The sequence below is a fragment of the Citrobacter sp. Cpo069 genome, assembly GCF_030332785.1.
Classification (GTDB): Bacteria; Pseudomonadota; Gammaproteobacteria; order Enterobacterales; family Enterobacteriaceae; genus Citrobacter; species Citrobacter portucalensis.
Genome location: NZ_JAOWHD010000046.1, coordinates 1 through 57,671, shown reverse-complemented (window position 1 = coordinate 57,671; position 57,671 = coordinate 1). Strand labels below are relative to the sequence as shown.

General features: G+C 52.1%; 54 protein-coding genes (1 of these 54 running past the window's edge). 20 read left to right on the top strand and 34 right to left on the bottom strand.

Annotated elements, in window-relative coordinates; all coding sequences use genetic code 11:
• Window positions 1-3 carry the beginning of a YidR family protein gene (locus tag OGY08_RS09875; protein ID WP_125363077.1) on the bottom strand. 1,224 nt of this gene lie to the left of the window's left edge, so 3 of the gene's 1,227 nt are visible here — the first part of the coding sequence; the start codon lies at window positions 1-3; its stop codon lies off the left edge, out of view.
• Window positions 4-102: 99 nt separating this feature from the next.
• Between OGY08_RS09875 and cbrA the strand changes: the two genes are divergently transcribed.
• Window positions 103-1,248, top strand: a complete 1,146-nt coding sequence (gene cbrA, locus OGY08_RS09870; RefSeq protein ID WP_057067114.1) for a colicin M resistance lipid reductase CbrA — start codon at window positions 103-105, stop codon at window positions 1,246-1,248.
• Here the strand turns inward: cbrA and OGY08_RS09865 are convergent.
• The 8 genes from OGY08_RS09865 to dnaA form a co-directional block, all read right to left on the bottom strand.
• Entirely contained in the window at window positions 1,237-2,364 is a 1,128-nt protein-coding gene (locus OGY08_RS09865) for a DUF4056 domain-containing protein (RefSeq protein ID WP_100271723.1), read from the bottom strand. The genes cbrA and OGY08_RS09865 overlap by 12 nt on opposite strands.
• Entirely contained in the window at window positions 2,361-3,491 is a 1,131-nt protein-coding gene (locus tag OGY08_RS09860) for a BamA/TamA family outer membrane protein (protein WP_502873279.1), read from the bottom strand. The genes OGY08_RS09865 and OGY08_RS09860 overlap by 4 nt, the downstream gene beginning before the upstream one ends.
• Window positions 3,488-4,498, bottom strand: a complete 1,011-nt coding sequence (locus OGY08_RS09855) for a hypothetical protein (RefSeq protein WP_020996043.1) — start codon at window positions 4,496-4,498, stop codon at window positions 3,488-3,490. Before OGY08_RS09855 ends, OGY08_RS09860 begins: the two co-directional genes overlap by 4 nt.
• Before the next feature lie 171 nt (window positions 4,499-4,669).
• Window positions 4,670-5,482, bottom strand: a complete 813-nt coding sequence (yidA, locus tag OGY08_RS09850) for a sugar-phosphatase (RefSeq protein WP_008786541.1) — start codon at window positions 5,480-5,482, stop codon at window positions 4,670-4,672.
• Between the two features lie 210 nt (window positions 5,483-5,692).
• Window positions 5,693-8,107, bottom strand: a complete 2,415-nt coding sequence (gyrB, locus tag OGY08_RS09845) for a DNA topoisomerase (ATP-hydrolyzing) subunit B (protein ID WP_008786542.1) — start codon at window positions 8,105-8,107, stop codon at window positions 5,693-5,695.
• Between the two features lie 28 nt (window positions 8,108-8,135).
• On the bottom strand, window positions 8,136-9,209 hold the full coding sequence (recF, locus tag OGY08_RS09840; RefSeq protein ID WP_008786543.1) for a DNA replication/repair protein RecF: 1,074 nt from the start codon (window positions 9,207-9,209) through the stop codon (window positions 8,136-8,138).
• A 138-nt stretch (window positions 9,210-9,347) separates the two neighbouring features.
• On the bottom strand, window positions 9,348-10,448 hold the full coding sequence (gene dnaN / locus OGY08_RS09835; protein ID WP_003023863.1) for a DNA polymerase III subunit beta: 1,101 nt from the start codon (window positions 10,446-10,448) through the stop codon (window positions 9,348-9,350).
• 4 nt (window positions 10,449-10,452) lie between these two features.
• On the bottom strand, window positions 10,453-11,856 hold the full coding sequence (gene dnaA, locus OGY08_RS09830) for a chromosomal replication initiator protein DnaA (RefSeq protein WP_003827078.1): 1,404 nt from the start codon (window positions 11,854-11,856) through the stop codon (window positions 10,453-10,455).
• Between the two features lie 222 nt (window positions 11,857-12,078).
• Between dnaA and OGY08_RS25290 the strand changes: the two genes are divergently transcribed.
• From OGY08_RS25290 to OGY08_RS09785, 10 genes are all read left to right on the top strand, one after another.
• Entirely contained in the window at window positions 12,079-12,234 is a 156-nt protein-coding gene (locus OGY08_RS25290; RefSeq protein WP_418657320.1) for a hypothetical protein, read from the top strand.
• Window positions 12,235-12,462: 228 nt separating this feature from the next.
• Entirely contained in the window at window positions 12,463-12,603 is a 141-nt protein-coding gene (rpmH, locus tag OGY08_RS09825) for a 50S ribosomal protein L34 (protein ID WP_003023858.1), read from the top strand.
• Window positions 12,604-12,620: 17 nt separating this feature from the next.
• Window positions 12,621-12,980 (top strand): ribonuclease P protein component, encoded by a 360-nt coding sequence (gene rnpA / locus OGY08_RS09820; RefSeq protein WP_003844432.1) that lies wholly within the window; start codon window positions 12,621-12,623, stop codon window positions 12,978-12,980.
• Window positions 12,944-13,201 carry a membrane protein insertion efficiency factor YidD gene (gene yidD, locus OGY08_RS09815; protein ID WP_003023846.1) on the top strand — a complete coding sequence of 86 codons (258 nt, stop codon included), beginning with the start codon at window positions 12,944-12,946 and terminating at the stop codon, window positions 13,199-13,201. Before rnpA ends, yidD begins: the two co-directional genes overlap by 37 nt.
• A gap of 2 nt (window positions 13,202-13,203) precedes the next feature.
• On the top strand, window positions 13,204-14,850 hold the full coding sequence (gene yidC / locus OGY08_RS09810) for a membrane protein insertase YidC (protein ID WP_125363078.1): 1,647 nt from the start codon (window positions 13,204-13,206) through the stop codon (window positions 14,848-14,850).
• A gap of 105 nt (window positions 14,851-14,955) precedes the next feature.
• Window positions 14,956-16,320 (top strand): tRNA uridine-5-carboxymethylaminomethyl(34) synthesis GTPase MnmE, encoded by a 1,365-nt coding sequence (gene mnmE / locus OGY08_RS09805; RefSeq protein ID WP_008786545.1) that lies wholly within the window; start codon window positions 14,956-14,958, stop codon window positions 16,318-16,320.
• A 182-nt stretch (window positions 16,321-16,502) separates the two neighbouring features.
• Complete coding sequence (locus OGY08_RS09800) at window positions 16,503-17,684, top strand: MFS transporter (RefSeq protein WP_125363079.1); 1,182 nt, start codon at window positions 16,503-16,505, stop codon at window positions 17,682-17,684.
• On the top strand, window positions 17,653-18,612 hold the full coding sequence (gene yidZ, locus OGY08_RS09795) for an HTH-type transcriptional regulator YidZ (protein WP_125363080.1): 960 nt from the start codon (window positions 17,653-17,655) through the stop codon (window positions 18,610-18,612). Before OGY08_RS09800 ends, yidZ begins: the two co-directional genes overlap by 32 nt.
• A gap of 166 nt (window positions 18,613-18,778) precedes the next feature.
• Complete coding sequence (locus OGY08_RS09790; protein WP_048227371.1) at window positions 18,779-19,525, top strand: 4'-phosphopantetheinyl transferase family protein; 747 nt, start codon at window positions 18,779-18,781, stop codon at window positions 19,523-19,525.
• A 30-nt stretch (window positions 19,526-19,555) separates the two neighbouring features.
• Window positions 19,556-20,122, top strand: coding sequence for an NADPH-dependent FMN reductase (locus tag OGY08_RS09785; protein WP_003827046.1), 567 nt, complete (start codon window positions 19,556-19,558; stop codon window positions 20,120-20,122).
• Window positions 20,123-20,178: 56 nt separating this feature from the next.
• Here OGY08_RS09785 and adeP read toward each other — a convergent pair whose 3' ends face one another.
• Window positions 20,179-21,516 (bottom strand): adenine permease AdeP, encoded by a 1,338-nt coding sequence (adeP, locus tag OGY08_RS09780; RefSeq protein WP_003827042.1) that lies wholly within the window; start codon window positions 21,514-21,516, stop codon window positions 20,179-20,181.
• Window positions 21,517-21,683: 167 nt separating this feature from the next.
• Between adeP and yieH the strand changes: the two genes are divergently transcribed.
• On the top strand, window positions 21,684-22,349 hold the full coding sequence (gene yieH, locus OGY08_RS09775) for a 6-phosphogluconate phosphatase (protein WP_003827040.1): 666 nt from the start codon (window positions 21,684-21,686) through the stop codon (window positions 22,347-22,349).
• A 119-nt stretch (window positions 22,350-22,468) separates the two neighbouring features.
• On the opposite strand, the gene phoU is transcribed toward yieH, so the two are convergent.
• From phoU to asnC, 20 genes are all read right to left on the bottom strand, one after another.
• Window positions 22,469-23,194: a phosphate signaling complex protein PhoU gene (gene phoU, locus OGY08_RS09770; RefSeq protein ID WP_003023824.1), complete on the bottom strand. Its 726-nt coding sequence runs from the start codon at window positions 23,192-23,194 to the stop codon at window positions 22,469-22,471.
• A gap of 14 nt (window positions 23,195-23,208) precedes the next feature.
• Window positions 23,209-23,982, bottom strand: coding sequence for a phosphate ABC transporter ATP-binding protein PstB (gene pstB / locus OGY08_RS09765; RefSeq protein WP_003023821.1), 774 nt, complete (start codon window positions 23,980-23,982; stop codon window positions 23,209-23,211).
• 46 nt (window positions 23,983-24,028) lie between these two features.
• On the bottom strand, window positions 24,029-24,919 hold the full coding sequence (gene pstA / locus OGY08_RS09760; protein ID WP_003827037.1) for a phosphate ABC transporter permease PstA: 891 nt from the start codon (window positions 24,917-24,919) through the stop codon (window positions 24,029-24,031).
• A complete protein-coding gene (gene pstC, locus OGY08_RS09755; RefSeq protein WP_008786549.1) occupies window positions 24,919-25,878 on the bottom strand; it encodes a phosphate ABC transporter permease PstC in 960 nt (319 codons plus the stop codon). Before pstC ends, pstA begins: the two co-directional genes overlap by 1 nt.
• 143 nt (window positions 25,879-26,021) lie before the next feature.
• Window positions 26,022-27,062: a phosphate ABC transporter substrate-binding protein PstS gene (gene pstS, locus OGY08_RS09750; RefSeq protein WP_003827033.1), complete on the bottom strand. Its 1,041-nt coding sequence runs from the start codon at window positions 27,060-27,062 to the stop codon at window positions 26,022-26,024.
• A gap of 334 nt (window positions 27,063-27,396) precedes the next feature.
• Entirely contained in the window at window positions 27,397-29,226 is a 1,830-nt protein-coding gene (gene glmS / locus OGY08_RS09745) for a glutamine--fructose-6-phosphate transaminase (isomerizing) (RefSeq protein ID WP_003827031.1), read from the bottom strand.
• A gap of 239 nt (window positions 29,227-29,465) precedes the next feature.
• The gene (glmU, locus tag OGY08_RS09740; protein WP_125363081.1) at window positions 29,466-30,836 is read right to left on the bottom strand and encodes a bifunctional UDP-N-acetylglucosamine diphosphorylase/glucosamine-1-phosphate N-acetyltransferase GlmU; all 1,371 of its coding nucleotides are present in this window, start codon (window positions 30,834-30,836) and stop codon (window positions 29,466-29,468) included.
• Window positions 30,837-31,509: 673 nt separating this feature from the next.
• Entirely contained in the window at window positions 31,510-31,929 is a 420-nt protein-coding gene (locus OGY08_RS09735) for a F0F1 ATP synthase subunit epsilon (RefSeq protein WP_003023809.1), read from the bottom strand.
• Between the two features lie 20 nt (window positions 31,930-31,949).
• Window positions 31,950-33,332, bottom strand: a complete 1,383-nt coding sequence (atpD, locus tag OGY08_RS09730; protein WP_003023806.1) for a F0F1 ATP synthase subunit beta — start codon at window positions 33,330-33,332, stop codon at window positions 31,950-31,952.
• A gap of 26 nt (window positions 33,333-33,358) precedes the next feature.
• On the bottom strand, window positions 33,359-34,222 hold the full coding sequence (gene atpG, locus OGY08_RS09725; RefSeq protein WP_006687765.1) for a F0F1 ATP synthase subunit gamma: 864 nt from the start codon (window positions 34,220-34,222) through the stop codon (window positions 33,359-33,361).
• Between the two features lie 50 nt (window positions 34,223-34,272).
• A complete protein-coding gene (gene atpA / locus OGY08_RS09720) occupies window positions 34,273-35,814 on the bottom strand; it encodes a F0F1 ATP synthase subunit alpha (RefSeq protein ID WP_003827026.1) in 1,542 nt (513 codons plus the stop codon).
• A 12-nt stretch (window positions 35,815-35,826) separates the two neighbouring features.
• A complete protein-coding gene (gene atpH, locus OGY08_RS09715) occupies window positions 35,827-36,360 on the bottom strand; it encodes a F0F1 ATP synthase subunit delta (RefSeq protein ID WP_003827024.1) in 534 nt (177 codons plus the stop codon).
• Window positions 36,361-36,374: 14 nt separating this feature from the next.
• Window positions 36,375-36,845, bottom strand: a complete 471-nt coding sequence (atpF, locus tag OGY08_RS09710) for a F0F1 ATP synthase subunit B (RefSeq protein ID WP_003827022.1) — start codon at window positions 36,843-36,845, stop codon at window positions 36,375-36,377.
• A gap of 59 nt (window positions 36,846-36,904) precedes the next feature.
• Complete coding sequence (gene atpE / locus OGY08_RS09705; RefSeq protein ID WP_003023794.1) at window positions 36,905-37,144, bottom strand: F0F1 ATP synthase subunit C; 240 nt, start codon at window positions 37,142-37,144, stop codon at window positions 36,905-36,907.
• A gap of 46 nt (window positions 37,145-37,190) precedes the next feature.
• Window positions 37,191-38,006 carry a F0F1 ATP synthase subunit A gene (gene atpB / locus OGY08_RS09700; RefSeq protein ID WP_003023792.1) on the bottom strand — a complete coding sequence of 272 codons (816 nt, stop codon included), beginning with the start codon at window positions 38,004-38,006 and terminating at the stop codon, window positions 37,191-37,193.
• Window positions 38,007-38,013: 7 nt separating this feature from the next.
• Window positions 38,014-38,394 (bottom strand): F0F1 ATP synthase subunit I, encoded by a 381-nt coding sequence (gene atpI, locus OGY08_RS09695; protein ID WP_003827019.1) that lies wholly within the window; start codon window positions 38,392-38,394, stop codon window positions 38,014-38,016.
• A 614-nt stretch (window positions 38,395-39,008) separates the two neighbouring features.
• The gene (gene rsmG / locus OGY08_RS09690) at window positions 39,009-39,632 is read right to left on the bottom strand and encodes a 16S rRNA (guanine(527)-N(7))-methyltransferase RsmG (RefSeq protein ID WP_003827017.1); all 624 of its coding nucleotides are present in this window, start codon (window positions 39,630-39,632) and stop codon (window positions 39,009-39,011) included.
• A gap of 102 nt (window positions 39,633-39,734) precedes the next feature.
• The gene (gene mnmG, locus OGY08_RS09685) at window positions 39,735-41,624 is read right to left on the bottom strand and encodes a tRNA uridine-5-carboxymethylaminomethyl(34) synthesis enzyme MnmG (RefSeq protein WP_125363082.1); all 1,890 of its coding nucleotides are present in this window, start codon (window positions 41,622-41,624) and stop codon (window positions 39,735-39,737) included.
• A gap of 372 nt (window positions 41,625-41,996) precedes the next feature.
• Window positions 41,997-42,446, bottom strand: a complete 450-nt coding sequence (gene mioC / locus OGY08_RS09680) for an FMN-binding protein MioC (protein WP_125363083.1) — start codon at window positions 42,444-42,446, stop codon at window positions 41,997-41,999.
• Between the two features lie 88 nt (window positions 42,447-42,534).
• The gene (asnC, locus tag OGY08_RS09675; RefSeq protein WP_003023780.1) at window positions 42,535-42,993 is read right to left on the bottom strand and encodes a transcriptional regulator AsnC; all 459 of its coding nucleotides are present in this window, start codon (window positions 42,991-42,993) and stop codon (window positions 42,535-42,537) included.
• 151 nt (window positions 42,994-43,144) lie between these two features.
• Between asnC and asnA the strand changes: the two genes are divergently transcribed.
• Window positions 43,145-44,137 carry an aspartate--ammonia ligase gene (gene asnA, locus OGY08_RS09670; RefSeq protein WP_003827009.1) on the top strand — a complete coding sequence of 331 codons (993 nt, stop codon included), beginning with the start codon at window positions 43,145-43,147 and terminating at the stop codon, window positions 44,135-44,137.
• Window positions 44,138-44,140: 3 nt separating this feature from the next.
• Here the strand turns inward: asnA and viaA are convergent, their stop codons facing one another.
• Together viaA and ravA are read right to left on the bottom strand one after the other, a co-directional pair.
• Window positions 44,141-45,592 carry an ATPase RavA stimulator ViaA gene (viaA, locus tag OGY08_RS09665; RefSeq protein ID WP_241177178.1) on the bottom strand — a complete coding sequence of 484 codons (1,452 nt, stop codon included), beginning with the start codon at window positions 45,590-45,592 and terminating at the stop codon, window positions 44,141-44,143.
• Window positions 45,586-47,082 carry an ATPase RavA gene (gene ravA / locus OGY08_RS09660; RefSeq protein ID WP_125363085.1) on the bottom strand — a complete coding sequence of 499 codons (1,497 nt, stop codon included), beginning with the start codon at window positions 47,080-47,082 and terminating at the stop codon, window positions 45,586-45,588. The genes viaA and ravA overlap by 7 nt, the downstream gene beginning before the upstream one ends.
• 329 nt (window positions 47,083-47,411) lie before the next feature.
• On the opposite strand from ravA, the gene kup reads away from it, so the two are divergent.
• The 7 genes from kup (at window position 47,412) to rbsR (ending at window position 55,358) form a co-directional block, all read left to right on the top strand.
• Complete coding sequence (gene kup, locus OGY08_RS09655) at window positions 47,412-49,280, top strand: low affinity potassium transporter Kup (protein WP_003827003.1); 1,869 nt, start codon at window positions 47,412-47,414, stop codon at window positions 49,278-49,280.
• Window positions 49,281-49,472: 192 nt separating this feature from the next.
• Window positions 49,473-49,892, top strand: a complete 420-nt coding sequence (gene rbsD, locus OGY08_RS09650; RefSeq protein ID WP_003827001.1) for a D-ribose pyranase — start codon at window positions 49,473-49,475, stop codon at window positions 49,890-49,892.
• Between the two features lie 7 nt (window positions 49,893-49,899).
• Window positions 49,900-51,405, top strand: coding sequence for a ribose ABC transporter ATP-binding protein RbsA (rbsA, locus tag OGY08_RS09645; protein ID WP_003023764.1), 1,506 nt, complete (start codon window positions 49,900-49,902; stop codon window positions 51,403-51,405).
• A gap of 5 nt (window positions 51,406-51,410) precedes the next feature.
• Window positions 51,411-52,376, top strand: a complete 966-nt coding sequence (rbsC, locus tag OGY08_RS09640) for a ribose ABC transporter permease (RefSeq protein ID WP_003023762.1) — start codon at window positions 51,411-51,413, stop codon at window positions 52,374-52,376.
• A 24-nt stretch (window positions 52,377-52,400) separates the two neighbouring features.
• Window positions 52,401-53,291: a ribose ABC transporter substrate-binding protein RbsB gene (gene rbsB, locus OGY08_RS09635; protein WP_003023760.1), complete on the top strand. Its 891-nt coding sequence runs from the start codon at window positions 52,401-52,403 to the stop codon at window positions 53,289-53,291.
• A 141-nt stretch (window positions 53,292-53,432) separates the two neighbouring features.
• Window positions 53,433-54,362 carry a ribokinase gene (gene rbsK, locus OGY08_RS09630; RefSeq protein ID WP_003826997.1) on the top strand — a complete coding sequence of 310 codons (930 nt, stop codon included), beginning with the start codon at window positions 53,433-53,435 and terminating at the stop codon, window positions 54,360-54,362.
• A gap of 3 nt (window positions 54,363-54,365) precedes the next feature.
• Entirely contained in the window at window positions 54,366-55,358 is a 993-nt protein-coding gene (rbsR, locus tag OGY08_RS09625; RefSeq protein ID WP_125363086.1) for a ribose operon transcriptional repressor RbsR, read from the top strand.
• On the opposite strand, the gene mdtD is transcribed toward rbsR, so the two are convergent.
• Both mdtD and OGY08_RS09615 read right to left on the bottom strand, forming a co-directional pair.
• A complete protein-coding gene (gene mdtD / locus OGY08_RS09620) occupies window positions 55,324-56,751 on the bottom strand; it encodes a multidrug transporter subunit MdtD (RefSeq protein WP_008786557.1) in 1,428 nt (475 codons plus the stop codon). The genes rbsR and mdtD overlap by 35 nt on opposite strands.
• Window position 56,752: 1 nt before the next feature.
• Window positions 56,753-57,457 carry a FadR/GntR family transcriptional regulator gene (locus OGY08_RS09615; RefSeq protein ID WP_003023753.1) on the bottom strand — a complete coding sequence of 235 codons (705 nt, stop codon included), beginning with the start codon at window positions 57,455-57,457 and terminating at the stop codon, window positions 56,753-56,755.
• Between the last annotated feature and the right edge of the window lie 214 nt (window positions 57,458-57,671).

Sequence of the window (57,671 nt, the reverse complement as noted above, 5' to 3'; positions counted from 1 at the left end):
CATGAGATGCCCTGATACAAGACGATTAAAACAATCATACTTCACAAGCACTTCACTTTCAGGCTTTAGCGTATCGCCATCTTCATTTTTGCGGACAGAAAGATGGAACATTTTGACGTAGCGATTATCGGTTTAGGTCCGGCAGGCGCAGCGCTGGCGCGACAGTTGAGCGGAAAAATGCGCGTGATTGCGTTGGATAAAAAACGCCAGTGCAGCAACGAAGGTTTCACTAAACCCTGCGGCGGTCTGCTGGCCCCGGACGCCCAGCGTTCGTTTATCCGCGACGGGATAACCTTACCCGTTGATGTTATCGCCAACCCGCAGATTTTTAGCGTTAAAACGGTTGATGTTGCCGCTTCTTTGACGCGTAACTACCAACGCAGCTACATTAATATCAACCGCCATGCTTTTGATTTATGGCTTAAATCTCTCATCCCTGATGATGTGCAGGTGTATCACGACAGCCTGTGCCGGAAAATCTGGCGCGAGGGCGATAAATGGCATGTTATCTTCCGCGCCGACGGTTGGGAGCAGCAGATAACTGCACGTTATCTGGTGGGGGCAGACGGCGCGAATTCACTGGTGCGCCGTCATCTCTATCCACAGCACCAAATCCGTAAATATGTCGCTATTCAACAATGGTTTGCGGAAAAGCATCCCGTACCGTTCTATTCCTGTATTTTTGATAACGATGCAACTGACTGTTATTCCTGGAGTATCAGCAAAGATGGCTATTTTATCTTTGGTGGTGCCTACCCCATGAAGGACGGACAGGCACGCTTTGACGCGCTGAAAGAGAAGCTGGAAGCGTTCCATTTCCAGTTCAGCAAACCGGTGAAAAGTGAAAAATGTACGGTGCTATTCCCCTCACGCTGGAAAGACTTCGTCTGCGGCGAGGACAACGCATTTTTGATTGGTGAAGCGGCCGGTTTTATCAGCGCCAGCTCGCTGGAAGGGATTAGCTATGCGCTGGACAGCGCGGAGATCCTCAAATCGGTACTGCTGCGGGATACACCAGATATGAATCACGCTTACCGTAAAGCCACCCACAAGTTACGTCTCAAACTGTATGGCAAAATCCTGAAAAGCCGGGCCCTGACGTCGGCATTTTCCCGTAAATGGATTATGCGCAGCGGCGTTGCGCATATTCCCTTGGCAAAATCAGAAAACCGCCCGCCAGTGAAAGAAAAACGTGAGAGAAAACGTAGTAAGGCAATGACATTGTGGCGCGTTTTCTTAAGGGACTGAGTTCACCTCGCTGTCACGGCCTTGTGCCACTGTAGCCAGCGCGGGAAAGTTGGCGGCGGTGTACCAGGAACCAGGCGTAGGCAGTCGCTCCATTGTACGGCCAGGCCAAAGTTCGAGTTGTGCCAACGCATCAAGGGAATATTCTCGCCAGTGATGTGGCAACATCAGTCTCAATGGCGAGGCTTGTTCACCCGGTACCGGCGTCGGTAAACGCGAGTCACTCACATCATAGTTTCTGTGCAGAACCAAATATTTCTCTGGTACCCGACGCTGGCTGTTCCACCATTTGCCATCCAGCATATCAAACTGAAAGCGGGTGATTTTTTCCGGTTTTGCCCCCAATTGCATCAACGCCTGGCGCAGCGAGTTGTTCATCGCCGCATCGTACATTTCCGTTGTTGCCAGTTGCCCATTGAGGATCAGCGATACCGCAATTCTGGCACCCAACAAATTTGAGTAGAGATCTTCCGGGGAAAATGCAGAAACCTCCTCCGAAAATCCTGGAACAGACTCAAAACCATACCATTGCGCAATTTCATGCCAGGCAGCGAGCTGAAACGCCAGATGCGCGGCCATCCATGCCGCCAGCGCGTAACGATCAGCAGGCTCTGTGGGAGGTGTGAAAGCGTTAAATACGACATGCCGTTGCGCAAGCTCATCATCCAGACGCAGCGTAAATGATTGACCAAGTCGTGGAAGAAGCTGGCTAAAGAGCCAGGCCGTCATGTCTGCGGTATCACGGACATGTGCGGTATCAATGAAGCCACCGCGAGCGGTATACACTATGCCGTTATTCTCATGCCCGATCCCTGCCAGATTCGCTAGCCCTAACAGTAGGCTATCGTTATAGCGGTGCTCGCCGATGCTATCGATCGTGACAACATTATCAAGTTCATAAAATGGCACCGGCATATGCAGTACCTGTGCGTGCAGGTCGTAGCCAAACGCGCAGCACGGACGTAATCCCTGAGGTGCAGGGAGGGGCGAAACTACCGACCAAGCAGTACCCTGGGCCTTATCCTCTGTAGAAACGAGCTGCAAAGTTACAGGTATTGCCGCACGGGCTATCGCCGTTGCCAGCCATAAGAGCGCTATTAACACCACCTTATTGATCAAAATGCCTCTCCAACCTGAAAATAAAAACCGCTGCTCCCTTTGCCAATCCCATAATCAAGACGCACATTCACCCGGGGCTTAAATTCAAAGCGGTAGCCCACACCGGCGGACGGTAACCAGCGTCCATCGTCCAGCGCATGAAAAGAGGGTCCCATCGTGCCCGCACCGAGCCAACCAACCACACCATGCCGCCAGTCAAGTTTCCGCCGATACTCCAGTTGCCCGCTGACGGCGTTTTTATCCCGGTAGCGCCCTTCGTAATAACCGCGCATACGCTGATTGCTGCCAAGCAGCGGCATCATGCTCCACGGCACATCGCCATGGGTAAACGCGCCGTCCATCTCCCAGGCAAGCACATTGTTCTCGTCCAGCGAGTGATAGCGGCTGTAGTGCAGTTGATATTCATCAAATCGCGTATCGCTTCCCACCTCTGGTGTGAATCGGGTATAGCGCACATCGGCATACTGTCCTTTACGCGGGTTGGGAACGAAATCACGATCGTCCCAGCTGAGTTCGACACTACTTCCGGAGCTGAGAACCGACGCCCCCTGCCCGGTATGCTCAATGTTGGGCGGATCGTTATCGTCCATTTGGGTAGCGTGCTGGGCGTTCAGCGACCAGCCAAGCCCCAGATAAACATTGGGTGCCAACTGGCGATACAACGTTGGACGCAACTCCAGAACCTGAGCGGTGTATTGCTGTTTTTGGTTATCTTTATCCCCAGTGCTAAAACCTTGCCCCCAGTAGTAGGTTGGAGTATCCGTTAATGCGCCATTGAGAAAAAATCGCCACCGATCGTCGGCAAAAAATGCGTAATTTTGCATCGTGATACCGAATGCGCCAGTTGAGCTAAAATAGCCGCTGAGCGTCAGCGTCGAGTTTTGGCTTACCGTATCATTCGGGTCAGGGCGATACATCCCCACCACCGCTGTACCGATCCCTAACCCCAGCTCCGGGGTATAAAACGGTCCCGGCATTACGCCCCAGTCAATGCCTTTGCTGGCGTCAAAGCTATCACTGGCACCCAACTTATTTAGCCAACCGTCAACTTCGCCTCGGCTCGGCAACGCTGCCCGCACTGTACAGGAGAGCATGTTGAACAGCAGGAAGAGGGTAAGACGGCTCAAAAGCGATACTCTCCCGCCATGAAGAAACTGTTACGTTCAGCAAAGCCGATTTCGGTCGTGACGTTGAAGTTCCGGGTAATTTCATACTGTGCGCCCACCAGCACGTTCCAGGGGGATTGCAGATGCTGTTTAACGTCAAAGCGACCATTACCGTCTTTGTTGGCAATATCAACGAGTCTTTGCAGCGTTTCAGACGGCATGGTGAGGTCGTTAAGGCTACCGCTAAATTCTTGCTGCACGTCCTGGTACATACTGCCAACCCATAGATTCAACTTTCCGGATGGCAGGTGCAGCGCATCCACACTGGGGGTGGTAAAGCGATATCCGATGCGCGGAGAAAGAGTTAAGGCGTCAATACTCCCATCCAGAATATCGAACCGCGTCTGGGTGTAGTTGGCATCAAAAGCAGTAAACCAGTTGCCTACACCGCCGACCAACGTCGTCCCTACGCCGTAGGTGGTGCCTTTAAAATCGAGCTGAAACGCCAGATTCTGCAAACTGCTTGGTGTGCGGTCTTTAAGGGGGCCTTTTATCCCGACGCCTATTTGCGAAACGGAGTGGCCATCGGTATAGCCAATCAAGCCATAGACATTCATAAACGGCAGCAGCCAGGCATCCAGCTTCAGCGTTTCGGTTTTACTGCGTTCACGCGTATTGCCGACGCTAATTTTAAACGCGTTATCCAGTGAGCGGCCACCGAGGGAAAGACCGTTGAAGTTAATACTATCCACATTAATATTTTGTCGGATATTCATGTAGTTAATATTCACGCCAAACGGTGCCGGTAGTTCATATCCGCGCTTACGCGCTTCATCGCCTAAAAAGGGCAAAATGGTGTGGTTTTCGGCAGGTTTAACAGTCGTTTTTTCCGGTACAGGCGCAGACAGACCGTCATCCTGATAGCCAAAGAGAGGTGTAATAGTTGAGCTGGAATCCGTCGCGGCACTGGCATGAAAAACCAGACAGGAAGACGTTATCAACACCACGCGGATGCTTGTGTTTGTCATAAGAAAGTTTAGTAGCAGGCAGGAATTGCCCAGATATAAAAGAAGAAGGGAGAGTATAGAAGTTACGTACTATGTGGAGGTATTAATGTGCGGTTTCACATCTGATAATATAAATATATGTTTTATAACATCTTAATGTTATTGCCCAGCCGAGGCCAGGCATAATACGCATCAGGAAAGGACGTATTTCTCTATCGCCCAGGCGACGCCATCTTCAAGGTTAGATTTCGTTACGAAGTTGGCGATTTCTTTGACTGATGGAATAGCGTTATCCATAGCAACGCCCACCCCTGCGTATTCAATCATCGCGATGTCGTTTTCCTGATCGCCAATCGCCATCACCTCTTCGGCTTTAATGCCTAACGCATCAGCCAGCGATTTTACGCCCGTCCCTTTATTGACGCGTTTATCGAGGATTTCGAGGAAATACGGCGCACTTTTCAGCACGGTGTACTTCTCTTTTACTTCCGCAGGTAGACGAGAGATAGCTTTATCGAGGATCTCCGGCTCGTCAATCATCATCACTTTCAGGAACTGGGTTGCAGGATCCATTTTCTCGGCTTCACAAAACACCAGCGGAATGGTCGCGACAAACGATTCGTGCACCGTGTAGTAGCTGATATCACGGTTCGCGGTATACAGCGTATTGCGATCGAGGGCGTGGAAATGCGAGCCAACTTCCCGGGAGAGCTGCTCCAGGTAACGATAATCATCATAGCTCAGCGCGGTTTGCGCCACGGTACTGCCATCCCCTGCTTTCTGCACCAGCGCACCGTTGTAGGTAATGCAGTAGTCACCGGGTTGTTCCATATGTAATTCTTTCAGATAGCTGTGAACGCCGGCATACGGGCGTCCCGTGGTCAGCACCACATTCACGCCACGCGCGCGTGCCGCGGCAATCGCCGTTTTGACCGCTGGTGAAATGGTGTGATCGGGCAGCAGAAGTGTGCCATCCATGTCGATAGCAATAAGTTTGATAGCCATGAGTTCCCCGGATTAAATGAGTCCGTCCTCATGCTAACGCGATTCCGCTCAAAAAACAGCTACGAAAAGGGGGATAGAAAGGGGAATCGAGATTCCCCTTTTTGTAGATTGGTTGTCGTTTGTAGGTCTGATAAGCAACGCGCCATCAGGCACAATACAACGTCTTGCCGGATGGCGGCGTAAACCGCCTTATCCGGCCTACAGATTGGCTTAAATATCGATGTTCGCCGCTTTCAGGGCGTTTTCTTCGATAAATGCGCGACGCGGTTCAACGGCATCGCCCATCAGCGTGGTGAACAGCTGGTCGGCAGCAATCGCATCCTTCACGGTAACGCGCAGCATACGACGGCTTTCCGGATCCATGGTGGTTTCCCACAGCTGTTCCGGGTTCATCTCGCCAAGACCTTTATAACGCTGGATAGCGAGGCCACGACGAGACTCTTTTTGCAGCCATTCCAGCGCCTGCTCAAAGCTGGCAACCGGCTGGCGACGCTCGCCACGTTCGATAAACGCATCGTCTTCGATCAGCCCACGCAGCTTCTCGCCAAGCGTACAAATACGATGGTACTCGCCACCGGTCACAAATTCATGTTCCAATGGATAGTCAGTATCGACACCGTGGGTACGCACCCGGATCACCGGTTCGAACAGGTTCAGTTCAGCGTCTTTACGCACGAAGCTATTCCAGGTGCTGCCGTGCATTTCGTTTTCATTAAGCACGTTAACCAACTGGGAAACCCAGGCCGTAACTTTCGCTTCATCAGCCAGATCGGCTTCTGGCAGCGTCGGTTGATAAACCAGCTCTTTCAGCAGCGCTTTCGGGAAACGACGTTCCATACGGCCAATCATTTTCTGCGTCGCGTTGTATTCAGAAACCAGTTTCTCTAACGACTCACCGGAAAGGGCTGGTGCGCTGGCGTTGGTGTGCAGCGTTGCGCCATCCAGAGCGATAGAGATCTGATACTGATCCATCGCTTCGTCATCTTTAATGTACTGTTCCTGCTTGCCTTTTTTCACTTTGTACAGCGGTGGCTGTGCAATGTAAACGTGGCCGCGTTCAACGATTTCCGGCATTTGACGATAGAAGAAGGTCAACAGCAGCGTACGAATGTGCGAGCCATCGACGTCGGCATCGGTCATGATGATGATGCTGTGATAACGCAGTTTGTCCGGGTTGTACTCGTCACGACCGATGCCACAGCCGAGCGCGGTGATCAGCGTCGCGACTTCCTGAGAGGAGAGCATCTTGTCAAAGCGCGCTTTCTCGACGTTGAGGATTTTACCCTTCAGCGGCAGAATCGCCTGGTTTTTACGGTTACGGCCCTGCTTGGCAGAACCGCCCGCGGAGTCCCCTTCCACAAGGTACAGTTCGGACAGCGCCGGGTCACGTTCCTGACAGTCCGCCAGCTTGCCCGGCAGACCCGCTAAGTCGAGCGCGCCTTTACGACGGGTCATTTCACGCGCACGACGTGCAGCTTCACGAGCACGCGCAGCATCAATAATTTTGCCGACAACGATTTTCGCGTCAGACGGGTTTTCCAGCAGATATTCGCTCAGCAGTTCGTTCATCTGCTGTTCTACCGCCGATTTCACCTCAGAGGAGACCAGCTTGTCTTTGGTCTGTGAGGAGAACTTCGGATCCGGTACTTTCACGGAAACAACGGCAATCAGGCCTTCACGGGCATCGTCACCAGTAGCACTGACTTTCGCTTTTTTGCTGTAGCCTTCTTTGTCCATGTAGGCGTTCAGGGTACGGGTCATCGCCGCACGGAAGCCTGCAAGGTGAGTACCGCCGTCACGCTGTGGAATGTTGTTGGTGAAGCAGTAGATGTTTTCCTGGAAACCATCGTTCCACTGCAGCGCAACTTCAACGCCGATACCGTCTTTTTCGGTGGAGAAGTAGAAGATATTCGGGTGGATCGGCGTTTTGTTTTTGTTGAGGTATTCAACAAACGCCTTGATGCCACCTTCGTAGTGGAAATGGTCTTCTTTGCCGTCACGCTTGTCACGCAGACGAATAGAGACGCCGGAGTTCAGGAATGACAGCTCACGCAGACGTTTCGCCAGAATGTCGTATTCAAATTCAACAACATTGGTAAAGGTTTCGTGGCTTGGCCAGAAACGGACCTGAGTCCCGGTCAATTCTGTTTCGCCGGTTACTGCCAGCGGCGCCTGCGGCACACCGTGCACGTAAGTTTGCTGATGCACTTTGCCTTCACGACGAATCACCAGTTCCAGCTTCTGTGACAGGGCGTTAACGACGGAAACACCCACGCCGTGCAGACCGCCGGAAACTTTATAGGAGTTATCATCGAATTTACCGCCTGCGTGCAAAACGGTCATGATAACTTCCGCTGCCGAAACACCCTCTTCCGGGTGAATACCGGTTGGGATACCACGGCCATCATCGGTAACGGACACGGAGTTGTCAGCGTGAATCGTTACCACGATATCTTTACAGTGACCCGCGAGCGCTTCGTCGATAGCGTTATCTACCACCTCGAATACCATGTGGTGCAGACCGGTGCCGTCATCCGTGTCGCCGATATACATACCCGGGCGCTTACGCACCGCATCCAGTCCTTTCAGGACTTTGATACTGGAGGAGTCATAAGAATTCGACATCAACGTTTCTCGCTCATTTTATCTTGGGTTAATCCGTTATTTTACCCTTTTCCACGGTAAACATCTTCGAATTTTCATCGGACATGTCTATAACGTGTTCAGCGCTTATTGCGCTGACAAAGACCTGAGATTGCGTGGCTTTTAAGCGGCTGGCCAGCAGTCCGCGACGCGCGTCATCCAGTTCAGAGGCAAAATCATCTATCAGGTACAGGCAGCGCCGCCCGCTTTCACGGGTCAGGAACTCCCCTTGCGCCAGACGTAAGGCGCACATCAGCAGCTTTAGCTGCCCACGCGACAACGTATCTTCCACCGGCGCACCGTCGGCGCGAATGCGGAAATCCGCCTTATGCGGGCCGTGCGCAGTGTAGGTCAACATGCGATCGCGTTCAAAACTGCGTTCCAGCACTTCGGCATAATCAGTCTCTTTCTCCCAGCCGCGCTGGAATGAGAAGGAGAGCGAAAACTCGGGAAGAAACTGCTGGCAGGTATCCGCCATATCCTGCGCGATACCGGCGCTGTACTCCGCGCGCCAGGTGCTGATTTGTTCCGCCAGTGGGATCAGTTCTTTATCCCACGGGCGCAGTTGCTCATAACGGCTCACCTGGCGCAGTGCTGCATTGCGCTGCTTGAGCAGTCGCTTCAGGTTGCTCCAGGCGGTGAAAAATCCGACTTCATTGTGAAAGCATCCCCAGTCAAGGAATGCTCTTCTGTATTTGGGGCCGCCGTTGAGTAAAGTAAACCCCTCAGGCGTGATCAGCTGCATCGGCATCAGGTGCGCCAGTTCTGCGACCTTGTGCCCGTCAGTGCCGTCAATGCGCACTTTGCTGTCGCCCAGTTTGTCTTTCGTCAGGCCAATCGACGTCTCACGTTCTTCACCCTGCAAACGCCCGTGTAAAACAAACGACTCCTGCTCGTGGCGAATCACGCGGCCAATCTGCAAACTGCGAAACGCCCGGCCATGGCCGAGCGTATAGATGGCTTCCAGCACACTGGTTTTGCCGCTGCCGTTCGCGCCAACCAGGAAGTTAAAGCCAGGGGATAAAGCGAGATCCGCATTTTCAATATTGCGGAAATCTTTAATCAGGAGTCGGGATAGCGACATATCAACTCATAACCAGGGCGTTATCGTCGCAGTTAGTCTGGTTACGGCCAGCGCACAGCAACCGGAGCGTACTGAAGTACGTGAGGATTGCGAGCACTGCCCGGAGCCAGAATAACAAGTAAGATAGCCCGATATTCTTTACAAGCGCATAGGCATGACGACATAGGCTGCAGATTGTGACGCTGCATCTTCAATCTGTACGCTCGATACGGAATCGGTCAGCAGAATACGCACGTTCTCGCACTTCAGCGCGTTCAGAACGTCCAGTACGTAACTCACGTTAAAGCCGATTTCCAGTTCTGTACCAGGATAGGAGACATCCAGAATTTCTTCTGCTTCTTCCTGCTCCGGGTTGTTGGCGGTGATTTTGAGCTGGTTTTCGCTGACATACAGACGCACGCCGCGGAATTTCTCGTTCGAGAGGATCGCCGCACGCGCAAACGCCTGTTTGAGGATATCGCAACCGGCTTCCAGATGTTTGTCCGGATTCTTCGGCAATACGCGGCGATAATCCGGGAAACGGCCATCAACCAGCTTAGAGGTGAAGATGAAGTCACCAACGTGCGCACGAATGTTGTTGCTGCCAATCTGCACGCGCAGCGGGTTATCGCCGCCGTCGAGCATACGCATCAGTTCAATCACACCTTTACGCGGTACGATCACCGAATGGCTTGGCAACGGCTGACCAACAGGCATTGAACAAACCGCCAGGCGGTGACCGTCGGTCGCCACGGTACGCAGCTCTTCCCCTTCGGTTTCAAACAGCATGCCGTTTAAGTAGTAACGTACGTCCTGATGCGCCATCGAAAACTGCGTGGCTTCAATCAGGCGCTTCATCGTCGCCTGCGGCAGGGTGAATTCGACTTCGCTCTGCCAGTCATCCAGATTCGGGAAGTCGGCGGCAGGCAGCGTAGACAGCGAGAAACGGCTGCGGCCAGAACGCACCAGCATACGGTCGCCTTCCAGTTGAACGGCAATTTCCGCGCCTTCCGGCAATCCACGGCAAATATCGAAGAATTTACGCGCCGGAACGGTGGTCGCGCCAGGTTCATGAGGCTGGATCAGCGCCACGCGCGCCACCATCTCCATTTCGAGATCGGTACCGGTCAGCGAAAGCGTGCCGTCAGCAACCTGCAGCAGCAGGTTTCCGAGAATAGGCAGTGTAGGACGTCCACCCAGCGGGCCGCTGACCTGCTGAAGCGGTTTTAATAAATGTTCACGTTCAACGGTAAATTTCATAGCGTCACGAAGATAATGTTCTGATTAAATTGGAGAAATCTTCTTTAATATCATGGCTTTCTTCACGCAACTGCTCAATCTTGCGGCAGGCATGAAGCACGGTAGTATGGTCACGCCCACCAAACGCGTCGCCAATTTCCGGCAGACTGTGGTTAGTGAGCTCTTTTGCCAGCGCCATCGCCATCTGGCGCGGGCGAGCTACCGAGCGAGATCGACGCTTAGAAAGCAGATCCGCAATTTTGATTTTGTAATACTCCGCCACCGTCTTCTGGATATTGTCGATGGTGACCAGCTTTTCCTGCAAAGCCAGCAGATCGCGCAGCGCTTCGCGCACGAAATCGATAGTAATCGCCCGGCCGGTAAAATTGGCGTTGGCGATCACGCGATTCAGTGCGCCTTCCAGCTCACGTACGTTAGAGCGTAGACGCTTAGCAATAAAGAACGCTACTTCACCCGGCAGACGAATGTCGTTTTCGTCGGCTTTTTTCATCAGGATCGCAACACGCGTTTCCAGTTCAGGCGGTTCGATCGCGACAGTCAGTCCCCAGCCAAAGCGGGATTTCAGACGATCTTCAACGCCGTTGATCTCCTTCGGATAGCGATCCGAGGTCAGAATGATCTGCTGATTGCCTTCCAGCAGGGCGTTAAAGGTGTGGAAAAACTCTTCCTGCGATCGCTCTTTATTCGCGAAGAATTGGATATCGTCAATCAGCAGCGCGTCAACGGAACGGTAGTAGCGTTTAAACTCTTCGATCGCGTTGTTTTGCAGGGCTTTGACCATGTCCTGCACAAAACGCTCGGAGTGCATATACACCACTTTGGCGTTTGGCTTACGCGCCATAATGCCGTTACCGACAGCGTGCAACAGGTGGGTTTTACCCAGACCCGTACCGCCATAAAGGAATAACGGATTGTAGGCGCCGCCAGGATTGTCCGCCACCTGACGTGCCGCCGCGCGCGCCAGTTGGTTAGATTTACCTTCAACGAAGTTATCAAACGTGTGTTTGACGTTGACGTTAGAACGATAGGTAGGTTCTGCCGGAGCCGGGACGTTATCCCAGCCTGGACGCGCCGCCGGAGCAGCACGTTGCGGTTGCACTTGCTGAGCCACGTGGGCGGGCGCAACAACATTGTTGACCGGCGTTTTCAGCGTTTGCGTGACGGGTTTAGTACCGACTTCAAAGCGCAGCTGTGGGGCATCCGCTCCACAGAAATTATTGAGTAATCCATTAATATTATTAAGGTATTTATCCCTTACCCAATCGAGCACGAAACGGTTTGGCGCATACAAAGCCAGCGTGTTATCGCTCAGTTCCGCCTGCAACGGGCGTATCCACATACTGAACTCTGTGGCTGGTAACTCATCCTGCAATCGGGCAAGACACTGCTGCCAAAGCGAAAGTGACACGGCGGACTCCACTCGAACAAAAGTCGATAAATGACAAAGGCTGAAACATTCATGATTGTTGACGCACATCGACAAGACCCTATGCAAAGGGTGACGTGCGAATTGCTATCTGCAATTTTTACCCGATCAGGATCCATTGAAACGATCAGGACCGCGGATCATAGCGTAAACTGAGAAAGAGATCTTCTGTTTCTCACAGATTCTTCCCGATTTATCCACAGGATGATCCAGAATCGGCTAAGTGTAAACGATCCTGGAGAAGTGCTGCAGGTTTTAGCGCGCATATTGAAAAAATTAATGAGTAAAGATGCTTTACTGCTTAAACGATCTAATAAAGATCCCGTGCGATCCTTGCGCTTTATCCACCAGCCCGTATAATTCTTACCCCCAGCGAGTAACGGTCGCCTTACGGCGTCAACGCTGCCTGTTTTTTACGCGAAACCATGCGGAAAAAAGCGGGAAATAAGGAAAGAGAATTGACTCCGGAGTGTACAATTATTACAATCCGGCCTCTTTAATCACCCACACTGTGGCGTAAGTCGTTCGAAATTCGTTCGGGTATACGCAAAAGTCAGTGAATTTATTCAAGTTTAGGTAGAAATCGCCATGAAACGCACTTTTCAACCGTCTGTACTGAAGCGCAACCGTTCTCACGGCTTCCGTGCTCGTATGGCTAATAAAAATGGTCGTCAGGTTCTGGCACGTCGTCGTGCTAAAGGCCGTTCTCGTCTGACCGTTTCTAAGTAATAAAAGCTAGCCCCTGAGTGGTTAAGCTCGCATTTCCCAGGGAGTTACGTTTGTTAACTCCCACTCATTTCACATTCGTCTTCCAGCAGCCACAACGGGCTGGCACGCCGCAAATCACCATCCTCGGCCGCCTGAATTCGCTGGGGCATCCCCGTATCGGTCTTACAGTCGCCAAGAAAAATGTTAAACGTGCGCATGAACGCAATCGGATTAAACGTCTGACTCGTGAAAGCTTCCGTTTACGTCAGCACGAGCTTCCAGCAATGGATTTCGTGGTGGTGGCGAAAAAAGGGGTTGCTGACCTCGATAACCGTGCTCTCTCGGAAGCGTTGGAAAAATTATGGCGTCGCCATTGTCGCCTGGCTCGCGGGTCCTGATAGCCCTCATTCGGGTCTATCAACGCCTGATCAGTCCGCTGCTTGGGCCGCATTGCCGTTTCACTCCAACCTGTTCGAGCTACGGAATTGAGGCATTGCGCAGGTTTGGAGTGATAAAAGGCAGTTGGTTGACGGTGAAACGCGTATTAAAATGCCACCCTTTACACCCTGGTGGTGACGATCCCGTCCCGCCCGGACCATTTGATACCAGAGAACACTAACGATGGATTCGCAACGCAATCTTTTAGTCATCGCTTTGCTGTTCGTGTCTTTCATGATCTGGCAAGCCTGGGAGCAGGATAAAAACCCGCAACCTCAGGCCCAACAGACCACGCAGACAACGACCACCGCAGCGGGTAGCGCCGCAGACCAGGGCGTACCGGCCAGTGGCCAGGGGAAACTGATTACGGTTAAAACTGACGTGCTTGATCTGACCATCAACACCCGTGGTGGTGATGTGGAACAGGCTTCACTGCCAGCTTACCCGAAAGAACTCGGTTCTACCGAACCGTTCCAGTTACTGGAAACCACGCCACAGTTCATCTACCAGGCACAGAGTGGCCTGACAGGTCGTGACGGCCCGGATAACCCGGCTAACGGCCCACGTCCGCTGTACAACGTCGATAAAGACGCGTTTGTACTGGCTGACGGTCAGAACGAACTGCAGATCCCGATGACCTATACTGACGCAGCGGGTAACACATTCACTAAAACGTTTGTACTCAAGCGTGGTGAATATGCTGTCAACGTTAACTACAGCGTGCAGAACGCCGGCGAAAAACCGCTGGAAGTCTCCACCTTTGGTCAGCTGAAGCAATCCATCAATCTGCCATCTCATCGCGACACCGGTAGCAGCAACTTTGCGCTGCACACCTTCCGTGGCGCGGCGTACTCCACGCCGGATGAGAAGTATGAGAAATACAAATTCGACACCATTGCTGAAAACGAAAACCTGAACGTCAATGCTAAAGACGGCTGGGTCGCAATGCTGCAACAGTATTTCGCAACGGCATGGGTTCCGCGTAACGACGGCACCAACAACTTCTATACCGCTAACCTGGGTAACGGCATTGCCGCTATCGGCTATAAATCACAGCCGGTACTGGTACAGCCAGGCCAGACTGGCGCGATGACCAGCACCCTGTGGGTCGGCCCGGAAATTCAGGATAAAATGGCGGCCGTTGCACCGCACCTGGATCTGACCGTGGATTACGGCTGGTTGTGGTTCATTTCTCAGCCGCTGTTTAAACTGCTGAAGTGGATCCATAGCTTCCTGGGTAACTGGGGCTTCTCCATCATCGTTATCACCTTTATCGTTCGTGGCATCATGTACCCGCTGACCAAAGCGCAGTACACCTCCATGGCGAAGATGCGTATGCTGCAGCCGAAGATTCAGGCTATGCGTGAGCGTCTGGGCGATGACAAACAGCGTCAGAGCCAGGAAATGATGGCCCTGTACAAAGCTGAGAAGGTAAACCCGCTGGGCGGCTGCTTCCCGCTGATCATCCAGATGCCAATCTTCCTGGCGTTGTACTACATGCTGATGGGCTCCATTGAACTGCGTCATGCGCCGTTCGCCCTGTGGATCCATGACCTGTCTGCACAGGACCCGTACTACATCCTGCCGATTCTGATGGGCGTGACGATGTTCTTCATTCAGAAGATGTCTCCGACCACTGTAACCGACCCGATGCAGCAGAAGATCATGACCTTCATGCCGGTCATCTTCACCGTGTTCTTCCTGTGGTTCCCGTCAGGTCTGGTGCTGTACTATATCGTCAGCAACCTGGTAACCATTATTCAGCAGCAGCTGATTTACCGTGGTCTGGAGAAACGTGGCCTGCATAGCCGCGAGAAGAAAAACTCCTGATTCGGTGTAGGCCGGATTAGGCGAAGCCGCCATCCGGCAAACGGAACATAAAGTAAAGGGCGGTCATTAGACCGCCTTTTTTATTGCATTAAGAAGAGACAAACCATGAGCCATAACGACACCATCGTCGCTCAGGCCACCCCACCGGGACGTGGTGGCGTGGGTATCCTGCGTATCTCCGGCCTGAAGGCGCGTGAGGTCGCAGAAACCGTACTGGGGAAACTGCCCAAACCGCGTTATGCCGATTATCTGCCGTTTAAAGACGCGGATGGCAGCGCGCTGGATCAGGGGATTGCCTTGTGGTTCCCCGGCCCAAACTCCTTTACCGGCGAAGACGTTTTAGAGCTTCAGGGCCACGGCGGTCCAGTGATTCTTGACCTGCTGCTCAAACGTATTCTGACCATTCCCGGGCTGCGCATTGCCAGACCGGGTGAATTCTCCGAGCGAGCGTTTCTCAATGATAAGCTCGATTTAGCCCAGGCCGAGGCGATTGCCGACCTGATCGATGCCAGCTCAGAGCAAGCCGCTCGCTCGGCGCTGAACTCGTTGCAGGGCGCATTTTCCGCACGGGTAAATCATCTTGTGGAAGCGCTCACTCACCTGCGCATCTATGTTGAAGCAGCGATCGACTTCCCGGATGAAGAAATCGACTTCCTGTCTGACGGCAAGATTGAAGCGCAACTCAACAGCGTTATCAGCGATCTTGATGCCGTGCGTGCGGAAGCGCGTCAGGGCAGCCTGCTGCGCGAAGGGATGAAGGTGGTGATTGCCGGTCGGCCAAACGCCGGGAAATCAAGCCTGCTGAACGCGCTGGCTGGCCGTGAGGCGGCCATTGTCACCGATATCGCCGGGACTACTCGCGACGTGCTGCGTGAGCATATTCACATCGACGGCATGCCGCTACACATCATCGACACCGCCGGTTTGCGCGATGCCAGCGACGAAGTTGAACGCATCGGTATCGAACGTGCCTGGCAGGAAATTGAACAGGCCGACCGTGTACTGTTTATGGTTGATGGCACCACCACCGACGCCGTGGACCCGGCAGATATCTGGCCAGACTTTATTGCCCGTCTGCCAGCCAAACTGCCGATCACCGTGGTGCGTAACAAAGCGGATATTACCGGTGAGACGCTGGGCCTTAGCGAAGTAAATAGCCACTCACTGGTTCGCCTCTCCGCGCGTACCGGTGAAGGCGTTGACGTACTGCGTAATCATCTCAAACAGAGCATGGGCTTTGAAACCAATATGGAAGGCGGCTTCCTGGCGCGTCGTCGTCACCTGCAGGCGCTGGCAGAAGCTGCAGAGCATCTCGAGCAGGGTAAAGCCCAACTGCTCGGAGCATGGGCCGGAGAATTGCTGGCTGAGGAGCTACGCCTGGCGCAGCAGAACCTCAGTGAGATCACCGGAGAATTTACTTCCGACGATCTGCTGGGACGGATTTTCTCCAGCTTCTGTATTGGTAAGTAGCGTTGTGTTGCCCGGTAGCTAGATTCTAACCGGGCCTACAGGCCCCGTAGGCCGGATAAGGCATTTACGCCGCCATCCGGCAACAACTATTTCCCATGTGGAAATCACTGTTGTCCAAATGGCAACTCGTGCAGTTGACTCTCTGACCGTATGCTTAGCGCCACATTTCTTATGAGGTCGCTATGACACGCTTTCTAATCTGCAGTTTCGCCCTGGTTCTTCTTTATCCTGCCGGTATTGATATGTATCTGGTGGGGCTGCCCCGTATTGCTGCCGATTTACAGGCCAGCGAGGCGCAACTGCATATCGCGTTTTCGGTTTATCTGGCAGGAATGGCGACGGCGATGCTGTTCGCCGGTAAAATTGCCGACCAGTCAGGTCGCAAACCGGTCGCCATAGTCGGCGCACTCATCTTTATTTTCGCCTCTGCGCTATGTTCTTTCGCCGAAAGCGGTACGCCATTCCTCATAGGTCGTTTTATTCAGGGCGTAGGTGCGGGCTGTTGCTACGTGGTGGCTTTCGCTATCCTGCGCGATACGCTCGACGATCGCCGCCGGGCGAAGGTACTGTCGTTGTTGAACGGTATTACCTGTATCGTGCCGGTGCTGGCTCCAGTGATGGGGCATCTGATCATGCTCAAATACCCGTGGCAGAGCCTGTTCTACACGATGATGGGAATGGGGGTGGCTGTTTGCCTGCTGTCGGTGTTTGTCCTGCGAGAATCGCGCCCAGCAACGCTTATGGCGACGACGGAAAAGCACCACACGACCGAATCACTGATAAACCGCTTTTTCTTAAGCCGTCTGGCCATTACCACCCTCAGCGTGTCGGTGATCCTGACCTTCGTGAATACGTCTCCGGTGCTGCTGATGGAAGTGATGGGCTTCGACCGTGGTGAGTATGCCACCACGATGGCCATGACCGCAGGCATCAGTATGGCGGTCTCTTTCTCTACGCCATTTGCTCTGAGCGTATTTAAGCCTCGCGTTCTGATGCTGACCTCACAGGTGCTGTTTCTGTGTGCCGGCGTGGTGTTAACCCTTGCCACTTCACACGCAGTAACGCTTTTCGGGCTGACGTTAATCTGCGCTGGATTCTCGGTCGGCTTCGGTGTTGCGATGAGCCAGGCGCTTGGGCCGTTCTCGCTGCGCGCGGGCGTCGCCAGCTCAGCATTAGGTATTGCGCAGGTTTGCGGTTCCTCGCTGTGGATTTGGCTGGCGGCGGTTCTTGGCCTTGATGCGCTGAATATGCTGATCGGGATTCTGATTGGCTGTAGCATAGTGAGTATCATGCTGATTATCACTGTTGCACCTAACCGGTCCGCGCCAACTCATGAAGAAATCCCTCAGCAGTCTCGATCTTAATTTATTGCTCTGCCTGCAGCTGTTGATGCAGGAACGCAGCGTCACTAAAACCGCCAAACGGATGAACGTCACGCCGTCGGCGGTCAGTAAGTCGCTGTCGAAGCTGCGGACCTGGTTTGATGATCCCTTGTTTGTGAACACCCCGCTGGGGCTATCGCCGACGCCGCTGATGGTCAGCATGGAGCAGAGCCTTGCTGAATGGATGCAGATGGGCAATCAGTTGCTCGATAAGCCGCACCATGAGTCTCCACGCGGGCTGAAGTTTGATCTGGCGGCCGAAACGCCGTTAGTGATGATCATGTTCAATGCGCTCTCCCTGCAGATTTATCAGCGCTATCCCCAGGCAACAATCAAAATACGCAACTGGGACTATGACTCGCTGGATGCCATTATTCGCGGTGAAGTGGATATTGGCTTTACCGGGCGCGAAAGCCATCCGCGTTCGCGCGAACTGCTGAGTTTGTTGCCATTGTCGATCGACCATGAAGTGCTGTTTTCCGATCTGCCCTGCGTCTGGCTACGTGAAGATCATCCCGCACTGCAGGAAGAGTGGAATCTGGACACCTTTCTGCGCTATCCGCACATCAGCATTAGCTGGGAACAAAGCGATACATGGGCGCTGGATGAAGTCCTGCAAGAAATGGGACGCGCACGCAATATCGCGTTATGTCTGCCCGGTTTTGAGCAATCGCTGTTTATGGCCGCGCAGCCGGATCACGCGCTGATAGCCACCGCACCGGTCTATTGCCAGCGTTATAACCAACTCCACCAGCTTCCACTCGTTGCACGGCCGATGCCATTTGATACGGCGCAACTGGAAAAAATGCGCGTACCGTTCACTCTTCTTTGGCATAAACGCAACAGCCACAATCCTAAGATCGTCTGGCTAAAAGACACGATCAAGGCGCTTTATCGCGATATCTCCTGACGATCCTTCATTTTGGTGTTGCTAAATCGACCATTCTGGCAACAGAAATGTAAATATCGCGTAATGTCTCCCATTTTCGCTTAGTTTTTGGGCAGCAAAGCCTGCCCGGAAGCCGTGTAAATGTTACTCTGGTAATAATCACGGACCATTAATCACGGAGCGACAAATGGCGACACATTTTGCCAGAGGGATTCTTACGGAGGGACACCTGGTTTCAGCTCGCCTCCCTTCTCCATGTCATATCGAAGCAAGAGATCTACCCGCTCATCGCCGGACACGTTTCCTGGCTTCCCGAAGTCTTCTCGCTGAACTGATGTTTATGCTTTACGGCACCAGCACGCTGCCCGAAATTGTTACTCAGGCCAAAGGTAAGCCCGTTTTTCGCGATAAGAACCTGCCGGGTTTTTCGATTTCCTATGCCGGGAATATCGTCGGCGTTGTGCTAACAACTGAAGGAACGTGCGGCCTGGATATGGAACTTCAGCGGGCCACCCGCGGGTTTCACAATCCAAATTCAGCGGAAACGTGGCGCTTCTCCAGTAACGAAAACCTGTGGATCAATAACCAAAACGACCCCAACGAAGCACGCGCGCAGCTCATTACATTGCGCCAGAGCGTACTCAAACTCACTGGCGATGTGTGCAATGACGATCCGCGCGAGCTCCAGCTTTTACCCGGCGCAGGGCGCCTGAAATGTGCCCATGTGGCGCAGGTTGAAGCCATTTGCGATGCGGAAGATGTACTGGTGTGGTCAGTTGCGGTTACGCCAACCATTGAAAAACTCAAAGTTTGGGAGTTTGATGGTAAACAGGACTGGAAAATTTTGCCTGATATCCAGACTCGCGCCAATGAGCCAACGGGTCGTCTGATCCGGTTCTCTCAATTATGTGCAGCGAAGAGCCATACGCTTTGATTTAACCTTCATGATGAAACAGGAGCCACCATGTCTGAAACATTGAATGTTGTTACGTTACTGGGAAGTCTGCGCAAAGGTTCGTTTAATGGAATGGTTGCCCGTACGCTGCCCAAGATTGCTCCAGCGGGAATGGAAGTGAACGCGCTGCCGTCGATTGGTGATATCCCTCTGTACGATGCCGACCTCCAACAGGAAGAAGGTTTTCCGGCCAGCGTAGAAGCACTGGCTGAGCAAATCAGAAAGGCTGACGGTGTCGTCATCGTCACACCTGAATATAACTATTCTGTTCCGGGCGGACTGAAGAACGCCATCGACTGGCTGTCCCGCCTGCCCGATCAGCCATTATCGGGTAAGCCGGTGCTGATCCAGACCAGTTCTATGGGCGCTATTGGCGGCGCGCGCTGCCAGTATCATCTACGTCAGATCCTGGTATTCCTCGACGCCATGGTAATGAACAAGCCGGAATTTATGGGCGGCGTCATTCAGAACAAAGTAGACCCGCAGACAGGTGAAGTGATCGACCAAAGCACGCTGGACCATCTGACCGGTCAATTGACCGCATTTGGCGACTACATTCAGCGCGTGAAAGCGTAAAAGAAAAAGCCCGGCGATATGCCGGGCTTGTTGATATATGGGCAAATAAACAACGATTAGTGCGCGTCGATAAACACAATCTTCAGCACAAACAGCAGCGCGACAATGATGACGCACGGGCTGAGATCGCGGAAACGTCCGGTACCAATCTTCATCACGCAGTAAGAAATAAAGCCCAGCGCAATACCTTCGGTAATTGAGAAGCTAAAGGGCATCATCACGGCAGTAATAAACGCCGGAACCGCTTCTGTAAGGTCATCCCACTTCACGCGCGACAGGCTTGATGTCATCAGGACGCCAACGTAAATCAGCGCACCTGCTGCTGCATAACCCGGTACCATCCCCGCCAGCGGCGACAGGAAGATAACCAACAGGAACAGCAGACCAACGACCACGGCGGTCAGACCGGTACGTCCACCGACCGAAACCCCGGAAGAAGATTCGATATACGCAGTAACGGAAGAAGTCCCGATAAACGCCCCGGTAACCGACGACACGCTATCCACATACAGCGCTTGCTTCATGCGCGGGAACTTGCCCTTCGCATCCGCCAGACCGGCTTTATCCGTAACGCCAATCAGCGTACCGGAGGAGTCGAACAGGTTAACCAGCATGAACGAGAAAATCACACCCGCCAGGCCAATGTTAAACGAACCGGCCAGGTCGACATGTCCGATAACGGACATCACGCTCGGTGGCGCAGAAACGATACCGTTGTAATGAACATCGCCCAGCATCCAGCCCAGCAGCGTGGTTACGATGATAGAAATCAGCACCGCCGCGTGAATGTTACGGGACGCCAGAATCGCGATGATAAAGAAGCCCAGGATACCGAGCAGTACGCTGTGGGACGTCAGGTTACCGATAGACACCAGCGTGTCTTTGTTGGCGACGATAACACCGGCGTTTTTCAGCCCCATCATGCCGATGAACAGACCAATACCGCTGGTGATCCCCACACGCAGGCTAACCGGGATATTGGCAATCATCCAGTAACGAACGCGGAAAATCGTCAGCAGCAGCAGACCAACAGCGCCCCAGAAGATAGCGCCCATTCCAATCTGCCATGACAGCCCCATCGCGCCAACGACCACGAAAGCGAAGAATGCGTTCAGGCCCATAGCAGGCGCAAGTGCGACCGGCAGGTTGGCAAACAGGCCCATCAGGATGCTACCAAATGCAGCAATAAGGCAGGTGGTAACAAAGACAGCGCTGGTATCCATGCCAGCCACGCCAAGAATTTGCGGGTTAACAAAAACGATATACACCATCGTCAGGAAGGTCGTTAAACCGGCGATCACTTCGGTCCGTGCCGTCGTGCCATGTTCGCGCAGTTTGAACACGCGTTCCAGCATCCCCTGGCCAGAAGCCTGGGTTGTGTGTTGTTGACTCATTATCAATTTCCGAACAAGGAGGGAAAATTCGTCGCTATCCTATACCAAAATGCGACAATAGGGTTGGGTTATGAGCAACTTTTTTCATTGATTTTGCTTATACGGCAACGATTGCGTCGCCCAATAATGCATTACGAAAACGTTAAACTTGTTAAAACGGAAATGACATGTCCCAGATAGAAGCCGTATTTTTTGACTGTGACGGTACCCTTGTCGACAGTGAAGTGATTTGTTCTCGCGCGTATGTCAGCATGTTCCAGGCGTTTGGCATTACGCTCGATCTTGAAGAAATTTTCAAACGCTTCAAGGGGGTAAAGCTGTACGAGATCATCGACATTATCAACGAGGAGCACGGTGTCGAACTGGCAAAAGCCGATTTAGAACCGGTTTATCGCGCTGAGGTCGCACGTCTGTTCGATACGGAACTGGAGGTGATTGCCGGTGCCAATGCGCTACTGGACAGCATGGCCGTACCAATGTGTGTGGTCTCTAACGGTCCGGTCAGTAAAATGCAGCATTCGCTGGGTAAGCTGGGCATGTTGCACCATTTTCCTGATTTACTGTTCAGCGGCTACGATATTCAGCGTTGGAAGCCCGATCCGGCCCTGATGTTCCATGCGGCGAAAGCGATGGACGTTAACGTTGAGAACTGCATTCTGGTTGATGATTCCAGCGCAGGTGCGCAGGCGGGGATTGCCGCCGGGATGGAAGTGTTCTACTTCTGCGCCGATCCGCATAACAAACCGATCGATCATCCAAAAGTGACGACGTTTACCGATCTGGCACAGTTGCCGGAATTGTGGAAAGCGCGGGGTTGGAATATCGTCGAATAAACAGTAGGCCCGATAAGCAAAGCGCCATCAGGCGAATGGCAGAATGCCGGATGCGGCGTAACACCTTATCCGGCCTACAATAGCGACGCCGGGGGATCCCGGCGAACGCAACAAACTGCTTATTCCTTCGGATCTTTGCCCGCCAGCAGCTTATCCAGCTCATCCCCGCCCACGTGACGGAAGTCTTGTCCCTTCACGAAGTAGAAGATGTATTCGCAGATATTCTGGCAGCGGTCACCGATACGTTCGATGGAACGTGCGCAGAACAGCGCGGTCAGCACGCTTGGAATGGTACGTGGGTCTTCCATCATATAAGTCATCAGCTGACGCACGATGCCTTCATATTCCTGGTCAACTTTCTTATCTTCGCGATAAATACGCACTGCTTCGTCAAGATCCATACGTGCAAACGCATCCAGCACGTCATGCAGCATTTGTACGGTGTGGCGGCCCAGTGATTCCAGGCTTACCAGCAGCGGCTGGTGCTGTTGCGAGAACTTCTCCAGCGCGGTACGGCAAATTTTGTCCGCCACGTCGCCAATACGTTCCAGCTCAGCGATGGTTTTGATAATCGCCATCACCAGACGCAGGTCGCTCGCTGTCGGTTGACGCTTGGCGATGATACGCACGCAGGCTTCGTCGATCGCCACTTCCATCATGTTGACGTTCTTATCGCCTTCAATGACGCGTTTTGCCAGCTCGCTGTCCTGGTTGTGCATCGCCGTGATTGCATCAGAAAGCTGCTGCTCGACCATGCCGCCCATGGTCATCACCTGGGTACGGATGCTTTCCAGCTCTGCATTGAACTGGCCGGAAATATGTTTATTAAGGTTAAGGTTATCCACAACAAGCTCCTGAATCAGCCGTAACGACCGGTGATGTAATCTTCAGTTTGTTTCTTCGCGGGCTTGGTGAACAGATCGTCCGTGTTGCTGAACTCAATCAACTCGCCCAGGTACATAAATGCCGTGTGATCGGAACAACGCGCAGCCTGCTGCATGTTGTGGGTAACGATAACGACGGTGTAATCCTCTTTCAGCTCAGTGATCAGCTCTTCGATACGCCCGGTAGAAATAGGGTCGAGCGCTGAACATGGCTCATCAAGCAGAAGCACTTCCGGGCGAATGGCGATACCACGCGCAATACACAGACGCTGCTGCTGACCACCCGAGAGAGAGTACCCGCTCTGGTGTAATTTATCTTTGGTTTCGTTCCACAATGCGGCCTTGGTCAATGCCCACTGCACACGCTCGTCCATATCCGCACGCGAGAGTTTCTCAAACAGACGTACGCCAAAAGCAATGTTGTCGTAGATGGACATCGGGAACGGCGTCGGCTTCTGGAATACCATGCCCACTTTGGCACGCAGCAGAGCGATATCCTGGGTATTGGTGAGAATATTGTCGCCATCCAGCAGGATTTCACCTTCCGCACGCTGCTCCGGGTACAGTTCAAACATTTTGTTGAACGTACGCAGCAGCGTCGATTTACCACAGCCTGACGGCCCGATAAACGCCGTTACCTGGTTTTTAGCTATATCCAGGTTGATGTTCTTCAGGGCATGGAATTTGCCATAGTAGAAGTTCAAATCACGAACCTGAATCTTACCCGGGGCAGTATCAACCATACTCATTTCAATCTCTTCCTCATCCGGCGCCGCATCAGCCACGCCGTAAAAATTAACCGTGTTTCTTCTTCGCGAAAATGACGCGCGCCAGAATGTTCAGCAGCAGTACGCACAAGGTAATAATCAGTACCCCGGCCCAGGCCAGTTGCTGCCACTCAGCAAACGGGCTCATAGCAAACTTAAAGATAGTGACCGGCAGGTTGGCGATAGGCTGCATCATGTCGGTGCTCCAGAACTGATTGGAGAGCGACGTAAACAGCAGCGGAGCCGTTTCACCTGCGATACGAGCAATCGCTAACAGAACGCCTGTAATGATCCCCGAGACAGACGCCTTCAGGGTGATTGCAGAAATCATCTTCCATTTCGGCGTACCCAGTGCATAGGCAGCTTCACGCAGACTATCCGGCACCAGCTTGAGCATGTTCTCCGTGGTACGAATAACAATGGGCACCTGCAGCAGCGCCAGCGCGATAACGCCCGCCCAGCCAGAGAAGTGTTCCATTTTTGCTACCACAATGGTGTAAACGAACAGACCGACTACGATTGATGGCGCAGACAGCAGAATGTCATTGATAAAGCGGATAACCTCAGCCAGCCAGGACTTACGTCCGTACTCTGCCAGGTAGATACCCGCCATAATGCCAAGCGGTGTACCAAACACGGTCGCCCACAGAATTAACAGTCCGCTACCGGCCAGGGCGTTCGCCAGACCACCACCCGCTGTATTCGGCGGAGGCGTCATTTCGGTGAACAGCGCCAGCGACATACCGTCAATACCACGGGTGATCGTGGACATCAGGATCCAAATGAGCCAGAACAGACCGAACGCCATGGTCGCCATAGAGAGCGTCAGCGCGATGCGGTTCTTCAGACGGCGACGTGCCTGCATTTTACGGCGGGACTCCGCCAGCGCAGTGGTGTTTTGCATTTCAAGCGTAGCCATTAGCGTGCCCCCTCGTTCTTCGCAAGGCGCATGATCATGAACTTAGACGCCGCCAGTACGATGAAGGTGATCACAAACAGAATCAGACCCAGTTCCATCAACGCAGCAACGTGCAGGCCAGATTCCGCTTCGGCAAATTCATTCGCCAGCGCAGAGGTAATACTGTTGCCCGGCATGTACAGCGAGGCACTATCGAGCTGGTAGGTGTTACCAATGATAAAGGTGACCGCCATGGTTTCACCCAGCGCGCGGCCCAGACCCAGCATCACACCGCCGATCACACCATTTTTGGTGAACGGCAGGACGATACGCCAGATAACTTCCCAGGTGGTACAGCCGATACCGTAGGCTGACTCTTTCATAAGCACCGGCGTTTGTTCGAACACATCACGCATAACCGCAGCAATGTACGGAATGATCATGATAGCGAGGATCACACCAGCCGCCAGAATACCGATACCAAACGCCGGGCCAGCGAACAGTGCACCAACAAACGGAATGTTGGAAAGGATGTTTCCGACCGGCTCCTGGAAGTACGTCGCAAACAGCGGGGCAAAGATAAACAGGCCCCACATGCCGTATACGATACTCGGAATTGCTGCCAGCAGTTCAATAGCGATACCCAGCGGACGACGCAGCCAACCGGGTGCAAGTTCAGTCAGGAACAGCGCAATGCCGAAACTCACCGGAACGGCAATCAGCAATGCAATAAACGAGGTGACCAGCGTACCGTAAATCGGTACCAGCGCGCCGTAGATATCGTTCGGCGCATCCCAGTCTTTGGTCCACAAAAAGGAGAAACCAAATTTCTGTATGCTTGGCCAGGAGGAGATAACCAGAGAGACAATAATGCCACCCAACATCAATAGCACAATCAGCGCAGCCAGTTTTACCAGCGCGCTGAATATCATGTCACCCTTTTTACCCGGTGGGTTAAAAGCAGGCTTGGTTGCAGCCATAAATCACTCTTTAAGTTAAACGCGTTTACGAAATTGCCCTGCCGGATGGCGCTACGCTTATCCGGCCTACAAATTGGGCCTACAGTCGGAACTGTAGGGCGGATAAGCGTAGCGCCATCCGCCAACTCGTTAAAGATATTCTATTAGTACAGCGCTTTACCGCTGCTGTCTTTCACGTTGGTCTTCCATGCAGCACGAATCTGCTCAACCACGCTGTCCGGCAGGCTGGCGTAATCCAGGTCATTAGCCTGTTTGCCACCATTTTTGTATGCCCAGTCGAAGAATTTCAGCACTTCAACGCCCTGCTCAGGCTTCTTCTGCTCTTTATGGACCAGGATGAAGGTGGTGGAAGTGATTGGCCACGCATCGTCACCTTTCTGGTTAGTCAGATCCTGAGCGAAAGTTTTGCTCCAGTCAGCGCCTTTAGCGGCGTTGGCAAAGTTTTCTTCGGTCGGACTTACCGGTTTACCATCAGCAGAGACCAGCTTGGTGTACGCCAGGTTGTTCTGCTTAGCGTAAGCGTACTCAACGTAACCGATAGAACCCGGCAGACGCTGTACGAACGCGGCGATACCGTCGTTACCTTTACCGCCCAGACCGGTCGGCCAGTTAACGGTAGAGCCGGAACCAATTTTAGATTTCCACTCTTCGTTCACTTTCGCCAGGTAGCTAGTGAAGACGAAGGAAGTACCAGAACCATCAGCGCGACGCACAACGGCGATATTTTGCGAAGGCAGCTTCAGACCTGGGTTCAGTTTGGTGATGGCTTCGTCATCCCACTTCTTAATTTTACCGAGGTAGATGTCGCCCAGCGTTTTACCGTCAAGCACCAGCTCGCCGGATTTCAGTCCAGGGATATTCACCGCCAGCACCACACCGCCGATAACGGTCGGGAACTGGAACAGGCCTTCTTGTGCCAGTTTCTCGTCAGACAGCGGGGCATCAGAAGCGCCGAAATCAACGGTATTGGCCGTAATTTGTTTTACACCACCGGAGGAGCCGATACCCTGGTAGTTTACTTTGCTACCGGTCTCTTTCTGATAGGTATCTGCCCATTTGGCATACACTGGCGCAGGGAAGGTTGCACCTGCACCTGTCAGGCTCGCTGCTGCAAACGCAGAGAACGCGCTCATGGATAAGGTCGCGGCGACAACAGTTGCGACAGTGGTACGCATAACTTTCATAATGTCTCCTGCACGGTTTTCGTAAATCGTTGTTTGAGTTGCTACTGTGAGCAAAATAGGACAAACAGGTGACAGTTAAATGTACGAAATATGACAGTTTTATGACAATGAAAAATACGAGAAGTTATTTACCTAAAAACACATTCAAAACAAAACGTTAACTATTACCATGACAATAACATTTCGCTAAAATTTTCTTTTTATGACACTGCAAACAGTAGCTGAAGATGACGGTTTGTCACATAAAACAGGCGGGATAATTGATTAAAAACAGAACAAGTTTAAAAAAATGCCCCGCTTATAGCAGGGCATTTTCAGTTCAGTTATGTACGGATTACTCTACGGTAACCGACTTCGCCAGGTTACGCGGCTGATCCACGTCGGTGCCTTTAATCAGCGCCACATGATACGCCAGCAACTGCAGCGGAACGGTATAGAAGATCGGTGCAATCACCTCTTCCACATGCGGCATCTCAATGATGTGCATGTTTTCGCTGCTGGTAAAGCCAGCATCCTGGTCAGCAAAGACGTACAGCTGACCGCCACGGGCGCGAACTTCTTCAATGTTGGACTTCAGTTTTTCCAGCAGTTCGTTGTTCGGCGCAACCACGATAACCGGCATATCGGCATCAATCAGCGCCAGCGGACCGTGTTTCAGTTCGCCTGCGGCATAAGCTTCAGCGTGAATATAAGAGATCTCTTTCAGCTTCAGCGCGCCTTCCAGCGCAATCGGGTACTGATCGCCACGGCCCAGGAACAGCGCATGGTGTTTATCAGAGAAACCTTCAGCCAGAGCGGCAATGCGTTTGTCCTGAGACAGCATCTGCTCAATACGGCTCGGCAGCGCCTGCAGACCGTGAACGATTTCCTGCTCAATAGCCACATCCAGGCCTTTCAGACGAGACAGTTTCGCCACCAGCATCAGCAGAACGGTCAGCTGAGTGGTAAATGCTTTCGTGGAGGCCACGCCGATTTCGGTACCGGCATTGGTCATCATCGCCAGGTCGGATTCGCGCACCAGAGAAGAGCCCGGTACGTTACAAATAGCCAGCGAGCCCAGATAGCCCAACTCTTTGGATAAGCGCAGACCCGCCAGGGTATCTGCCGTTTCACCAGACTGGGAAAGGGTGATCATCAGGCTGTTACGACGCACGGCGGATTTGCGATAACGGAATTCGGAAGCAATTTCGACATCACAAGGAATGCCAGCCAGCGATTCAAACCAGTAGCGGGACACCATACCGGAGTTGTACGACGTACCGCAGGCGATAATCTGGATATGCTCAACCTGAGACAGCAACTCGTTGGCATGCGAACCCAGCTCGCTTAAATCCACTTCACCGTGGCTGATACGGCCGGTCAGCGTGTTTTTAATTGCGTTCGGTTGTTCGTAAATCTCTTTCTGCATGTAGTGGCGATAAATACCTTTTTCGCCCGCATCGTATTGCAGATTAGATTCGATATCCTGACGTTTCACTTCCGCGCCAGACTTGTCGAAAATAGAGACCGAACGACGGGTTACTTCCGCGATGTCGCCCTCTTCCAGGAAGATGAAGCGACGGGTTACCGGCAGCAGTGCCAGCTGATCGGAAGCGATAAAGTTCTCACCCATACCCAGACCAATCACCAGCGGGCTGCCAGAACGGGCCGCCAGCAGGGTTTCCGGGTTACGGGTATCCATGATCACCGTGCCGTAGGCACCGCGCAGCTGCGGAATAGTACGCAGCACGGCTTCACGCAGCGTACCACCCTGTTCCAGCTCCCAGTGCACCAGGTGAGCAATCACTTCGGTGTCGGTTTCAGAAACAAAGGTGTAGCCACGCGTTTTCAACAGCTCACGCAGTGGTTCATGGTTTTCAATGATGCCGTTATGCACCACAACAATGTGTTCAGAAACATGGGGATGCGCGTTCGCTTCTGAAGGTTCACCGTGTGTCGCCCAGCGGGTGTGAGCAATACCAGTACCACCATGCAGCGGATGTTCTTCCGCAGCAGCAGTCAGCATCTGCACTTTACCCAGACGACGCAGACGGGTCATGTTGCCTTCAGCATCGACAACGGCCAGACCAGCAGAGTCATAACCACGATATTCCAGACGACGTAAACCTTCGAGAAGGATTTCAGCTACATCACGCTGCGCGATAGCGCCAACAATTCCACACATATTTTTTGATTCCGAATTTAGGCATTAGCCTGTCGTTGTCGGTCAACCTGATACCCGTATTTCGGGCGCCCCGAGCCTTGTAGAGAGTGGGGTTATTTTTATAGGTACTGCTTGTTGAGCGGAGGATTATATTATCCCCTCATCTCTTGTCTGCCTGATGGCGCTCACGCTTATCAGGCCTACAGAACGTCACCGCACGTAGGCCGGATAAGGCAAAGCCGCCATCCGGCAAAAATAAATTACTTCTTCTTCACCGGACGCTGCCAGCCCTGTTTATGGACCTGAGGTACACGGCTTAATACCAATTCGTTATCGGCGACATTACGCGTTACGGTGGTTCCTGCGGCAATCGTCGCACCTTTACCCACGGTGACAGGTGCCACCAGCTGAGTATCAGAACCCACAAACACATCATCACCAATAATGGTTTTAAACTTATTGGCACCATCGTAGTTGCAGGTGATCGTACCCGCGCCGATATTCACATTATCGCCAATTTCCGCATCGCCCAGATAGGTCAAATGACCAGCTTTAGAGCCTTTACCCAGACGCGCTTTTTTCATTTCGACGAAGTTACCCACGTGTGCGCCTTCCTGCAGCTCAGCACCCGGGCGTAGACGCGCGAATGGACCGATGGTGCAAGCGGCTTCCAGATGTGCATCTTCCAACACACTGTACGGGCTAAGCTCACACCCCTCACCAATCACGCTGTTTTTGATGATGCAGCCAGCGCCAATCTTGACGCGATCCCCAACGGTTACGTTACCTTCAATGATAACGTTAGTATCAATTTCAACATCGCGCCCGTGAATCAGCGTACCGCGAAGATCAAAACGTGCAGGATCGCGCAGCATCACGCCCGCCAGCAGCAGTTTTTCTGCCTGCTCGGACTGATACACACGTTCCAGACGGGATAACTGAAGGCGGTTATTTACCCCTTCCGTTTCACTGATTCGTGCCGGATGTACTGCCGCAATTTCACGTCCTTCCTGATACGCCATCGCGATGATATCGGTGATGTAGTATTCACCCTGCACGTTGTTGTTGGTCAGTTTAGACAGCCAACGCTTCATGTCAGCGCCGTTGGCAATCAGAATGCCAGTGTTGATTTCCTGGATTTGACGCTGCTCGTCGGTTGCATCTTTATGCTCAACAATGCCAGTAACTTTGCCGTTATCACGGGTAATACGCCCATAGCCGGATGGGTCGTCCAGTTTTACCGTTAACAAACCGATACCACCCTGCGGTTTAGCTTCACGCAGGCGACGTAAGGTATCGGTAGAGATCAGCGGCACATCGCCATAGAGCATTAAAATGTTTTCGTCATCACTAAAGAATGGCGCCGCCTGCTGCATTGCATGGCCGGTACCCAACTGCTCAGCCTGCAGAACCCAATTCAGATTGCCATCTTTCAGCGTTTGCTTAAGCAGATCGCCACCGTGTCCGTAGACAAGGTGTACATGAGTCGCACCTAATTCATTAGCTGCATCAATGACATGCTGAACCATCGGTTTTCCTGCGAGGGTGTGCAGCACTTTAGGAAGATCGGAATACATACGCGTGCCTTTGCCTGCGGCAAGGATCACAACGCTCATAGCATTATTCAACATACACGTCCTGACTGTAATTTGAGAACGAATTTATACCGTTTCACATTGAAAATACTACATTTTTTTCAGCGTAAAATGGACCGAAGATAAAACGTTCAACAGGGGGGATTCCCCATCTGATAACTCACTATTTTCGTCTATATCTGCGTCTTTTGTCTCCCAAAAACCAGGAGTCTGCTCTTATTAAAGCCTTAGGTTAATGTTTTTGCTATTTTTTTACCGCATGAATAAAGCATTACATCAGCATAGAACGATTTTATTTATGTGATTCAGTGAGAAGCAAAAAAACGGGTTGGGAAAATTGAGGGGAGGAAGGATAGAGAACAAATGATACAGCGAAGGAGGGGGGATTTAATAACGATGACGCTAGCTGATAACCGTATTAAGCTTCGCGCCACAGAGCAGGTAGGGAAAAACTAAAAACTCATATTGCTGAACAGGGCGATGATTTTGTTGATCAATTTCATGTTGGTATCTCTTTTTTATCTGAGTTCATTGTGTGACATGCATCACATAAAAAAGAGTCTACGCCTCATTTTTTAACCAATCAATATTTTTATGATCTAAATCACGAAATAATAAAACTGCTTTTTATTTACATATTTCCTGTAACCAAGCCATAAAAAAAGCCAGCCTGGAAACCAGACTGGCCTTTGTGCTTTTCAAGCCGGTGTTACATCGCTTTTTTGGTCAACTCGATAACGCGCAGTTTCGCGATCGCTTTGGCCAGTTCCGCAGATGCCTGAGCGTAATCCACGTCACCATGAGAGCTCTTAATGTGCTCTTCAGCCTTACGCTTCGCTTCCAGGGCTCTCGCTTCATCGAGATCCTGTCCGCGAATCGCGGTATCAGCCAGTACGGTCACGCTGCCAGGCTGCACTTCAAGAATGCCGCCGGACAGATAGATAAACTCTTCATGACCGAACTGTTTAACGATGCGGATCATACCAGGCTTAATGGCGGTGAGCAGCGGTGCGTGACCCGGGAAAATACCCAGTTCACCTTCACTACCCGTTACCTGGATTTTCTCGACCAGACCAGAGAACATTTGTTGCTCTGCGCTGACGACGTCCAGGTGGTAAGTCATTGCCATATCACCCTCCGATTAAGGCGTTAAAGTTTTTTGGCTTTTTCCACGGCTTCGTCGATAGAACCAACCATGTAGAACGCCTGCTCTGGCAGGTGGTCGTATTCGCCTTCCATGATGCCTTTAAAGCCACGGATGGTGTCTTTCAGGGAAACGTATTTACCCGGAGAACCGGTGAATACTTCCGCAACGAAGAACGGCTGGGACAGGAAGCGCTGGATCTTACGCGCACGTGCTACCACCAGTTTATCTTCTTCAGACAGTTCATCCATACCCAGGATGGCGATGATGTCTTTCAGTTCCTGATAACGCTGCAGCAGGGACTGTACGCCACGCGCGGTGTCGTAGTGTTCCTGACCAACAACCAGCGGATCCAACTGACGGCTGGTGGAGTCCAGCGGGTCAACTGCCGGGTAGATACCCAGAGAAGCGATCTGACGGCTCAGTACCACGGTTGCATCTAAGTGAGCAAAGGTGGTTGCTGGGGACGGGTCAGTCAAGTCATCCGCAGGTACGTATACCGCCTGAACGGAGGTGATAGAACCGGTTTTGGTAGAGGTGATACGTTCCTGAAGAACACCCATCTCTTCCGCCAGGGTCGGCTGGTAGCCTACCGCTGATGGCATACGACCCAGCAGTGCAGATACTTCTGTACCGGCCAGGGTGTAACGGTAGATGTTATCAACGAACAGCAGAACGTCACGACCTTCGTCACGGAACTTCTCAGCCATGGTCAGACCGGTCAGTGCAACGCGCAGACGGTTTCCCGGCGGCTCGTTCATCTGGCCATATACCAGGGACACTTTGTCCAGTACGTTGGAGTCGGTCATTTCGTGGTAGAAGTCGTTACCCTCACGAGTACGTTCACCTACGCCCGCAAACACGGAGTAACCGGAGTGTTCGATCGCGATGTTACGGATCAGCTCCATCATGTTTACGGTTTTACCTACACCCGCACCACCGAACAGACCGACTTTACCGCCCTTAGCGAACGGACACATCAGGTCGATAACTTTGATGCCGGTTTCCAGCAGTTCCTGAGAGCTGGACAGCTCTTCGTAGGAAGGTGCTGCGCGGTGGATAGCCCAACGCTCTTCTTCACCGATATCGCCTTTCATGTCGATCGGGTGACCCAGGACGTTCATGATACGACCCAGGGTTGCTTTACCTACCGGGACTTCGATCGGGTGTTCGAGGTCTTTAACTTCCAGACCACGACGCAGACCGTCGGAAGAACCCATGGCGATGGTACGTACGATACCGCCGCCGAGCTGCTGCTGAACTTCCAGCACCAGGCTCTCTTTACCATTCATAACCTCAAGAGCATCGTACACGCGCGGTACGGCATCCTGAGGGAATTCGACGTCAACCACGGCGCCGATTACCTGGACAATTTTTCCAGTAGCCATCTTGAATCCTCTACGAATTAACCTGGTTATACCGCGGATGCACCACCGACGATTTCGGTGAGTTCCTGAGTAATGCTGGCCTGACGAGCTTTGTTGTATACCAACTGCAGCTCTTTAATCAGGCTGCCGCCATTGTCGGTCGCGGCTTTCATCGCCACCATACGTGCGGCCTGCTCGCTGGCCAGGTTTTCTACCACGCCCTGATAAACCTGAGACTCGACATAACGACGCAGCAAGGTATCCAGCAGCGCTTTCGGGTCTGGCTCATACAGGTAATCCCAGGATTTACGCTTCAATTCATCATCATCTGATGCCGGCAGAGGCAGCAATTGAGTGATGGTTGGCGTCTGAGACATGGTGTTAATAAATTTGTTGCTGACAACGTACAGTTTGTCCAGACGACCTTCGTCGTAGGCCTGCAGCATCACTTTAACCGGACCGATCAGTTCGGACAGGGAAGGGTTATCCCCCATGCCGGTTACCTGAGCGATCACGTTTCCGCCAACGGAGTTAAAGAAAGACACGCCCTTAGAGCCGATCATTGCGATATCGCACTGAACGCCTTTATCGGACCATGTTTTCATATCCGCCAGCAGCTTTTTGAACAGGTTAATGTTCAAGCCACCGCACAGACCACGGTCGGTCGACACCACCAGGTAGCCCACGCGTTTAACGTCGCGTTCTTCCAGGTAAGGGTGCTTATATTCCAGATTACCATTCGCAAGGTGACCAATCACTTTGCGCATGGTCTCTGCATAAGGACGGCTGGCCGCCATGCGATCCTGCGATTTACGCATTTTGGAAGCGGCGACCATCTCCATCGCTTTAGTGATCTTCTGCGTGTTCTGGACGCTTGCGATCTTACTACGTATCTCTTTTGCGCCGGCCATGAGCTTCTCCTCAATGCCTTGCGGTCCGCCCTAAAGCAGACCGCCAGACGTTACCAGGACTGGGTTGCCTTGAAGGAATCGAGGATAGCTTTCAGCTTGCCTTCGATTTCATCGTTATAGCCACCGGACTGGTTGATCTCTTGCATCAGCGGAGCGTGGTCACGGTCAACGTAAGCCAGCAGAGCGGCTTCGAAGCTACCGATTTTCGCCAGTTCCACATCTTCGAGGTAACCGCGTTCAGCCGCAAACAGCACCACACCCTGCTGTGCAACAGACATTGGCGCATACTGTTTCTGCTTCAGCAGTTCAGTTACTTTCTGACCATGGCTCAGCTGCTTACGAGTAGCTTCATCCAGGTCGGAAGCGAACTGAGAAAACGCTGCCAGTTCACGATACTGTGCCAGAGCGGTACGAATACCACCGGACAGTTTCTTGATGATCTTGGTCTGCGCTGCACCACCAACACGAGATACGGAGATACCCGGGTTAACTGCCGGACGAATACCGGAGTTAAACAGGTTGGTTTCCAGGAAGATCTGACCATCGGTAATGGAAATTACGTTGGTCGGAACGAACGCAGAAACGTCACCCGCCTGGGTTTCGATAATCGGCAGAGCGGTCAGGGAGCCGGTTTTACCTTTAACTTCACCATTGGTGAACTTCTCAACGTATTCCGCGTTTACGCGGGATGCGCGTTCCAGCAGACGAGAGTGGAGGTAAAATACGTCGCCCGGGAATGCTTCACGTCCTGGCGGACGACGCAGCAGCAGGGAAACCTGACGGTAAGCAACGGCCTGTTTAGACAGGTCATCGTAAACGATCAGTGCATCTTCACCGCGGTCACGGAAGTATTCGCCCATTGCGCAACCGGCATATGGTGCCAGGTATTGCAGTGCAGCAGATTCAGACGCGGTCGCCACAACAACGATGGTGTTGGACAATGCGCCGTGTTCTTCCAGTTTACGAACCACGTTAGAAATGGTGGACGCTTTCTGGCCGATAGCCACGTACACACATTTGATGCCGGAATCACGCTGGTTGATGATGGCATCGATTGCCATCGCAGTTTTACCTGTCTGACGGTCACCGATGATCAGCTCACGCTGGCCACGACCGATTGGGATCATGGCATCAACAGATTTATAACCGGTCTGTACTGGCTGATCGACGGACTGACGTTCGATTACGCCTGGTGCGATAACTTCGATTGGCGAGAAGCCATCGTTATCAACCGGACCTTTACCGTCAATCGGGGAACCCAGAGTGTTCACCACACGCCCCAGCAGGCCACGGCCAACCGGAACTTCCAGAATACGACCCGTACACTTAACCTTCATGCCTTCGGCGAGGTCAGCGTATGGACCCATCACAACTGCACCTACGGAGTCGCGCTCCAGGTTCAGTGCGATAGCGTAACGGTTACCCGGCAGGGAAATCATCTCACCCTGCATACAATCGGCCAGGCCGTGAATGCGGATAACACCGTCACTTACAGAAACAATAGTACCTTCGTTATGAGCTTCGCTCACAACACTGAACTGAGCAATGCGCTGCTTGATCAGTTCGCTGATTTCGGTGGAATTCAGTTGCATGCTCCAGTCCCCTTAAGACTGCAAGACGTCTGCAAGGCGCTCAAGACGGCCGCGTACGCTGCCATCAATGACCATATCACCCGCTCGGATGATTACGCCTGCCATTACAGACTTATCGATTTTGCAATTCAGCTTAACTTTGCGTGACAGACGTTTTTCCATCGCAGCACTAATCTTCGTAAGCTGTTCATCACTCAGTGCATTGGCAGAAGTGACTTCTACCTCAGAGATAGCCTCACTGGCTGCACGCAGGTGAATAAACTGCTCAAGAACATCCGGGAGCGCATTCAGACGGTTATTTTCAGCCATAACCCTAATCAGGTTTTGGCCGCTTTCGTCCAGCTGCTCACCGCACACGGCGATAAACGACTCAGCGAGCGTTTCCGGCGCCAGCGCGCCAGAGAGAAGCTCTGCCATTTGTTCGTTTTTTGTCACCTCAGCGGCGAACGTCAACATATCCTGCCAACGGTCAATGCTTTGGTGCTCAACGGCAAAGTCAAAAGCTGCTTTGGCGTAGGGGCGAGCTACCGTAATAAATTCAGACATCAGCCCCTCCCTCCTTACAGTTCAGCGACAAGTTTGTCCACGATGTCGCTATTAGCAGCTTCATCCACGGAACGTTCGATGATCTTCTCGGCGCCAGCAACAGCCAGGATAGCAACTTGCTTACGCAGCTCTTCGCGAGCACGTTTACGCTCGGCGTCAATTTCCGCCTGCGCCTGTGCCACGATTTTAGTACGTTCCTGCTCTGCTTCAGTTTTAGCTTCGTCCAGGATCTGAGCACGGCGTTTGTTCGCCTGCTCGATGATTACCTGAGCTTCCGCCTTCGCTTTTTTCAGCTGGTCGGTCGCGCTGGCCTTTGCAAGGTCAAGATCCTTATGTGCTCGTTCTGCAGAAGCAAGGCCGTCAGCAATTTCTTTTTGACGTTTTTCGATGGCAGCCATTAATGGCGGCCATACGTACTTCATGCAGAACAGAACGAACAGGACAAACGCGATGGCCTGGCCGAGGATTGTTGCGTTAAGATTCACAGCACAATGCCTCTATCTAGTTAACGTTCTGATATTGCTCTTAATTCAAGCAACGCTTACTACGCGACAGCAAACATCACGTACAGACCCAGACCTACAGCGATCATTGGGATTGCATCCACCAGACCCATAACGATAAAGAACTGAGTACGCAGCAGAGGAATCAGATCCGGTTGACGCGCTGCGCCTTCCAGGAATTTACCCCCGAGGATGCCGATACCGATCGCAGCACCGATTGCCGCCAGACCCATCATCACAGCGGCAGCAATGTACAGCAGATCCATATTCAGGTTTTCCATGACAGTCTCCAGTTTGTTTCAGTTAAAACGTAGTAGTGTTGGTAAATTAATGCTCTTCAGATGCCATCGACAGATAGACAATCGTCAGAACCATAAATATGAAGGCTTGCAGCGTGATAATCAGTATGTGGAAAATGGCCCAAGGCACATTCAGGATCCACTGTGACCACCACGGCAACAGACCAGCAATCAGAATGAAAATCAGCTCACCGGCATACATGTTGCCGAACAGTCGCAGACCAAGAGAGATTGGTTTGGACAGCAGGCTTACCCCTTCAAGGATTAAGTTGACAGGGATGAACGCCCAGTGATTGAACGGCTGCAGCGTCAACTCTTTCGCGAAGCCACCGATGCCTTTCATTTTGATGCTGTAGAACAGAATGAGGATAAATACGCCCAGCGCCATCGACAGGGTGATGTTCACGTCAGCAGACGGAACCACACGCAGAGCCGGTAGGCCAAAGATATGCTCACCGATGTACGGCAGCAGGTCGATAGGCAGCAAATCCATCAAGTTCATCAGGAATACCCAGACGAAAATCGTCAGGGCCAGCGGAGCAATCAGCTTGCTTTTGCCATGGTACATGTCTTTCACGCTACCATGCACAAAGCCGATTACCAGCTCAATCGCGGTCTGAAATTTACCTGGTACGCCGCTGGTCGCCTTTTTGGCTACGCTACGGAACATAAGCAGGAACAACAGACCCAGAACCACCGAGAAGAAAATGGAGTCAATATTGAGCGTCCAGAAGGTGGCTGGGGGGTTGTGCGGATCCACCAGCGAGAATGTACGTAGGTCCAACTGAAGGTTATTCAGATGGTGTCCTATGTAATCCTGCGGCGTCATATTTTCTGAAGCCATGATGCCTTTACCCTTTGTTGTTAATTACAGCCGGCGCCAGTATCTGAACCACCAGCACCAAAACCCACGTAACGATCAGCGGCATGAATACCGCTTTCAAAACAGCCAACGCCACCACCAACAACACCAGCATCGCTAACACCTTGAAGGCTTCGCCGAAAGCGAACGACCAGGCTACTCGGCCCTTCGCTGGTGTATGTACCTGGTGACGCCAGGCAAATATCATAAACAACACATTAGGCAGTAACACTGCCAATCCTCCACACAAAGCGGAGATGCCCCAGAAAGGGTCTTTGAGGCTAAACAGCAATCCACTTGCTATTACAACCAGAAGCTGTGTGAGCAAAAGCTTACGAGCAACGTTTCGACTCAAGAGCGACATAGACATCACGTTTTTACTCCTGCTCCCTTCGAGGTATGCCGCGTGTCGTATAAAACGTTCTTTATGGCTTAGAGTCAAGCATCAAAAAGCGGACAAATTATACGGTGCGCCTTCGTGATTTCAAACAATAAGTAGCTAAAAAGTGAATAAATGTTTAAATATTTTTCGCTGCCCCACATTTATTACTTTTAGGCAAACTGTGAACGATCATGCAAAACTGCAAATGCCGCGAAAACACTGGCGTCAAAGCGTGCACCAGATCACATATTGAACATATTCACCTTCGCATAATTTATTTACGTGGCAATTGATGCCTTTTCATCTTTTTGATATTTAAGCGTAAAAATAGCCACTATTTCAAAAACAACGCCTAACAACAAAAAAACCGCTCATTGACATTTATAATAAAAAATTAACACGAGCGGTGATTCTTACGTTCTATTTTTAGCAGACTGATATTTTCACAGCTGACTTGTTTCGCTTTTAACAAAAAACGGTACGTTATAGTTATGATGCAAAACCGTAAGACACTAGTGAAATGTAACGACATTTAACCACACTATTACCTATGACTTTTAACACCTGAAAAGCCGTTTTTTCTCTATTTTTTTTGATAAAAATTAAATTTTGTTTGGCTTAATAACCACCAAATGACGTTCACCATCCAACTGCGGAACGCGTAATTTTTCGACGGACTCAACGCTGAATTCTGCTGGCAGCGAATCAATTTCATCTGCAGGCAACTGCCCTTTTAGCGCATAAAAACGCCCATTCTGGCCCGGCAAATGGTGACACCAGCTCACCATATCATTGAGTGAAGCGAAAGCACGGCTAATCACCCCATCAAACGGCGGTTCTGAAGGAAATTCTTCAACACGGCTTTGCACTGGAGTGATGTTAGTAAGCGCAAGCTCATGCTGCACCTGACGCAAGAAACGAACACGTTTTCCCAGGCTATCGAGCAGTGTGAAATGCGCTTCTGGACGCACGATAGAGAGCGGAATTCCCGGCAGGCCCGGTCCCGTACCTACATCGATAAAACGCTCACCCTTCAGATACGGTGCAACGACAATGCTGTCCAGAATATGGCGCACCAGCATTTCGTTTGGATCCCGCACCGACGTCAGGTTGTAGGCTTTGTTCCATTTGTGCAGCATATCGACATACGCAATCAGCTGATTTTTCTGGTGATCGGTAAGAGAAATACCGGCATCAGCCAGCAGACGAGAGAGTTTGTTGAGCACGGTCGTTACCTGTTAATAATCAAATGCCCGATGCGCTTTCGCTTATCGGGCCTACAAATTTGTACGGCGGGCAAGCGAAGCGCCCCCGCCAAAATAGTGTTATCAAGCGCTGCGGCGCAGCATACCTTGTTTTTTCAGCCATACCAGCAGAATGGAGATGGCGGCAGGCGTTATGCCAGAAATACGCGATGCCTGACCGATCGAAACGGGTTTGTGATCGTTCAGCTTAGCGATAACTTCATTCGACAAGCCAGAGACCTGACGATAATCCAGCGTTGCAGGCAACAGGGTGTTTTCATTGCGCTGTTGTCTTTCAATTTCTTCCAGCTGACGGGCAATATACCCTTCATATTTCACCTGAATCTCAACCTGTTCTGCGGCCTGAGCATCATCAAGCGCGGGTGCGAACGCAGATAAAGAGGTCAACTGAGCATAAGTCATATCCGGGCGACGCAGCAGATCTTCACCGCTCGCTTCACGTGACAGAGGTGTCGCCAGGTGAGCATTCACTTCTGCTGCGGATTCCGCTAACGGATTCACCCAGGTTGATTTGAGACGTTGGCGTTCCTGTTCGATGCGCTCCAGTTTCTCGTTGAAGCGAGCCCAGCGCTCATCGTCCACCAGACCCAGTTCACGACCAATTTCGGTCAGACGCAGGTCGGCGTTATCTTCACGCAGCATCAAACGGTATTCAGCGCGAGATGTGAACATACGGTACGGTTCTTTGGTGCCCAGCGTACACAGGTCGTCCACCAGCACGCCAAGATAAGCCTGATCGCGACGCGGTGCCCACCCCTCTTTTTCAGCAGACAAACGTGCGGCGTTCAGACCAGCCAGCATGCCTTGTGCGGCGGCTTCTTCATAACCAGTTGTACCGTTAATCTGGCCCGCAAAGAACAGACCCTGGATGAATTTGCTTTCCAGAGTAGGTTTTAGATCACGCGGATCGAAGAAATCATACTCAATTGCGTAGCCAGGGCGGACGATTCTGGCATTTTCCATCCCCTGCATGGAGCGGACAATTTGCATCTGCACATCGAACGGCAGGCTGGTGGAGATGCCATTCGGGTAAATTTCGTTAGAGGTTAGACCTTCCGGTTCGAGGAAGATCTGATGCTGGTTACGATCGGCAAAGCGCATCACTTTGTCTTCGATCGACGGGCAGTAGCGTGGGCCGATACCTTCGATCACGCCAGCGTACATTGGGCTACGATCGAGGTTATTGCGGATCACGTCATGGGTTTTCTCATTGGTATGCGTGATGTAACACGGCATCTGGCGCGGATGTTGAGAAGCATCGCCCAGGAATGAGAAGACCGGCATCGGGTTATCGCTGTTTTGCTGGCTGAGCACGCTGAAATCAATCGTGCGCGCATCGATACGCGGCGGTGTACCGGTTTTCAGGCGGCTGACGCGCAGCGGCAGTTCACGCAGACGGCGTGACAGCGGGATGGACGGCGGATCGCCAGCGCGGCCACCGCTGTAGTTATCCAGACCAATATGAATTTTGCCGTCGAGGAAAGTCCCCACGGTTAATACGACCGCTTTGGCACGGAACTTCAGTCCCATTTGGGTTACTGCACCCACAACGCGATCGTTTTCGACAATCAGATCTTCAACCGCCTGCTGGAAGATCATCAGGTTGGGTTGATTCTCCAGCGCAGTGCGTACCGCCTGGCGATAGAGCACACGATCGGCCTGAGCTCGGGTAGCGCGAACGGCTGGCCCTTTGCTTGCGTTTAGTATCCTAAACTGGATACCCGCGTGGTCGATCGCTTTTGCCATCAACCCACCAAGCGCATCCACTTCTTTTACCAGGTGTCCCTTCCCAATACCGCCGATCGCCGGGTTGCAGCTCATCTGCCCCAGAGTGTCGATATTGTGTGTCAAAAGCAGAGTCTGTTGACCCATTCGCGCCGCGGCCATTGCGGCCTCGGTGCCTGCATGACCCCCGCCAATGATGATGACGTCAAAAGGATCCTGATAAAACATGGTAATTGCCTCGCATAACGCGGTGTGAAAATGGATTGAAGCCCGGGCCGTGGATTCTACTCAACTTTAGTCGATGGAGAAAGACCTGGGATCCTGGGTATTAAAAAGAAGATCTTTTTATTTAGAGATCTGTTTTATTGTGATCTCTTATTAGGATCGCACCTTTCTGTGGATAAGGACGATCCTTTAAGTAAGATCAACAGGTTGCTGAGGATCATTAGCTGTGAATGATCGGTGATCCTGGTCCGTATAAGCTGGGATCAGAATGAAGGGTTATACACAACTCAAAAACTGAACAACGGTTGTTCTTGGGATAACTACCGGTTGATCCAAGCTTTTAACCAGAGTTATCCACATAAAAAAGTACGATCTTTACAAATCTCTGAGCAACGGATGCCATGATCCCAGCCAAATTTCAGCCGGATCTTCCGGAATTTCATGTTCCAGCACGTTGATCCTGAGAGTTTCGCCGATCTGTTTTGCCCCACTGGCCTTCAATTCGGCTTCCAGCTTGTCGATTGCGCCGCAAAAGGTGTCATATTCACGACTGCCGATCCCGATTGCACCAAAGCGCACTAGTGACAGGTCCGGCTTTTGCTCGCGTAACGCATCATATAAAGGCTGCAGGTTGTCAGGAATATCTCCCGCACCGTGCGTGGAGCTGATAATCAGCCAGATCCCGTCAGTCGGAACCTCTTCAAGCATTGGCCCATGCAGTATTTCGCTGGAAAAACCGGCGTCGTCCAGCTTTTCAGCCAGATGCTCTGCTACATATTCCGCACTGCCAAGCGTACTACCGCTGATAAGAGTGATGTCTGCCATGATCGCCCACCTTTATAAAGAGGGCGTATTGTACGCTGTGAGCGAGCTGGGATCTACCTGTGGAAAACCAGGGTATTAAAAAAAGCGATCACGGCTTGATGGTACGCATGATCGGGTTTTGCAGGACGATCAGCGTTTCCGTGGACTGAATTTCGTCAATTGTTTGGATCTTGTTGATAAGTACCTGCTGCAATGCGTCGATCGACTTGCACATCACCTTAATAAAGATGCTGTAGTGCCCGGTGGTGTAATACGCTTCGGTCACTTCATCGAGGCTTTCCAGTCTGGCCAGCGCTGACGGATAGTCTTTCGCACTTTTCAGGATGATGCCGATAAAGCAGCCGACGTCATAACCCAATTGTTTGGGACTAACATCAATCCGCGCGCCGGTAATAATCCCCGCCTGCTTCATCTTTTCTACGCGAACGTGAATTGTTCCTGGGCTGACGCCGAACTGTTTGGCTAATTCTGCGTAGGCGGTACGAGCATTTTCCATTAAGGCGTCAAGAATGCCGCGGTCCAGATTGTCGATCTGATAATTTTCCATAGGTTTTTCTTATGTAGATTAATGATTCACTCTATTTTAGACGTAATTTTTAACGAATCAAAATCGAAGTCGGCTTTTTGTTTGTTGATTATTGATTATTACCTCCATTCTGTTGCTTAATCATAGGCAACAGGACACAGGAGTACACATAATGAAAACCGCTTACATTGCCAAACAACGTCAAATTAGCTTCGTAAAATCTCATTTTTCTCGCCAGCTGGAAGAGCGTTTAGGCCTGATCGAAGTTCAGGCGCCGATCCTCAGTCGCGTTGGAGATGGCACGCAGGATAACTTGTCGGGCTGCGAAAAAGCGGTGCAGGTGAAGGTTAAAGCATTGCCAGACGCTCAATTCGAAGTGGTTCATTCACTGGCGAAGTGGAAGCGTCAAACGTTAGGACAACACGACTTTAGCGCAGGCGAGGGGCTGTACACGCACATGAAAGCCCTGCGTCCCGATGAAGATCGCCTCTCCCCGCTGCACTCAGTGTACGTTGACCAGTGGGACTGGGAGCGCGTGATGGGCGACGGTGAGCGTCAATTCTCCACTCTGAAAAGCACGGTAGAGGCTATCTGGGCGGGAATTAAGGCCACCGAAGCTGCGGTTAGCAAAGAGTTTGGTCTGGCACCGTTCCTGCCAGAGCAGATCCACTTTGTTCATAGCCAGGAGCTGTTATCTCGTTATCCGGATCTTGATGCAAAAGGTCGTGAACGTGCGATCGCTAAAGAGCTGGGTGCGGTATTCCTGGTGGGGATCGGCGGTAAGCTCAGTGACGGTCACCGTCATGACGTACGTGCGCCCGATTATGATGACTGGAGTTCAGCGTCCGAGCTGGGTCATGCCGGTCTGAACGGTGATATTCTGGTCTGGAACCCGGTTCTGGAAGATGCGTTTGAGCTGTCTTCTATGGGGATTCGTGTGGATGCTGACGCCCTGAAACACCAGCTGTCTCTGACCGGTGATGAAGATCGCCTGAGTCTGGAGTGGCACCAGGCGCTGCTGCGCGGTGAAATGCCGCAGACAATAGGTGGCGGCATTGGGCAGTCGCGTCTGACCATGCTGTTGCTGCAATTACCGCACATTGGTCAGGTTCAGTGTGGCGTATGGCCGGCCCAGGTACGTGAAAGCGTCGCATCTCTGCTGTAACAATTAACGCCGCCAGCGTCTGAGCAGGCGGCTTCGCATCCCGGTATCAAAGCGCCAGATATGATCGAAAATGCGCATGATGCCGGGTTTGCCATGTGCTGACATCGCCACCGCGTGAAAACGGTGCTGGTGTACCCGCTGTAATTCCCCTACTTTGCTGACGACCTCATCGGGCAATCGCTGAGCGATAAAATCTGAGATCACCACCGCATCTGCATCAAACCATTCCCGACCCTGCATGCGCTCAATTATGGCGCGAAAACAGCTGGCAATATCAGTGCCGCCACGAAAGCGCTGACTTAAAAAGCGGATCGCCTGTTCGATGCCCTCCGGACCGGAAAGCTCATAGCGCACCACTTCTGTTGAAAACAGCATAATGAAACAGCGCCGGTTATCGGCAAGGGCGACGCGCATTAGCGCCAGGCAAAAGGCTTTCGCACACTGCTCATTAAACCCGCCCATCGATCCCGAGGTATCAACGCAGACGATAAAAGGCCCGCGCGGCTGCTCGTCAAAATCCTGATGCACCACCGGACGTTCCGTTACTTTCTCACGCCATGCTTCGCCGTGCAGGCGGTAGGTGAGCAGTTGCTTTTCCACCAGCCGTCGGTAGAACTCGTATTCCAGTTCGGTAATGCCCAGCGTGGCCAGCTCTGGCGGTAGCAGGCGCAGGATATCGTCACTTTGCTGGATGCCATCCACCTGCTCCGGGACGGTTGCCGGTTCGCGCACCAGCGTACGGAAGGTTTCCATTGGCGCATCTTTACGCGGCACGGATTTCGCCTCTCTGGAACGACCTAATTGCTCGGCCAGGCGCTGGAGTTCGGGTTGTTGCGTCAGAAATTCTCCGTATTTCACCATCAACTGATAATCACCGCGCTTGATTTGGCCCGCGCTCATGTCCCACAACCGGCCTGCTGCGTTGTCATTTTCTGCCAGTACAGGTTCCAGTTGCCCGCTGAGGGTCATCCGTTCTTGTACTTCACTGAGCAAATGTTCGCGCTCTTCTTCCAGCAGTTGCTGATTCAGCGTTGTGGTTTGCACCACCAGGCTCAGGCGCCAGCGCTGGAGAAAAAGCGTATGTAGGGCAGGCGTAAAGGTGCTGTTGTCATTGACCAGTTGCTGCGCTTGCCCGGCCCACGGCGAATGGAGGCGGTGCAATAGCGATAATATTTGCGGTAGCTGAACGATAAACTGCGCATGAGAGAGGAGCTGGCTTTGTTGATAGCACATAACCTCCTCTATCAGCTCCGGCGGTACATGGGTATCTTTGAGGCGGCTACGCAATGATTCACGCCAGCGGGGAATGTCGTCAGTGATCGCTTTTTTAAGGCGAGGAAATTTTTTAAAAAATACCACCATCTTTGGGGAAGCCAGCAGGGCGACGATCATCTCTTCGATCATCGCCTCTTCGCTGACTGCCAGCATGATGTTGAGCGTATCAAGGGTCAGCATTGTTGCGCCTGGCGGATTTGCGCCCCGACATCCTGCAGGCTGGCCTCAATGCGGCCTAACCAGTCGCTATGAATAAACAGGCATTTTTGCTGTTCGCTGAATGCGCTGTGCTGCTGATGCCACTCGTTATCGAGCGCTTCAAGCTCCTGTTTTATCTCTGCGGGCATACTCTCTTGCGAAGCCCCCGGCAGCGCCAGGCGAGAACCTTGTAAACTGACATCGCGTACAACCAGATGCTGTGCGCTATCGACTTCCATATTCAGCGTTTGGGCAAAGCCGATCCCGTTTAGTTTTCCGCGGATCTCACCGCCTTTTGTTAGCCACAGTTCCAGCGCACCACGTTCGAAAGCTATATGGATAACCTCCATATCATGCAGTTTTAAAGGCTTTTGCAGCAGTAATGTCACGACAGAAGACGAGGCTTCTGGCGGTAAATCATAATGAGGACGACGGCTGAACATTCCGCCCTGGCGGATCACCGTGAACGCCGTTTTGTCGCTTTGCTGCTGCTGGAGCTGAATGCGGCGCTGCACAATGCTGCCCAGGCGCGTCAGCATGGCTTGCTGTTGCCAGGCGTGTCCGGTCATCAATATTTCAAGCTGCTGTTGCATCAGATTCAGGCTTTGCGCGTCGTACCACAGGCAATCTTTCAGCAGGATCAGGTCGATAGGTACTACCGCATCGCGTCCGCTAAAGAAAGCGCTGGCCTGGAGTAAGCGGATCGCTTTTTTCCAGCGACGATCGGACACATAAGGAGCATTCGGTAACACGTCCAACTGTTGGCGCAGCGTGAAAATGAGCTCAAACACGCGATCTGGAAGCTTGATGGCACCAATGTCTTTTTGCCACTGGTGATACTCTTCATCCGTCACCTGCAATGATGCCGGGACCGGATTGTCGCTTTCATTCTGCTGACTTAACAGCATGGAGCGGAAATTGGCCTTGTCCTGAACTTTATCCAGCCACAGACGAATCAGCATACGGTCGTACAGCGCTTCCAGGCTGCTGTCGGCTTCAGGCAGTTCGTTGGAAGCCGCCACCAGCAGACGCATTGGAATTTTTTCTTCATACGCGCCGTTACGGAAGTGACGTTCGTTAATGGCGGTCAGCAGGGTGTTAAGGATTGCCGGGCCTGCTTTCCAGATTTCATCGAGAAAAACGATTTCAGCTTCAGGAAGATAGCCCGCCGTTAAGCGTTCATAGCGACCTTCATCTTTTAATGCCTGAATGGACAGCGGACCAAACACCTCTTCGGGCGTAGAGAAGCGCGTCATCAGGTATTCAAAGGCGCGTGCGTTTTGGAAGGCAAACTTCAGTCGGCGGGCAATTAAGCTTTTTGCGATCCCCGGGGGGCCTAATAAGAAAACGCTCTCGCCGCTGAGTGCTGCCAGCAGACACAGACGAATGGCGTGGCTACGTTCATAAAGTCCCTTTTCCAGCGCATTGCTCAGACGGGAAATTCTTTCCGCTAATAAATGTGGGTGAGCCATAATGAAGTGGCGTCCTTTCGCCAAATGTACTGCATAAACTGCGAGTATAGATGCTTCACACCATTGCAGTAATAGACTGAAGGTGCGCTTATTTTTCTTTGAGCCAGATTAATCTGGTCTCATTTAGGGGTACGATTTTGTGATTAATCGTGCATACTGTGCGCCTTTTTGTGGGCCAAGGGACGACGCACACATTTCTTATATATACACCAAATCAATCAAGCTGCACCAAGGCGGCAATGGAGTTTTCTTCTGGGATGGGGGGAATAACGAATGCAGCCCATACGGAGTGGCTTGAAAGATGATGTGTATAAACGAAAGACGAGTCTATGAGCACTGATAATAAACAATCATTGTCTGCGATTACCCTTGCGGCCATTGGGGTTGTCTACGGTGATATTGGTACCAGCCCACTTTATACGCTTCGTGAATGTTTGTCCGGCCAGTTTGGTTTTGGCGTTGAACGTGATGCCGTATTTGGTTTTCTCTCGCTGATTTTCTGGCTGCTGATCTTTGTTGTCTCCATTAAATACCTGACGTTTGTCATGCGCGCAGATAACGCCGGAGAAGGCGGGATCCTGACGCTGATGTCATTGGCCGGGCGCAATACCTCGGCGCGAACAACCTCCATGCTGGTCATTATGGGATTGATAGGCGGCAGCTTCTTCTATGGTGAAGTGGTGATTACGCCAGCCATTTCGGTGATGTCTGCAATTGAAGGTCTGGAGATAGTTGCCCCGCAACTGGATACCTGGATTGTTCCGCTCTCGATAATTGTGCTGACCCTGCTGTTTTTGATTCAAAAACACGGTACCGGTATGGTCGGTAAGCTGTTTGCGCCGATTATGCTGCTATGGTTCCTGACGCTCGCGGTATTAGGCGTGCGCAGTATTATTGGCAATCCGGAAGTGTTGCAGGCGCTCAATCCGTATTGGGCGGTGCATTTCTTCCTCGAATTCAAAACGCTGTCCTTTATCGCGCTGGGTGCGGTGGTGCTGTCGATTACCGGTGTTGAAGCGCTGTATGCGGATATGGGCCACTTCGGTAAATTGCCGATTCGTCTGGCATGGTTCTCAGTTGTATTGCCTTCACTGGTGCTGAACTATTTTGGGCAGGGCGCGTTGCTGTTAAAGCATCCTGAAGCGATCAAAAACCCGTTTTTCCTGCTGGCGCCGGACTGGGCATTAATTCCATTGTTGATCCTCGCCGCGCTGGCAACGGTCATCGCCTCTCAGGCGGTTATCTCCGGCGTCTTCTCGCTGACGCGTCAGGCCGTACGTCTGGGGTATTTATCGCCGATGCGTATCATCCATACCTCGGAAATGGAATCGGGCCAGATTTACATTCCTTTCGTTAACTGGATGCTCTATTTTGCGGTAGTTATCGTGATAGTGAGCTTTGAACACTCCAGTAACCTTGCCGCGGCGTATGGGATTGCGGTAACGGGGACGATGGTACTGACTTCAATTCTGTCGACCACCGTGGCGCGCAAAAACTGGCACTGGAATAAATACTTCGTCTTCCTGATCCTGGTGGCGTTCTTGTGCGTCGATGTTCCGCTGTTCTCCGCGAACCTCGATAAGCTTATTTCCGGTGGTTGGCTGCCTCTGACGCTGGGTCTGGTGATGTTCACCATCATGACCACCTGGAAAAGCGAACGCTTCCGTCTGCTGCGTCGCATGCATGAACACGGTAACTCTCTGGAGGCGATGATTGCTTCTCTGGAGAAATCGCCACCGGTACGCGTGCCGGGAACGGCGGTGTATATGTCCCGCGCATTAAACGTCATCCCGTTTGCACTTCTGCACAACCTCAAGCATAACAAGGTGCTGCATGAGCGCGTTATTCTGCTGACGTTGCGTACGGAAGATGCGCCATACGTGCACAACGTGCGTAGGGTGCAGATTGAGCAGTTATCGCCCACCTTCTGGCGCGTGGTGGCCAGCTACGGCTGGCGCGAAACGCCGAACGTGGAGGAAGTGTTCCATCGCTGCGGCCTGGAAGGCTTAAGCTGTCGGATGATGGAAACGTCCTTCTTCATGTCGCATGAGTCGTTGATTGTTGGCAAGCGGCCATGGTACCTGCGTCTGCGCGGCAAGCTGTATCTGCTGCTACAGCGCAACGCGCTGCGCGCGCCGGACCAGTTTGAAATCCCACCGAACCGGGTTATTGAGCTTGGTACTCAGGTAGAGATTTAATCTCATCGACGCCCTCTTTCATCGCGAAAGGGGGCGTTTTGTTTTGCCCCTCTCAGTTTTCATTTCATCAAATGATAATCCTTGCGAAACGTTTCGATGGCGATCACATTTTCGTAACGTCGCGGTGGTTTTCTGTCCACTCTTCGCACTACACTTATCTCCAGCGAAACGTTTCGCTAGTGGGGAAAGAAAATGAAGAAAGGCACGGTACTCAACTCTGAAATTTCAACGGTGATCTCCCGTCTGGGGCATACCGATACGCTGGTGGTGTGTGATGCAGGTTTACCCATCCCGAACAGCACAACGCGTATTGATATGGCATTAACCCAGGGCGTACCTTCTTTTATGCAGGTGCTGGATGTGGTCACACGTGAAATGCAGGTCGAGGCAGCCATTCTCGCGTCGGAAATTAAACAACATAATCCGCAACTCCACGAAACGTTGCTCAGCCACATTGAGCAACTGCAACAACACCAGGGAAACACCATAGAAATTCGTTACACCACGCATGAACAATTCAAAAAACAAACCGCAGACAGTCAGGCGGTAATTCGCAGCGGAGAATGTTCTCCGTATGCGAATATCATTCTCTGTGCTGGCGTCACGTTCTGAGGCCATCATGAACGCATTACTGCAACTCAAAGGGATCGATAAAGCGTTCCCGGGCGTAAAAGCGCTATCCGGCGCCGCGCTGAATGTCTACCCTGGCCGCGTAATGGCGCTGGTGGGCGAAAACGGCGCGGGCAAATCCACCATGATGAAAGTGCTGACCGGGATCTATACCCGTGATGCCGGTTCTTTATTGTGGCTGGGGAAAGAGACCACCTTTAACGGCCCGAAATCCTCCCAGGAAGCCGGAATCGGTATCATCCACCAGGAGCTGAACCTGATCCCGCAACTCACTATCGCCGAGAACATTTTTCTTGGCCGTGAGTTTGTGAATCGCTTTGGCAAAATTGACTGGAAGAAGATGTACGCCGAAGCTGATCTGCTGCTCGCCAAACTGAATCTGCGCTTTAAAAGCGACAGACTGGTTGGTGAGCTGTCGATTGGCGATCAGCAGATGGTCGAAATTGCCAAAGTGCTGAGCTTTGAATCGAAGGTCATCATTATGGATGAACCGACGGATGCCCTCACCGATACCGAAACCGAATCCCTGTTCCGCGTCATCCGCGAACTGAAATCCCAGGGACGCGGCATTGTCTATATTTCTCACCGTATGAAAGAGATCTTCGAGATTTGCGATGACGTAACCGTCTTCCGCGACGGGCAGTTTATTGCCGAACGTGAGGTTGCCTCGCTGACTGAAGACTCGCTGATTGAAATGATGGTGGGACGTAAGCTGGAAGATCAGTACCCGCGCTTGGAAAAAGCGCCGGGTGATATTCGCCTGAAGGTCGATAACCTGTGCGGTCCTGGCGTAAACGATGTTTCGTTCACGCTGCGTAAAGGCGAGATCCTTGGCGTATCCGGGCTGATGGGGGCCGGACGTACCGAACTGATGAAAGTATTGTACGGCGCATTGCCGCGCACCAGCGGTTACGTCACGCTTGATGGCCATGAAGTGGTTACCCGTTCGCCGCAGGATGGGTTGGCTAACGGCATCGTCTATATTTCTGAAGACCGTAAACGCGATGGCTTAGTGCTGGGCATGTCGGTGAAAGAGAACATGTCACTGACCGCGCTGCGTTATTTCAGCCGCGCCGGTGGAAGCCTTAAACATAAAGATGAGCAGCAGGCGGTGGGTGATTTTATTCGTCTGTTCAATGTTAAAACACCATCAATGGAACAGGCTATCGGCCTGCTTTCCGGTGGTAACCAGCAGAAAGTGGCGATTGCGCGCGGTCTGATGACCCGGCCAAAAGTGCTGATCCTTGATGAACCAACGCGCGGCGTTGACGTTGGGGCCAAGAAAGAAATCTATCAGCTTATCAACCAGTTTAAGGCTGACGGGCTGAGCATCATTCTGGTCTCCTCTGAGATGCCAGAAGTATTGGGCATGAGCGATCGAATTATCGTTATGCATGAAGGGCATCTCGGCGGTGAGTTCACTCGCGAGCAGGCCACTCAGGAAGTATTAATGGCTGCCGCTGTGGGCAAGCTTAATCGCGTGAATCAGGAGTAAAAAAGATGACTACCCAGGCTGTTTCTGGTCGCCGTTATTTCACTAAAGCATGGCTTCTGGAGCAAAAGTCGCTCATCGCTCTGTTAGTGCTGATCGCGATTGTTTCTACCATGAGCCCTAACTTTTTTACCGTTAATAACCTGTTCAACATTCTCCAGCAAACGTCGGTGAACGCCATCATGGCCGTTGGCATGACGCTGGTTATCCTGACGTCGGGTATCGATCTGTCAGTCGGTTCCTTGCTGGCGCTTACCGGCGCGGTTGCAGCTTCGATTGTAGGGATTGAAGTCAATGCGCTGGTGGCTGTTGCTGCTGCCCTGGCGCTCGGCGCTGCCATTGGCGCCGTCACCGGGGTGATTGTTGCAAAAGGCCGCGTGCAGGCGTTTATTGCAACGCTGGTGATGATGCTGCTGCTGCGCGGTGTAACCATGGTCTACACCAACGGCAGTCCGGTAAATACCGGGTTTACTGATAATGCCGATCTGTTTGGCTGGTTTGGTATTGGTCGTCCGTTAGGCGTCCCGACGCCTGTGTGGATCATGGGGATTGTCTTCCTCGCGGCGTGGTACATGCTGCACCACACTCGTCTGGGCCGTTATATCTATGCGCTGGGCGGTAACGAAGCGGCAACGCGTTTGTCCGGTATCAGCGTCAGTAAAATCAAAATTATCGTTTACTCACTGTGCGGTCTGCTGGCATCGCTGGCGGGCATCATTGAAGTCGCGCGACTCTCCTCCGCACAACCGACGGCAGGTACTGGCTATGAGCTGGATGCTATCGCAGCGGTGGTGTTAGGCGGTACCAGCCTGGCGGGTGGTAAAGGACGTATTGTTGGGACGCTGATCGGCGCATTGATTCTAGGTTTCCTCAATAATGGTTTGAATTTGTTAGGTGTATCCTCCTATTACCAGATGATCGTCAAAGCGGTGGTAATTTTGCTGGCGGTACTGGTAGACAACAAAAAGCAGTAACAACGATTACAGGACATCTTAAATATGAACATGAAAAAACTGGCTACCCTGGTTTCTGCTGTTGCGCTGAGCGCCACCGTGAGCGCGAATGCGATGGCGAAAGATACCATTGCGCTGGTGGTCTCCACCCTCAACAACCCGTTCTTTGTTTCTCTGAAGGATGGGGCGCAAAAAGAGGCGGATAAGCTGGGTTACAACCTGGTGATTCTGGACTCGCAGAACAACCCGGCGAAAGAGCTGGCTAACGTTCAGGACTTAACGGTTCGTGGAACTAAAATTCTGCTGATCAACCCGACTGACTCTGATGCCGTTGGTAATGCTGTGAAGATGGCTAACCAGGCAAAAATTCCGGTTATTACCCTTGACCGTGTTGCCTCCAAAGGCGAAGTAGTAAGCCACATCGCGTCTGATAACGTGTTGGGTGGCAAAATTGCGGGTGATTACATCGCGAAGAAAGCAGGTGAAGGCGCGAAAGTTATCGAACTGCAGGGGATTGCCGGAACTTCAGCGGCGCGTGAGCGTGGCGAAGGTTTCCAGCAGGCCGTTGCGGCACACAAATTTAACGTACTGGCCAGCCAGCCGGCAGACTTCGACCGCACCAAAGGTCTGAACGTCATGCAGAACCTGCTGACCGCGCATCCTGATGTGCAGGCCGTATTTGCCCAGAACGATGAAATGGCGCTGGGTGCGCTGCGCGCACTGCAAACCGCGGGTAAATCTGATGTGATGGTGGTTGGATTTGACGGCACTCCAGATGGCGAAAAAGCAGTAAATGATGGCAAACTGGCTGCGACCATTGCTCAGTTGCCGGATCAGATCGGCGCGAAAGGCGTTGAGACTGCGGATAAAGTCCTGAAAGGCGAGAAGGTTCAGGCTAAATATCCGGTTGACCTGAAGCTGGTCATCAAGCAGTAATACCGATTCAGGTCGCTCGCGGCCTGATGGAGACATAAATACGCCATCCCCGTATCTGATTTTGGGGATGAAAGCGTAAAAAGAAAAGCAGGGCACGCGCCACCCTAACCCGGTGGCGCACTTTGACTTGGAACACCAAATATGAAAACCGCAGGCAACCTCGTTGTTCTTGGCAGTATCAATGCCGATCACATCCTTAACCTTAACTCTTTCCCGACACCTGGTGAAACCGTAACAGGTAGCCATTATCAGGTCGCATTTGGCGGTAAAGGCGCGAATCAGGCTGTTGCTGCGGGTCGTAGTGGCGCGAATATCGCATTCATTGCCTGTACGGGCGATGATGATATTGGCGAAAGTGTGCGTAAACAGTTAGCCAAAGATAACATCGATATTGCGCCGATTAGCGTAATTTCGGGGGAATCGACCGGTGTGGCGTTGATTTTTGTGAATGGTGAAGGTGAGAACGTTATCGGCATTCATGCCGGAGCGAACGCAGCTCTTTCGCCAGCGCTGGTGGAAGCGCAGCATGAGCGTATTGCTCAGGCGTCCGCCTTACTTATGCAGTTAGAATCGCCGATCGAAAGCGTACTGACTGCAGCAAAGATTGCACATCAAAATAAGACCATGGTCGCCCTGAACCCGGCACCGGCACGTGAACTTTCTGATGAACTGCTGGCGCTGGTGGATATTATTACCCCGAATGAAACCGAGGCTGAAAAGCTGACGGGGATCCGGGTCGAAAATGATGAAGACGCGGCCAAAGCGGCGCAGGCATTGCACGCTAAAGGTATCCATACTGTACTGATTACTTTAGGTAGTCGCGGTGTGTGGGCCAGCGTTAATGGCGAAGGACAGCGTGTGCCCGGTTTTAAAGTGGAAGCCGTTGATACTATTGCCGCTGGAGACACCTTTAATGGCGCGTTAATTACGGCGTTGCTGGAAGAGACTCCGCTGCCTGAAGCGATCCGTTTTGCGCATGCCGCTGCGGCGATTGCGGTTACCCGTAAAGGCGCACAGCCTTCCGTTCCGTGGCGCGAAGAAATAGAAGCGTTTTTAAGTCAACAGAGGTAACGCTTGGCTACAATGAAGGACGTCGCCCGCCTGGCGGGTGTTTCCACGTCGACGGTTTCTCACGTCATTAATAAAGATCGCTTTGTCAGTGAGTCCGTCACTGACAAAGTAGAAGCTGCAATTAAAGCGCTTAACTACGCGCCCTCCGCGCTGGCGCGTAGTCTCAAGTTAAACCAGACCCGCACGATTGGCATGTTAATCACTGCCAGTACCAATCCCTTCTATTCTGAACTAGTGCGCGGCGTTGAACGTAGCTGTTTTGAGCGCGGCTACAGCCTGGTGCTGTGCAATACCGAAGGCGATGAACAGCGCATGAACCGTAACCTGGAAACTCTGATGCAAAAACGTGTGGACGGCTTGTTGCTGCTCTGCACCGAAACACATCAGCCTTCCAGAGAGATAATACAGCGTTATCCTTCTATACCGACCGTGATGATGGACTGGTCGCCTTTTGATGGTGAAAGCGATCTGATTCAGGATAACTCCTTGCTGGGCGGGGATTTAGCCACGCAACATCTTATCGAAAAAGGTTTTACGCGCATTGCCTGCATCACCGGGCCGCTGGATAAAACCCCGGCGCGTTTGCGTCTGGAAGGATATCGGGCAGCAATGAAGCGGGCGGGGTTGTCTGTCCCGGAAGGCTACGAGATTACCGGTGACTTTGAGTTCGGCGGCGGCTTTGAAGCTATGCAAACGTTGCTGTCGCATAAACAGCGACCGCAGGCTGTTTTTACCGGCAATGATGCTATGGCAGTTGGCGCGTATCAGGCTCTGTACCAGTCAGGATTGCGCATTCCGCAGGATATGGCTGTGGTGGGTTACGATGATATCGAGCTGGCGCGCTATATGACGCCGCCCCTGACGACCATCCACCAACCAAAAGATGAATTGGGCGAACTGGCCATCGATGTATTAATTCACCGGATGGCGCAGCCAGCATTACAGCAACAGCGTTTGCAGCTTACTCCTGTTCTGATGGAGCGGGGGTCGGTTTAGGTTTGTGCCGATCTTTGATCAGGTTACGTCCATCTTTGGCTTTTAGCAGCATGAACATCAGCGCGGATATTACCGTGATAGCGCCCATCGTCATAAAGGTGTAGTGGAACTGTTCGACCGTATTGGTTCCTTCCATACCTTCATAGATACGCAGAACGGCGGCGCTGATGGCAACCCCTAAACTGATTGATAACTGCTGAGTAACAGCCAATACGCTGTTGCCGCTGCTGGCATTTTCATCGGTCAGATCCGCCAGAGTGATGGTATTCATTGAAGTAAACTGGGTGGACATCGCCATACCTAAAATGAACAACGGCAGGATTAGCATCCAGATCGGCATGGCAGGAGATTGCAAAGCGAACTGCGCAATCATCAGGCCGATAAATACCGTAACACCCACCAATGTGGTCCTGTAGCCGAGTTTGCGCAGAACCTGCGTCACCATGGATTTTGCCAGAATTGAACCCAACGCTGTTGGCGCCATCATGCAGCCGGCTATCAGAGCCGGATATCCAAATCCTACCTGCAACATCAGCGGCATTAAGAAGGGCACGCAGCCTGTGCCCAGGCGAGTGGCGAGGTTTCCGGCGATCCCAACAGAAAAGGTCCGAGTCTTAAATATCGGAAGCGATATCAGCGGCGTTGGGTGGCGACGCGCATGGCGAATATAGGCGAGTAGTAACAACACACTGGCAAGAATAATACCGAGTGCGACCCAGGTCTCGACAAGCTTCTCACCGAACAATTCAACGCCGCTGGAAAACAACACCAGGCTCAAACCAAACAGAAAGAAACCGGTCATATCAAAACCGCGGCGTGGCGTGGTGAAGTTCGGCATATATTTGCGGGCATAGAAGATACCGGCAATGCCAATTGGAATATTAATCAGGAAGATCCAGTGCCAACTGGCCCATGTAACCAGTACACCGCCCAATACCGGACCTAAAATCGGCCCCACAAGTCCTGGCATGGTGACGAAGTTAAGCACGGGAAGCAGTTCGCTGCGGGGGTAAGCACGCAATAACGCCAGACGGGCAACGGGCATCATCATGGCGCCACCGATCCCCTGAATGACACGGAAAATCACCAGCTCGCTTAAGGAACTGGACAGCGCGCAGGCCAGCGATCCCAACGTAAACAGGCTAACGGCAATCATAAAGACGCGTCGGGTACCAAATCGGTCTGCCAGCCAACCACTTACCGGGATCAGCATCGCGACAGTCAGGGTATAGCTGATAATGGCCGACTGCATGGCGAGTGGAGAGCGGTTAAGACTATGTGCTATTGCGGGTAGGGCGGTATTGAGGATCGTGGCGTCTAGTGCCTGCATAAAAAAGGCCATGGCTGCTATCCACGGTAGCCCGGCCATACTGCGTGATTTCTTTTCTGACATATTATTTATCCGGTAGCACGTTCGGTGCTATCAGCAATGCCTGACAGGCAGCAAAGGCGCGATCGCCATCGTTATCATCTATTGCGTCGACAATGGCCTGGTGCAAATCCAGTTTCACCACATCGTTATAGGTAATAGAGGTAAAGTAGGTCTGGTAAACCGAATGGAACAGAGATGCAAAGGAAATAAGGAACGGATTCGCACTCATTTCATAGATGTGCTCATGCCAGGCGATATCAACCTCAATCCAGCGTTCGCGTCTGAAGTTTCTTTTCAGCTCGACCATCTCTTCCATCAGCGTGTTGAGGTGCGCTTTCTGTTCAGCCGTACCTATAGTCGCTGCCAGTAAGCACGCCTGAGGCTCCAGGCTGATACGCATCACCAGAAAATGTTTAATGACCTGCGGGAAATTATCTTCCGTCATCCACCAGGTGAGTAGCTCCTGGTCAAGGAAGTTCCAGTTTGCTTGCGGCATGACGCGTGTGCCAATACGTGGGCGCGGTAATACCATACCTTTTGCCGTTAATGTTTTTACCGCCTCTCTTACCGCGGTGCGACTCACGCCAAACTGATCGCCCAGCTCTATTTCGCCAGGCAATATCGCACCCGGCGCGTATTCACCTTTTAATATTCGCTGAGCCAGCTTTTCGGCCAGAACGTAGGACAAGTTTTTCTGTGCGGCTAGCTGTTGGGCATTTAACGGCATGAATGTTCTTCCTTACTCTTTTTCTTATTCATTAGTATGCCACCTGGAAGTGTGATTGCGGCTGCAAAAACGGCAATTTGCTTATTTTATGGCATGTTAATGGTTGTTTTGGTGAAAAAACACGCACTCGGAAAGTTATTTTAAATTTCCCCTTGTCAGCCTGAAATAACTCCCTATAATGCGCCTCCACTGACACGGAACAACGGATTACAAG

Bases quoted from the DNA above. Each gene is read 5' to 3' on its own strand.
- cbrA (WP_057067114.1), top strand. From the start codon at position 103: ATGGAACATTTTGACGTAGCGATTATCGGTTTAGGTCCGGCAGGCGCA.
- OGY08_RS09855 (WP_020996043.1), bottom strand. From the start codon at position 4,498: ATGACAAACACAAGCATCCGCGTGGTGTTGATAACGTCTTCCTGTCTG.
- yidA (WP_008786541.1), bottom strand. From the start codon at position 5,482: ATGGCTATCAAACTTATTGCTATCGACATGGATGGCACACTTCTGCTG.
- gyrB (WP_008786542.1), bottom strand. From the start codon at position 8,107: ATGTCGAATTCTTATGACTCCTCCAGTATCAAAGTCCTGAAAGGACTG.
- recF (WP_008786543.1), bottom strand. From the start codon at position 9,209: ATGTCGCTATCCCGACTCCTGATTAAAGATTTCCGCAATATTGAAAAT.
- dnaN (WP_003023863.1), bottom strand. From the start codon at position 10,448: ATGAAATTTACCGTTGAACGTGAACATTTATTAAAACCGCTTCAGCAG.
- OGY08_RS25290 (WP_418657320.1), top strand. From the start codon at position 12,079: ATGATCCAGAATCGGCTAAGTGTAAACGATCCTGGAGAAGTGCTGCAG.
- rpmH (WP_003023858.1), top strand. From the start codon at position 12,463: ATGAAACGCACTTTTCAACCGTCTGTACTGAAGCGCAACCGTTCTCAC.
- yidD (WP_003023846.1), top strand. From the start codon at position 12,944: ATGGCGTCGCCATTGTCGCCTGGCTCGCGGGTCCTGATAGCCCTCATT.
- yidC (WP_125363078.1), top strand. From the start codon at position 13,204: ATGGATTCGCAACGCAATCTTTTAGTCATCGCTTTGCTGTTCGTGTCT.
- mnmE (WP_008786545.1), top strand. From the start codon at position 14,956: ATGAGCCATAACGACACCATCGTCGCTCAGGCCACCCCACCGGGACGT.
- OGY08_RS09800 (WP_125363079.1), top strand. From the start codon at position 16,503: ATGACACGCTTTCTAATCTGCAGTTTCGCCCTGGTTCTTCTTTATCCT.
- yidZ (WP_125363080.1), top strand. From the start codon at position 17,653: ATGAAGAAATCCCTCAGCAGTCTCGATCTTAATTTATTGCTCTGCCTG.
- OGY08_RS09790 (WP_048227371.1), top strand. From the start codon at position 18,779: ATGGCGACACATTTTGCCAGAGGGATTCTTACGGAGGGACACCTGGTT.
- OGY08_RS09785 (WP_003827046.1), top strand. From the start codon at position 19,556: ATGTCTGAAACATTGAATGTTGTTACGTTACTGGGAAGTCTGCGCAAA.
- adeP (WP_003827042.1), bottom strand. From the start codon at position 21,516: ATGAGTCAACAACACACAACCCAGGCTTCTGGCCAGGGGATGCTGGAA.
- yieH (WP_003827040.1), top strand. From the start codon at position 21,684: ATGTCCCAGATAGAAGCCGTATTTTTTGACTGTGACGGTACCCTTGTC.
- pstB (WP_003023821.1), bottom strand. From the start codon at position 23,982: ATGAGTATGGTTGATACTGCCCCGGGTAAGATTCAGGTTCGTGATTTG.
- pstA (WP_003827037.1), bottom strand. From the start codon at position 24,919: ATGGCTACGCTTGAAATGCAAAACACCACTGCGCTGGCGGAGTCCCGC.
- pstC (WP_008786549.1), bottom strand. From the start codon at position 25,878: ATGGCTGCAACCAAGCCTGCTTTTAACCCACCGGGTAAAAAGGGTGAC.
- pstS (WP_003827033.1), bottom strand. From the start codon at position 27,062: ATGAAAGTTATGCGTACCACTGTCGCAACTGTTGTCGCCGCGACCTTA.
- glmS (WP_003827031.1), bottom strand. From the start codon at position 29,226: ATGTGTGGAATTGTTGGCGCTATCGCGCAGCGTGATGTAGCTGAAATC.
- glmU (WP_125363081.1), bottom strand. From the start codon at position 30,836: ATGTTGAATAATGCTATGAGCGTTGTGATCCTTGCCGCAGGCAAAGGC.
- OGY08_RS09735 (WP_003023809.1), bottom strand. From the start codon at position 31,929: ATGGCAATGACTTACCACCTGGACGTCGTCAGCGCAGAGCAACAAATG.
- atpD (WP_003023806.1), bottom strand. From the start codon at position 33,332: ATGGCTACTGGAAAAATTGTCCAGGTAATCGGCGCCGTGGTTGACGTC.
- atpG (WP_006687765.1), bottom strand. From the start codon at position 34,222: ATGGCCGGCGCAAAAGAGATACGTAGTAAGATCGCAAGCGTCCAGAAC.
- atpA (WP_003827026.1), bottom strand. From the start codon at position 35,814: ATGCAACTGAATTCCACCGAAATCAGCGAACTGATCAAGCAGCGCATT.
- atpH (WP_003827024.1), bottom strand. From the start codon at position 36,360: ATGTCTGAATTTATTACGGTAGCTCGCCCCTACGCCAAAGCAGCTTTT.
- atpE (WP_003023794.1), bottom strand. From the start codon at position 37,144: ATGGAAAACCTGAATATGGATCTGCTGTACATTGCTGCCGCTGTGATG.
- atpB (WP_003023792.1), bottom strand. From the start codon at position 38,006: ATGGCTTCAGAAAATATGACGCCGCAGGATTACATAGGACACCATCTG.
- atpI (WP_003827019.1), bottom strand. From the start codon at position 38,394: ATGTCTATGTCGCTCTTGAGTCGAAACGTTGCTCGTAAGCTTTTGCTC.
- mnmG (WP_125363082.1), bottom strand. From the start codon at position 41,624: ATGTTTTATCAGGATCCTTTTGACGTCATCATCATTGGCGGGGGTCAT.
- mioC (WP_125363083.1), bottom strand. From the start codon at position 42,446: ATGGCAGACATCACTCTTATCAGCGGTAGTACGCTTGGCAGTGCGGAA.
- asnC (WP_003023780.1), bottom strand. From the start codon at position 42,993: ATGGAAAATTATCAGATCGACAATCTGGACCGCGGCATTCTTGACGCC.
- asnA (WP_003827009.1), top strand. From the start codon at position 43,145: ATGAAAACCGCTTACATTGCCAAACAACGTCAAATTAGCTTCGTAAAA.
- viaA (WP_241177178.1), bottom strand. From the start codon at position 45,592: ATGCTGACCCTTGATACGCTCAACATCATGCTGGCAGTCAGCGAAGAG.
- ravA (WP_125363085.1), bottom strand. From the start codon at position 47,082: ATGGCTCACCCACATTTATTAGCGGAAAGAATTTCCCGTCTGAGCAAT.
- kup (WP_003827003.1), top strand. From the start codon at position 47,412: ATGAGCACTGATAATAAACAATCATTGTCTGCGATTACCCTTGCGGCC.
- rbsD (WP_003827001.1), top strand. From the start codon at position 49,473: ATGAAGAAAGGCACGGTACTCAACTCTGAAATTTCAACGGTGATCTCC.
- rbsA (WP_003023764.1), top strand. From the start codon at position 49,900: ATGAACGCATTACTGCAACTCAAAGGGATCGATAAAGCGTTCCCGGGC.
- rbsC (WP_003023762.1), top strand. From the start codon at position 51,411: ATGACTACCCAGGCTGTTTCTGGTCGCCGTTATTTCACTAAAGCATGG.
- rbsB (WP_003023760.1), top strand. From the start codon at position 52,401: ATGAACATGAAAAAACTGGCTACCCTGGTTTCTGCTGTTGCGCTGAGC.
- rbsK (WP_003826997.1), top strand. From the start codon at position 53,433: ATGAAAACCGCAGGCAACCTCGTTGTTCTTGGCAGTATCAATGCCGAT.
- mdtD (WP_008786557.1), bottom strand. From the start codon at position 56,751: ATGTCAGAAAAGAAATCACGCAGTATGGCCGGGCTACCGTGGATAGCA.
- OGY08_RS09615 (WP_003023753.1), bottom strand. From the start codon at position 57,457: ATGCCGTTAAATGCCCAACAGCTAGCCGCACAGAAAAACTTGTCCTAC.